This window comes from Vibrio gallicus (genome assembly GCF_024346875.1).
Lineage (GTDB): Bacteria > Pseudomonadota > Gammaproteobacteria > Enterobacterales > Vibrionaceae > Vibrio > Vibrio gallicus.
The window spans coordinates 748,244-804,885 of sequence record NZ_AP024872.1 but is presented as its reverse complement, the minus strand read 5'-3'; the positions used below and the strand labels follow the sequence as shown (position 1 = coordinate 804,885).

Here is a 56,642-nt window from a genome sequence, read left to right as displayed (position 1 = left end):
GCAACGATAAAGCCTTTTAAATATTTGTTCATAAAAAATCCAACTAGAGCGGCGTGAATGGGATGAGTTATAGGCATCCACGCGTAACGATTACCCGAGCGTAACTATAAGCATATCAACCTGTAGTGCATATGCTAAAAAGTGCACACTTAATTTCACAAATTGGTGGCTAAATGTATCCACTAATTTACTTCCAGTTGAGTTCCTACATTAGGGTATTAATCCACTATAAAGTGGCTCAAGGAAGATGAAAAAATTGTGAATATACAAAGCGTAGCTCTATTTTCCCGATTTTACTGATATTGATATGCAATATAGAACATCAAAGCGGTGCTACGTGGTATACGACAAGGCTTGTAATTTATTGCTCATTTAAATACCGGGTGGTACGATATTCCTGTAGAGAGCTACTGTCAATCAATAACGTACCGGGAGGTACGAATATGTCCGAGAGTGTAGAGAAAGTAGGTCGTGGTCGGCCTAAGTTACTGAACCGAGAATACGTTTTAGATGTGGTAATCCAAAATTATCGCCAAAAAGGTATCGAAGGTTTTTCTATTAATGAGTTGTGTAAAACGGCAAAAGTATCAAAACCGGCTTTATATCGTGAATTCGGAAACGAAGATGGGTTAATGAGTGAAGCATTGGTTGTCTATGAGCAGAGAGTTTTGGCTAAGATCTTTGGAATATCACAACGCGAGACCTCTTTTAGCCAAGAGCTGGATAACCTAGTGTTGGATGTCATCTCGCAAACCGATACCCAGCAGGACCCTAAAGGGTGTCTATTTTCCAATATGCTTGATTCTCGTCGAGTTTTGGGCGAGTTAACCCTAGCTCAAATCAATCGTACTCACCAAAACATAATATCGGCACTTGAAGCTTGGATAGTGAAATCTAAGGCGAATGGAGAGCTTACTACGGAGATGTCGTCGGCTTTCGTGGCAAAGTATATTCACACCCAAATACGTTATGCAAAATGTCAGCTTTTTCGAGGAGAAAGTAGCCAGCAAGTCACCGCGATTCTTAAGCTCGCGCTATCGGTATTTAAAGAATAAAAAAAGCGATTTCATTAATGAAATCGCTATTTTTAGGTTAAAGCAATCGGCTATTTTTGTTTATTGATATAGTCTTTGAAGCGCTGTTGGGTCTTAGGGTCTGCCTTGCTATACCAGAAATGAAGCATCTCTTCAGCGGTAGATGCATCGGCATTTTTTACCGCTGGTGCTGTGGTACTTGCTTGCTCAGGCGCGGCTAATACAACACCAGTACTTACTGCGGCAATGCCTTGGGTTGCGTTATACCGCACAGCCTCAGCTTCGAAATCTCGCCCAATCTGCATACCATGATGAACAAGGGTATCTTGAACAAAGTTGATGCTGGTTTTATTAGAGTCAATCAGCTTCCAATCTGGGCTTTTATCAAAGCGTTCAGCATCTTTTACGTTTCTATATTTCGGGAACTCAAATTGAAGCTCAGCATCTGTGGCGGTGAACTTAGAGATAACTACATTTGAGGTATATTGCTCGCGGTCTTTGCCATTTTTAAAGGTTGGGATATAGCGAAAGACGATCTGATTTTCACCATCGGGCAGGGTTACTTTTTTATCTGAAGAAAAGAAACCGCCTTCAATGTTTGGCTTTTCACCATTAACTAGCAGCAGGTCTACATGATCGGAAAAGTCTAATGTCACGTCTGCAAAGCTAGGTGCAGCTAAAGTTAGGGCTAGTCCGGTTAGCAAAACTTTTTTGTACATAATTTTCTCTACTCTTATGTTTTTATTTGTATCGTCGATAGTTCTTTAGCGAGCACTTTGAGTTCCGGTAGCATGCGGTGGATTAGCTCCAACTGTTGCAGGATCATCTGCGCGGAATACCCATCATCTTCTCGCCATTGCGATAGCCGTTGCCTGATTTGGTTCTCTTCAAACTCAGTTTCGGTATTGGTTTCATTGTGCAGTACTTGCTCAATAGCTTCGAGCTTAACATGAATCGACTGATATGCATCAATAACCAGTTTATGTGTTGTTATATCGTTCAATTTTGTGCGGTGTGCCCCGAGCGCAGAAATATAACTAAGTAGTGCATGATTGAGGGTTATGACGCGAAAACTAAGGTCACTAGAGCCTTGGTGTTTATCGGGTTCTGCTAGCATACTACTAACCGCAACACTGAGCTGAGCATCACTATTGTGTGCGGAGCGGCGCGCAATGCGATACGCCAGATCATCATTTTTACCGAGTCGGTACTGCACAATAATTTGACCTAAATATTCTTTATTGGCTTGGATTGCCTCGGCCATAAATTGTGGGATTTTCTTTGCCTGCCAGTCGGGAAGAATAAAATAAACCGCCGCCACAGCAAGGCAACTTCCCACTAGGGTGTCGAATAACCTTGGGAGTATTACCGCGTAGCCAATGCCAAGTTGGGAAAATAAAAATAGAACCAAAATGGTAATAAAAGTGGTGGCATAGGCGTAGTTTTGGATTCGAAATGCGAAAAACAGAACGCTACTCACCACAATGGCAAACAATTGTCCCTCCACTTCTGGGATCAAACCAAGCAATAGCACCCCGACAATCAGCCCCAAAAAGGTGCCACCGATTCGATGTAATAGCTTTTGCTTAGTAGCGCTAAAGTTGGGCTGACAGACAAAGAGGGTAGTTAATAGTATCCAGTATCCATGTTCAATATCGAATATATGAATAACCCCGTAGCCTGCAGTCAGAGCTACGGACATGCGCACAGCATGGCGAAACAGTTGCGATTTGACGCGTAGCGACGAATGAATGTTGTGCCACATCTGCTTGATGGTATGAGCTGAGCGATCGTCAAGATAACTCTCAGCAGGCATGGATTCGGGCTTGTCTATGTTGTTCAATAGTTTATCGACAGTACGTAGGTTATTGAATAGAAATAGCAGCTGATTTAACGACTCCTTCCACACTGGATTTTTCTGTTTTTGCAAGGCTTCAATGGACACATAAAGCTCATCTAGCGCGATGCTGGTATCAGGGTTTCTGCTATATTCCACCCCCAGTTGTAGCGCTTGACTGATACTACGGAATTCATTGGCATAATTTTGTAGTAGATACTTGAATCGGAATAATACATCTGAGCGCTCAAAGTGGTCGGAAAGCTCTTGGTAGCGATAGTGGCTTGAACTTAAGCGTTCGTGTATGTCTTGTACCACAAAATAGATGTGTAAATAGCGTCCATAAGTCCCCTCAAGGTGACCTCGATTGGAGCGTTTTAATAGGGTTTGACGGCACCGCTCCAATGCGGCAACGGTATTTGCGTTGAGTTTGGCCGCTTCAATTCTCAGTGGTTGTGGGTTGAGGCGTTGTACTGGGTGAAATAACTGACTCTTACTATCAATATAGATGGCTAAGGTAGCAAATGTGTCAGCAAGACTATTTTGCATCGCTTGCAATGGTACAAAGCTCTGCCATATGAGGGATAACAGGTAATACCATGCCGCACCAGTCAGTAGTAAGGCGGGTTGATACCAAATATTAGGGCTTAAGTCGGCACCCAACATGGTATAGATGGCTATCAGAAGTGAGCCAAACGCAATGCTCGCATATCTTGCTCCAATTGCGCCTAGCATGATAAAGCCAAATGTCGATACAAATAGCCCTAATGCAAACAGTATTGGATAAAGAAATAATATTTCTATTGAAAAGCTAGCCAATGCAAAACAGCCAAAGGTGAGCAGCAAGGCTTTTAGTCGGCCCCAAAAATTGTCATCCGTTTCGGCAAGTGCGGCGGCGATAACCCCTAATACCAGCGGGGTGATAACTGAATATTGACCGAAATACCAACAAGGCAGTACAACACCAAGCATAGTAATCAAAATTTGAGCACTATAATTTATGGTTTTATTGGTTCGATATTGGCGAAAATTTGCAGCTATGGACAATGGAAATATTACGGTTTATTAATCGGTTACGCACATTGTGGTGAACTTTTACACCTCTGTCGAGTGTAAGTGAATAAAAAATTCAATTATGGGTAATCGGAGCTAATCGTAGTAAACTGAGAACCTTATTGGGTAAACCTTCGGTTTACGAGATATTAATTTAAGGACGAGTTACTTCCTATGCAGTTGCAAGCTACAACCGCTGCCAAGTTTTTTCTTCAAAACGAATACTTCGACGCTCTATTAGAGCGTGATCAATTAACCTTATCTGCCCAAGAGAGCAAGACGCATATTCCGTTCTCGGAATGGACTGGTAAGGTATCTGTAAAGCGCGGGCTAATATGGGGTAGTGTTACCTTCTATGGCTATGAGCAGGATCAGATTGTATCAGCATGGCAAATCCAAGGTTTGCCGTGGAAGTCTGCGCGCTTATTTGCTCGTACAGCAGTCCAATATTATGAAAAATGGCATAGGTTACAGTGTCGTCAGCTCAATTTGTATATACCTAAGTGGCAGCAGAAGCTAGATCTACTGCGCCGCCAACCTTGTTATTTAGCCTATTCTGACCTATTGAGTTGGCAGCAGATGGTGCGTGCTGATCTAGAAGAAATGGAGATCTCAGAGGCTGACGCCAAGCAAAGAATGCCGGAAGCTATGGTTGATATTCAGCACTGGTTAGAAGATAACCCAAGCCTGCTTGAAGAGCGCAATGATATTTGGCTACAAAATGAGATGCAAAACTGGCAGGTGCTATTTGCACAGATAGAGAGCTCGCCATTAAATACGTCTCAGCAAAAAGCGGTACTGCTTAACAATGATCAGAACTTGGTACTAGCTGGCGCGGGTACCGGTAAAACCAGTGTGTTGATGGCTCGTGTAGCCTATTTATTGCAAAGTCACCAAGGACAAGCGGATGAAATGGCGCTGCTTGCGTTTGGTCGTGAAGCAGCGCAAGAGATCTCTGATCGTTTAACCAACAAAATAGGCATTACTGCGCAGAAGGTAAATGTGAGTACCTTCCACAAAATGGCGATGCAGATTATTACCGAGGTTGAAGGGCAAGCACCGACGATTAGCTCTCTGGCAACTGAACACAAGCAAAAACAGCAATGGTGCTCGGTATGGCTAAAAGAGCACTGGGTTAATGCAACCAACTTTAAGCGTTGGCAGAAGCATTTATCCATGTGGCCGATTGCTTACCTACATGGTGATGAAGAGCTGTTAAATCAGTCAGAAAACCCTAAGCTTCTGGCATGGTTGAATCATCAAATTGAGCAATTGATGGTGATGAATACGTCTAAGAAAGCCATTCAACAGCAGATGATAAATCACCCTGAATATTCTCGACTTAATAGTGAGCTACAACTGGCGTGGCCGTGCTACCTAGCGTGGAAGGAGTACCTGAAAGATCAGAACCAGTTGGATTTCCATCTGATGATTGAAAAAGCGACCCAGTATGTCGTTAAAAACAAATTTAAATCACGGTGGCGCTACTTGATGGTTGATGAGTATCAAGACATTTCTCCAGCAAGACTAACGCTCTTGGAAGCCTTGGTTAATCAATCAAGCGATAAAGGCAGGCGTTCACTGTTTGCCGTGGGTGATGATTGGCAGTCTATCTACCAGTTTGCAGGCTCAGATGTAAACTTGACCACTGAGTTTGGTAGTCGTTTCCCGTTTTCCACCACCCATGTGTTGGATACCACCTATCGTTTTAACTCTCAGATTGCCGATGTTGCCGGTGAGTTTATTACTCAGAATCCAGCGCAGTTAGCCAAAGAGCTACATGCGCAGCATGAGCAGAAACAAAAGGCGGTGACAGTTATTGCTCAAAGACGCTTAGAGAAGTGTTTGGCTAGGGTAAATAATTCAGCCAAGCCACTGAGTGTATTGGTCCTTGGGCGAACTCATAAGCAGCAGCCAGAGTTATTAGATGAGTGGCAAGAGCAATATAGCAATCTTCAATTTACCTTTATGACCTGCCACGCAAGTAAAGGTAAGGAAGCAGATGTAGTATTAATAGTTGGTGTAGATGAAAACCTATTTCCAATGAAAGAGCGCGCCCCTCACTTAGATGCGGCCTTGAAATCAAGCAATGAAGAGTTCCCGTTTGCAGAAGAGCGTCGACTTTTTTATGTGGCAATGACGCGCGCTAAACAAGAAGTGATCATTAGTTATGACCATCACCCATCAACATTTGCCACTGAATTGCTTGAGGGCGACTACGCCATCAAGAAAAAGTAACGCGTTAAAATTTAGCAGGTAAAGCGCGATACCTGTTTCTTGAAAAGCTATGCCTATATCATAATGTAAGTGGTATAGGCATAGCCTAATTCAGATACTCCCCACGTTATGCAACCCAACGCATGCGGTATGGTTCTTCCCCTAAACTGACTGATAAAATCCTCCGCTACGTGCTCTTTTTTTGTATGTAGATTATCTATAAAGCGAGGGTGACCAAGCGCAAACTTTGCCTATAGATGAGCCCTTTAATTTACAACAAGCTCACACTTTTTGTGGTTATGACTTTCCTTAGAATATTTTAATGATATTATATCTTCAGAATTTTGAAGATAAGAGTTGTCGTGGAATATATTAGTAAAGAAGGCTCCGCAATCATGAGTATTGCGCAATATCTACTTACAACGGTGGAAGGCGATCGCCTGAGGACTATCGATTCTTTGTCAGAAGAGTTGGCAGTTTCAGTTGGGTTCGTACAAAAAGCTCTAACCACGATAGAGCATAGAGGTGCGGTGACTTTATCTCGTCAAGGTCGAAACGGCACGTTCATTAGCCAGCTTGAGTACAATGAGTTAGTTAAATGTGCGGGTATAAATAACCTGGTATGCGCTATGCCGCTTCCCTATACCCGCCACTATGAAGGCTTAGCTAGCGCCTTAAAGACACAGTTTGGTCCACTTCCAATCTATTTTGCGCATATGAGAGGCGCAAGTGTGCGAGCTGAATGTTTGACCAACGGCACCTATGATTTAGCCATCATGTCTAAGTTAGCGGCAAAAGAGCTGGCCAAAGGCTTGGTGACAGCCCTTGAACTTGGTCCGGGTTCGTACTCACATGAGCATCGTTTGATCTATAGAGTCGGTGGGTTTAACGATATTAAATCTGTTGGTGTTGACCTTGATTCACCGGATCAAAAAATACTCACTGACCAATTTTTTAAGCACAAAAACGTCAACATTGTCGAGATCCATTACGGCGATAGTTTAACCCACTTAATGAATGGTGATATTGATGCAGTGGTATGGCTACCAGAAGCCATTGATATGGACAAGTATGGATTAGCCGAGTGTTCGCTTTCTGATTTACCTGCATGTCGAGATGCCTCTGAAGCGGTTATTTTAGTAAACGGGGATGCAGCCCATATTAAAACGTTATTGAGAAAGTTGCTAAATAGAACATCACTACTTAACCACCAATTGGCTGTAGTAAGGGGCGATGTGGTGCCCAGTTATTAGACTAGGCATCAAATATGTTTAACAGGATTTATTACCAATAAAGCTTAACCACAAAAGGTCATAGACCATATAACTAAAGTTAAGGTAGAGAGATGGAACAACGATTGGAAATACTGCTAACCGCAGGGGTCATTACCCAACGCGCCTACCAAGGTAGCCTTAAAGTGATAGCGATTATTGATGAGGCACTCAGTATTGCTAGGGATAATGAACAATATCAGATGGCAATCACTCACTTTGCGCGTGCAGCCGATAGGGTGTGGAGTGGGCAAGCGGTAGATGAGGGTTTAGACAAAGACATTATTGATGAAATCGTAGTGGATTATCAATACCCCCAAACCCTTGCTTTGCATCATAAGACTTTAGCTGGAATGGGGCTTATTGAAGTACCGCAGACCGAAGAAAGCTTCATGTTGGCAAATATATTCTCCTTGATTCAAGCCTCTGGAGAGGAGCACTACGCATGATAATTGACTCTACGGGTTATACCTATTGCCATGAGCACTTGCATATTGACTTATCACAACAAAAGAATGATATCGATTGCCGATTAGATCAATACGACTTGCTGTGTGAAGAGATGCGTGCGGTTCAAACGCATGGGGTACGTAATATCGTAGAGGTGACTAATTCTTTTATGGGGAGAAATCCTCAATTTATTGAAAGTTTAATCTCAGATACCGGGATCAACGTTTTAATGTCGACTGGGTTTTACATAGAAGGATTTTTTCCAAACCAGTTATATCAAATGAGCGCGCAACAGATAGCCAAGGTGATGATTGACGAGATTGAGCTGGGTATTGAAGGTTCCAGTTTAAAGGCCAGCCTAATTGGGGAAATAGGCAGTAGTGAAAACTTCTTTAGCCAAACAGAGCAACAGGTATTTGTTGCGGCGGCCATTGCCCATCTTGAAACGGGGCACCCAATTTCAACACACCAATCAATGAGCTCAATGGGTAAAGAGCAGTTACAGCTTTTGCAGTTACAAGGCGTAGATATGAGCAAGGTGACGGTGGGGCATTGTGACTTAAGAGACAATATAGATCATATCCTATGGATGCTTGACCAAGGCTGTTACGTGCAATTCGATACCGTTGGCAAAAACAGTTACTACCCAGATAGTAAGCGTGCACTCTCGCTCAAATATTTGTGCGATAGGGGATATGAAGACCAGATAATGCTGTCGATGGATGTGACGCGGCGCTCACATCTAAAAGCAAATGGTGGCTTAGGTTTTAGCTACCTAATTGAAGAGTTTGTACCTTTGCTTAAACAGCATGGGTTTCAGGTAGCTCATTTAGGTTTTGGTGTTGACCATAGTCAGCAAACACCTCAAATGTTGAGTGAAGTGGGTATATCGACGACCTTGATAGGTAAGGTTGCAGATATTGTACATAACGCTACTGGTAACAGCTTTGAAAAGCTGGTGGATACGCAAACTATCTTAGATATTAGCCTTGAACAGATCCAAAGTAATCAACACGGCTTTTTCTGTATCAACGTGCAAGAGACAGACATTTCTGGGCATCGCCAGGACCCCGAGTTGTATTGGGAGGTGCTAGAGTGTGCCGATAGTGGTATTGAGCGGATTATGGAGCGCATGAATCCACAAGATATTTTAGTGGTGACTGCGGATCATGGTAATGACCCTTTTATTGGACATGCGAATCACACTCGTGAAAAGGTACCACTATTAGTTCACTACTCACAAGCGAATGGCATTGACCTTGGTGAGCGAGGCACCTTGGCGGATATAGGTGCCACGGCATGTCATTTCTTTGATGCTCAAATGCCAAGATCCGGCACATCATTTTTGCCGCAGCTTTTAAGCCAGTAACACAACACAGAGGTAGAAAATCAGGCGTAGATCAGTTTGGTGCTAGCTTGTACAAATAGTAGTTAAATAGAGATTAGAAATGTATTTAGGGTTATTTATCTTGATACATTCTTTCAAAGTTTTTCGGGTTCCAACCTATCATTATTTGGTCACCAACCTTTAATACAGGCAGTGAACGAGCCCCAATAGCGTCCAGTTCTTTTCTTCCTCGCTGCATTTTGGCGTTGGTTAATCTGTATTTGTAACCTTTCGAGTCAAGGTAACGCTGGGCGTCTTTACAGTGTGGGCATTTGTCTTTGACGTATAGTACGAGTCTTTTCATCTTCTTTTCCTAAAAGTAGAGCCACACGGAGGTGGCTCTGTTTTTTCTCGATTATAACAGATAGGCAAATGATATAGAGGCTTAGATGCGCTCTTTTAGGTATGCCTCATAATCCGGAATTTCGATTTTTACTTCTTCATTAATCAATGACGAGTTGAACAGAAAGTTTGCTGTAGCACGGTTGGCCGCAACTGGGATGTTCCACACGCTGGCAATGCGCAGTAGTGCTTTTACGTCAGGGTCATGAGGTACGGCATTTAGAGGATCCCAAAAGAACACCAGTACATCGATTTTTCCTTCGGCAATAAGCGCACCAAGTTGTTGGTCTCCACCCATTGGACCACTAATCAAAGGTGATACATCAAGCCCGGTTTGTTTTTGAAGCAAGTGGCCGGTGGTTCCGGTAGCATAAAGTTTATGTTGCTGAAGGGTCTGTTTATTTTCGTTGGTCCATCGCACCAACTCGGTTTTGTAGTTGTCGTGAGCGACAAGTGCGATGTGTTTACTTTGTTTTAGGGTACGTGTTGTTTTGTCCATCGATAGGGTCCTTGATCACATGGATATTTAGTGTCGATATTACTATCAGTATTACTTAGATCAACAACCAATAATGCGACTTTAACAGAATAATTTCGCTAAAATACGGTTTATCACATTTTGCTATGTATTGTTGGGGGAGTGCGCGACGTAACGTCCATACGCGTATGTCAATTCTGCGACGGTTTTGGCGTTGAGCTTTTTCATTAAGCTGGCTCGGTGTACCTCAACGGTGCGCGTTGCAATGCAGAGTTCATCTGCAATTTTTAGATTGCGTTTGCCCTCAACAATGAGCTGCAGAATATCTCTTTCACGGGCTGTTAGGGTATCAAATATCGCTTTGATCATAAGGGCATCAAGGTTGTCTTGAGATACCCTAATACAATCATTGATTGCTTCAATTAGAGCGGCACCATTGACCGGTTTTTGGAAAAAATGTACGGCTCCCGCTTTTAGTGAATCAACCGCCATTGGCACATCACCGTGACCGGTTAGGAAGATCACTGCCAGTGGACTATTGGCCTGTTTGAGGACCTGGTGTACTTGTTGACCTCGTAATTTAGGCATTCGGCTATCGAGAATAACGCAGCCAGCCCTTTGGATATCAACTGAATCCAAAAACTGCTGCCCATCAGCGTAGCTCTTAACGTCAAAATCATGCCCTTCCAACATAAATAGCAGTGAATCACGAACCGATTCATCATCGTCTACAACATACACCGGGAGTGTCTGTGCGATGTTTAACATGTGATGTCCCTATTGAGTTTTTGTCAAAGTAGTATGTGGCAGAGAAATGAGGATTATACACCCGTGCGGCGGGTGGTTATTAATGCTCAATTCACCGTGATGGAATTCAATCACATCACGGCAGATGGCAAGACCCAGTCCCAGTCCATTTTTTTTGGTACTGACAAATGCTTGCACGGGATCTTTAAGGTCAGTACCGCACCCATTATCGAGCACATAGATTTGGACGCGGTCGTTCAAATAGTTGAGTTGGATTGAAATCAAAGCTTGGTATTCAGCGCTAGGCTGAACTTGGTATTCAAGGCAGCTGTCGATTGCATTATTAATAACGTTAACCAGCACTTGTTGTAGGCCTATAGGGTCGCCCACTAGCGGGGTATTGGTACCAGCTTGGCTGAAGGTCAGATTGACATTTGAGCGCTGTAAGCGGTAGTTCAATAACTCAATAGTCTCTTGAATTATGGCCGAAATATCGCAGTTTTCTTTCTCAACATCTCTATTTTTAATTAGGCGGCGCAAACGATTTATGATGCTGTCAGCCCGCTCGACCTGAGCTTGAATCTTTTCAAATACAGGTATGATTTCTGCAGTAGGTTTATTTTTAGTAAGCCTTATCAACCCGCCCTCACTGTAGTTTCGGATTGCGGCCAGTGGCTGGTTTATTTCGTGTGCTAGGCTACTTCCAAGTTCTTGAACCATAGTCATTCGTTGGGAGTGCTCTAACATTTCGCTCTTCTCTTTGAGGCGATTTGCGGTTTGTTCAAGGGCCGCCTTGCTTTTGCTAAATCGATATTCCAGATAGAAATGATAGATATTTAGTATCACGATAAATAGAAATATTGACCAAGCCCAGAGTTGATTCAAGGTTAACCAACGCAATGTTTCTTTCCATAGTGGTTCTTGTAAAGGGTGGATAGATAACCCTTGATAGAGCTTATCTACAGATAACTGACTGATGGGCGAGGTCCACCCCGACGCGCTGGCTGCAATCGCTGCTGGAGAATCAGGGGGCATCGCCAGCATTGCAGTTGAGATAGCTTTGGCGAGGCTTACCGAGCCTTTCTCTGTTTTTGCTAGCGACCAATTGGGATATAACTCTGTGGAGACTTGGCAGTGGAACAGCGCATTCGGTTTTTTATTGATAACCCTAAAATCATCAATATTAAGTAGGCCTTCTTTATGCATGTTTTCCAGTAAGCAGACCGGAACGACTGAGGCTTGAATTATACCGTCTCGTAGCTGGTACAAGCTGGTATCAACTGGAAAGCCTATAAATTGAACATCGCTAAAAAAGTAATCGAGATTGATGTGTTGTTGCAATAGCTGATACTTCAATGTCAGATAGCCACCAAACGCTTGCTCTGATACGGCGCCTATAGGTTTGCCTGCAATATCGGCAAGGGTTTTATAAGGGGAATTGGCTCTCACCACTAGCGCAGAACCGATACCGTAGTTGGTTTTATTAGGCAGACGAGTGGTCAATGTCGCTATCCATGACAACGCATATTGTCGTCCTAATCGGACTGCTTGCCCGGGGTTAGTTAACACAAAATCCATTGTTTTCTCTTTTACCGCTTTGGTCAATTGGTACTGATCCAACGGATGAAGAACAAAGTTAACCTCAGGTATCTTGTTATTTAAGTAGTCAACGGTAGGTTGCCAGCGGTGCTCTGCGTGCAGGTTGCCACGGATAGTGAGTACGCCAATATCAACATCGGGCTTGTCAGCCCTTGCTATAGAGCAAGCGAGTATGGTGGTGACTAAAAGAAAAGTCTTGATGCAAATATGAGTGAGTTTACTGTTCATTTAAGGGCTTCTTTGGCGCAAAACCTCTTGGCAAGAGCCTGAGGTCAGTATTGTTTCAGATCAATATTGCACTGAGTATGTGGAAAACCACTATATCTGATAGAGAGGGCAAATCCCATAATAATAACCTATTCCAATAATTGAAGTAGGTAAAGAATGGATACTACCAAACGGCGTTTCTTGAATGCGGTTGTGGCCGGAGCGGCTATTATTCCTGTCGCAGGAATGAGCACTGCAATGGCTAACCCGATTGTACGCAATAACAATCAACCCGATCGTAAAGGCCAAACGGGTAAGCGTTATGCGATGCTTATCGACCTACGTAAATGTATTGGGTGCCAAGCCTGCACTGTTGGATGCAGTATTGAAAACCAGACTCCTATCGGTCAATTCCGTACTACCGTCAAACAATATGAAGTGACTTTAGATGATGGCTCAACCCAACATCAAGAAGTTAAATCGTTTATGTTGCCGCGCTTATGTAATCATTGTGATAACCCGCCTTGTGTAAAAGTCTGTCCTGTACAAGCGACCTTTCAGCGTGATGATGGGATAGTGATGGTTGATAACAAGCGTTGTGTAGCGTGCGCCTATTGTGTGCAAGCGTGTCCGTATGATGCTCGCTTTATAAATGAAGAAACCCTTACCGCAGATAAATGCACGTTTTGCGCCCATAGATTAGAAGATGGTTTGCTTCCTGCTTGTGTCGAAACCTGTACTGGTGGGGCGCGCATTATTGGTGATATTAATGACCCTAATAGTCACATAAGTCAGCTGATGGCAGAGCATCAACACGATATCAAGGTGCTAAAGCCAGAGGCAAAAACTATCCCGCATGTATTTTATATTGGTATGGCTGAACGCTTTACCAGCCATATCGATGGGCAGGCGGCAATCTACGCTCCGCAAGGTGAGAAAGCATGAACATCACCGAAGTTCTAGTACCAGCACAGGCTATCGCTTGGCTGCCGTGGGCTGCTCAATATTTTCTTTATATTGGCTCAGCGTATGCCGCAGCTATCTTGTTTTTAATTGCGCTGTTGTTTAACAAGCATACCAGTCATCGATTGCGCGCAGCATTGGTGTTGACTATGGCCATCAGTGCGATTGTCGGCCCTCTAGCACTGACCGCTGACTTACATCAACCAGGCCGTGCTTGGCATTTCTATACCCATTTAACAACTTGGTCATGGATGTCCCTAGGATCACTATTTTTGCCATGTTTTTCGGCGCTTGCAGTGATTACAGCTTGGCTCTATCTACGCCATGATTTGATGCAATTCAAACAGCATAATAGTAAAGCACTAAGGTTGCTTTCTAGATTAACGTTTGGCCAATGGGCAACGACTCACACCCAACTTTTAACGGCTTCGATTTTTAGTTGTATTGCCGGGTTATCTATTGCCCTTTACACCGGTGCTGAGATTTCAGTGGTTGCGGCGCAGCCTTTGTGGCATCAGTTGGCTTCACCAATGTTGTGGTTTATTACTGCCTTTTTGGGCGCAATTGGGTTTACGTTAGTCATGTGGTTATTGATTCCTCGCTCACAACAGGAGAACACAATGACTATGACTGACGTGAGATTGCTAAAGCACACCTCGATATCTAGCGGTCTATTGGCGGGGGTATTGACCTTTATTTGGGCACTAAATAACGGGAATTTAGCGCTATTTGAAGACCCAACATGGCTTGGTTGGATCATCTTGTGGGGACTAACTCTGTTTAGTATGTCACTGGCATCAATCGCCTTATTGCGTGGAGAAATTACCAATAGCAAAGTGATATGTTTGGCGCTATTGGCACTGCTAGCTTGCTGGATTACGCGTTGGGTAACCTTAATCGAGGTGCAAACGATACCTAAGTATGATGTTGGGCCTTATCCATACAGCCTGTCTTTGGGTAGCAATGGACTACTGGGCATTATCGGCATGCTAGGCCTGTGGATAGCGCTTGCGATCGCGAGTACTGCGCTGGTTCAAACGGCTTCTTCTCACATTAAAATTAACCATAAATAGGACTTGGTCATGGATAATAAACGACGTCAGCTTTTGAAATCGGGTCTTGCTGTTGGAGGCGTTGGAGCTTTTGCGGTAGGTTATGCTAATACAGCCAAGCATATGGTTAAAGGTGTTACTGAAGGAACATCTGGAGAAAAGACCAAGCACATTCATCATGGTAATTCTCTAGAAACAGAATACAAAGTAAATAGTAATGGTAATTTGATACCAAATCCTAATCAGCGCGTAGCACCATCAATGTGTTTTGGCTGTTGGACTTTATGTGGTTTAAGGGTTCGCATTGACAACCGCAGTGATGAGATTCTGCGTATCAGTGGTAATCCATACCACCCTTTATCACATATTGAGCAGATCCCATTTGAGACCCCGGTTAAAGATGCCTACTTAGGACTGGCGGGTGAGTCAGGTCTTGAAGGGCGTTCAACGGCGTGTGCGCGTGGTAATGCGATGTTAGAGATAAGAAATAGCCCATATCGTATCACTCAGCCGTTAAAAAGAGCGGGTAAACGTGGAGAAGGAAAGTGGCAGCCAATTAGCTATGAACAACTATTAGAAGAAGTAGTTGAAGGTGGCGACCTATTTGGTGAAGGGCATGTTGAAGGGCTACGTGACATCAGAGATATTAACACGCCATTAGACCCGCAAAACCCAGAATTTGGCCCAAAATCAAACCAGTTATTGATGACCAACGCCGGTAGTGAAGGGCGAGATGACCTGTTTAAACGCTTTGCCTTTAATAGCTATGGTACGCGCAATTTTGGACACCATGGTTCTTATTGTGGCTATTCTTTCCGTGCTGGTAGCGGTGCATTTATGAATGATCTGAGCAAATTCGCTCACTTGAAGCCAGATCTGTCTAATACTGAGTACGCCATCTTTATTGGTATGTCACCAGCGCAAGCGGGTAATCCATTCAAGCGTCAGGCTCGCCAACTGGCTAAGGCCCGTACTGAGGGTGGATTAGAATATACGATAATCACACCTAGCTTGCCTGCTGGTTCTTCTAGCTTAGCTGCGGGCGATAACAATCACTGGTTACCAATTAAGCCTGGCAGTGATTCTGCGTTAGCACTGGCGATGATTCAGTGGATTATCCAATCGAAGCGGTATAATAAAACCTTCCTGGCTCAACCAGGTGTCAACGCGATGCAACAAGCAGGCACAGCGCATTGGTGTAATGCTACGCATCTTGTGATCAGCGACGAATCACATCCAAGAAATGGTAGCTTTTTAAGAGCGTCAGATATGGAAATGCCGTTTGTAGGACAGCCGCATACTGACTCTGACCCTTATGTGGTTGTAAATGCGAACACGGATGCATTTTCTCTGCATACTCAAAATGATGAAGCGCAGCTGTTTGTGGAGCGTTCAATTACGCTTGGTTCACAACAGGTTGTGGTTAAGAGTTCAATGCAGCGCCTAAAAGAAGAGGCGTTTCGGTTTGATTTAGATTTCTATAGCGCGCAATGCGATATCTCGGTTGAGAAAATTATTGAGCTTGCGACACGCTTTACAAGCCACGGCACTCGGGCGTCGATTGATACCCACGGTGGCACTATGCATACCAATGGTTTCTATACGACTTATGCAATCGTGATGCTTAATGCGATGATCGGTAATATAAATATGAAAGGTGGCGTGATGGCAAAGCCAGGTGGTTATCCAACATCTGGTGCTGGACCTCGTTACGATTTCACTAAATTCAAAGGTAAAGTTGCACCAAAAGGTGTGTTTTTATCTCGAAACAAATTCCCATATCAAAAATCAAGTGAATATAAGCGCCGTGTTGCCGCAGGTGAATCCCCATATCCGACTCGCGCACCTTGGTATCCTATATCTGCGCCTTTACTGACCGAGCACCTTTCTGCTGCAATTGATGGTTATCCGTATCGTGTTAAGGCATGGATTAATCATATGGCAAACCCAATGTATGGGGTTCCAGGACTTAAGGCATTGCTTGAAGATAAGTTAAAAGATCCTAAGCAGTTGGGTTTGATTGTATCTGTTGATGCCTTTATTAATGAAACCACAACCCTATCTGATTATATTGTTCCAGATACAGTGACCTATGAAAGTTGGGGCACCACGTCGCCATGGCATGATGTGCCGACTAAGACTATTACGGCGCGTTGGCCTATTGTTGAACCTAAAACGGCCAAAACTGCAGATGGCAGGTCGATCTGTTTAGAGAACTTCCTGATTGATGTGGCTAAGAAGATGGATCTTGGTGGCTTTGGTAAAGAGGCGATCCAAGACAGTAAAGGCCAATGGCATGACCTGAACAGTGCGGAAGACTTCTATCTTCGTTCTGCCGCAAATCTTGCGTTTGCTAAAGGCGGAGTACCGGATGTTAGCGCGGAGGATATTGCTTGGTCTGGTTTAGAGCGTCTACTACCAGCTATGAAGAAAGCATTGTCACCAGAAGAGCTATCACGAGTTGCGTTTGTGTTATCTAGAGGCGGTCGTTTTGAGAATGCGACACAAGCCTATAAAAAAGATCAGCTTAATCACAAATGGACTCGCCCAGTCGCTATCTGGAACGAGAAAATGGGTACGTCACGAAATACGATGACAGGTGAGCTATATAGTGGCTGTCCAACCTGGTATCCACAGCGCCTAGCGGATGGCACACCTTTAGAGGAGAAATTTGATTCCCAAAATTGGCCATTTAGTCTAACCAATTTCAAATCCAATATTCATAGTTCCATCTCAAATTTATCACCAAGAATGAACTCCATCAAAGGTGAGAATCCAGTATATATTCACCCGCAAGATGCGCAGGCTCAGGGAATCGAAACTGGGGATCGCTTTGTGGTTGAAACGCCAACCGCTAGCGTGACTGCTGTGGCAATGTTAGTCGATGGTATCAAAAGAGGTACCCTTGGATTTGAGCATGGTTTTGGACACACTGAGTTAGGCCAGCGTTCACACTGGATAGGTGATAAGCAACAGCCGATCAATATGCGAAGCATGGATGGTGTGAACATCAATGACGTTGGTTTGATAGACCCTACCCGTAAAGGAAAAGGCGTGGTATTAGATTGGGCTGTTGGTGGGGCAGTACGTCAATCTTTACCTGCGAGAATTCGTAAGGCATAAGTCGTTTCTTAATAAAAAGGCCACTTAGGGAGAAATTCTCCCTAAGTGGCCTTTTTATGATTACTTAGGTTTTCTATGTAGGAAGATTGTCGAGGACAGATATAATTTTTTGTAAATTGAATAACAATTTACGATCGTGCTTGTATGCACGTTCGATCTGAGGTGAGATTTTTAGTCAATAAATCAGAATGTCTGTAAGTGTTTGTTTTTGATGTGTTTTATTGGTTTAGATCAAGGGTGATCAACTTGCTAGAACGTCATTAATGAAAATCTAATTTGCATGATTAGTCATGAGCGCTTCACCAACCTAAGCGTATAATCAACCTGAGCGAAATTTTATCCGGTTGTTCTTTTTGAATGCATCACTTCATTAAATTACATGGATAACTTTGCTGTTTTCCCTAAGTTGACCTAAAAATTGTCATGATTCATAGAATTTGAAGTGGCTACTCGAATGTTGAGAAGTGTGATTGCACTAATAAAAGCACGCATCATATATGTAGCGACTATTCTATAAATATAGCGATTGGAACTGATGATAAAGCAACAAGTCATCAAAAGCGTTTCGGTTCGCTTGCTAGAGACAATGAAAATCTGATGGTTACAATCAGCAACGCTACTATTTCATATAAGATGTTTATCTAAGAGAGTTCAACAATGACCAAGCGAGAAGTATTGATAAAATCTGCGTTATCACGTGTACCGAAAGATGCTATTAATCAGTTTATCGCTCGTGGGACAACTCGCTTTCCTGTACTTATTTTAGCTGCAATCGTCGGTATTATTGCTGGGCTTGTTGGCACCTATTTTCAGGTTGCTGTTCATTTTGTTTCTGAGACTCGAACCGATTGGTTGAAGAGCGAATTAAGTAGCGCCTTGCCGTTATGGTTAGCGGCTATCCTTATCAGTGGCGGTCTTGCTTTTGTGGGTTACTTCTTAGTAAACAGATTTGCTAAAGAAGCTGCTGGCTCAGGTATTCCAGAAATTGAAGGTGCAATGGACAATATCCGTCCAGTGCGCTGGTGGCGCGTGATACCAGTGAAATTTATTGGCGGTATGGGTGCATTGGGCTCTGGTATGGTATTAGGCCGAGAAGGTCCAACTGTACAGATGGCCGGTGCCGTTGGTCGTATGGTTACTGACATTTTCAGAATTAAAGATGATGATACTCGTCATTCATTGTTGGCATCTGGCGCAGCCGGTGGTCTTGCGGCGGCATTTAATGCACCCCTTGCCGGTATCATGTTTGTGGTTGAAGAGATGCGCCCTCAGTTTCGTTATTCTTTGATCTCTATCCGCGCTGTTATTATCTCGGCTATTTTATCAAATATTGTATTTCGCTCTATTATGGGGCAAGAAGCGGTAATCACAATGCCGCAATACAGCACGCCTGAACTCAACTCTTTATGGTTGTTTTTATTGCTCGGTGGATTGTTCGGTTGTATCGGTGTTTGTTTCAATAGATTGATCACGTTTTCACAAGATAAGTTCGCAGCCCTGCATAAGAATGACCGCAAACGTTATCTTATTACCGGTTCGGTAATTGGTGGTACGTTTGGCTTGCTGTTGCTTTACCTCCCAGAATTAACGGGTGGTGGTATTGAGCTTATCCCAGAGATTACTAATGGTAGCTTTTCTATTTCAATGCTGGCTCTACTGTTTATTGGCCGAGTTATCACTACGCTTATCTGTTTTGGTTCCGGTGCGCCAGGCGGTATCTTTGCCCCGATGTTGGCGCTAGGCACCTTATTCGGATATAGCTTTGGTTTGATTATCCAAAGCTATTTCCCAATCCCAGGCTTAGAGCCGGGTATGTTCGCGATTGCTGGTATGGGGGCGCTGTTCGCAGCTACCGTTCGCGCACCGATAACGGGTATCCTGTTGGTTATAGAGATGACCAATAACTATTATTTGATATTGCCTTTGATTATTACTTGCCTAGGGGCTGTAATGGTAGCCCAAATGTTGGGTGGTCAACCAATCTATAGTCAACTGCTACATAGAACATTAAAAAATGCCAAGTTGCAGCAAAAAGACCTCCCAGGAAACAATTAGCTTCTCGAATAAGCTGGTGACTTTTGCTACATTTGCCACATCAAAGATAACAGGATTAACTAATGAATAAAGCTGTCGTGATTTTCAGCGGTGGTCAAGATTCGACTACATGCCTGGTTCAGGCCTTGCAACAGTACGATGAAGTACATGCGATTACTTATGATTATGGTCAGCGCCATCGCCAAGAGATTGAAGTTGCTAAGGCTGTTGCTAAAAAACTGGGTGTAAAAGCACATAAAGTGATGGATGTGACACTGCTAAATGAGTTGGCTGCCAGTTCACTAACTCGTGATGATATTGCGGTGTCCCATGAATTGCAGGATAACGGATTACCAAATTCTTTTGTTCCAGGGCGCAATATCTTGTTTCTTACTTTGGCCGGTATCTACGCATATCAAGTTGGGGCTAAGACCTTGATTACAGGCGTATGCGAAACAGACTTTTCTGGTTATCCCGATTGTCGTGATGAGTTTGTTAAGTCGATGAACTCGGCTTTAGCTCTGGGTATGGATTATCAATTAGAGATCAAAACGCCATTGATGTGGTTAAACAAGGCTGAAACGTGGGCAATGGCTGATCACTATGCGTCTCTTGAGCTAGTAAAAAATGAAAGTTTAACCTGTTATAACGGCATTGTTGGTGCGGGTTGCGGAGACTGCCCTGCATGTTTGCTTCGCGCCAATGGTCTCAAAGACTATCTAGATAATAAATCTAAGATAATGGACGATTACCTTAACAAAGCGTAAATACCGTCCATAATTAACTTGATATTGACGCCCTATATTTATTTATAGGGCGTTTATTGTTTCTGAACTAACATGCATTTTATTTATACGTAAACCAAAGTTCATTGCTTTCGCTACTTACCACTTTTTTATGATATTTAGTGAAATTAAGGCACATGAGTGATGGTATTCTAATTAATAGATTATATTAAACGGTATTATTACCATTATGTTAAAAGAACTCGTTCTATTTAAATATATTTATGAGGGTGACAGCTTTAGAGATTCAGCCCAAAAGGCAGGAACTTCTATTGCTACGCTCTCTAGAGCAATTACCGCCCTTGAAGAAGATTGTGGTAAAAAGCTATTCATTAAAGATGGTATAAAAAACACACCTACAACTGAAGGTCGCGCTCTATATTATAGTATTGTAGATAATCTATTTAATATTAACCATGAGTATGAGTTATTTAGGAAAAGCTCCCCTCAAGTTAAGTTATTGAAGCCAATTCAATTGCATAGTGATATATTTTTCAAATTATTACATGATGAAGAACTGCTTGGAGAAAACTTTTCTTTTAGAGAGGTGAACAACTACCCAGCAAGAGAGAAAGTCTATTCGGACTTGTTGATTGGAGAACTCGACCTATTTATTGATAAGGTACCAATAAAAGATAGACGCTATACCTGTCAGAAGTTATCTTCATTTGAGTTAGTGTTTGTTTATTCTAAAAAACACCATACATCTAACATTAATATTAGCGATGAAAGATTGGTCAAGCTAAAGTGGCTAGATGATTACAACGAAAAATTCGTAGCTAACCCCAAAAGTGGCGATTATCTTATTGATAGCGTGATTTCATTTTATGAAATTATTAGAAACTCTAAGTATGTAGGCATTGTGTCAAAAGAGCGTGCTGCAAGCCTAGATGAGAATGAATTTTACGTGTCAGATGTTATGGGTAGTGTCGATCTGTACTTGATTGTCGCCAATAGAAACCTAGTCAATAAGGATATCCTGCAATGGATTATCGAGAAAGTTAAATCCTCTGCTATAACACTAATCTAGTTTATCCAAAGAGAAGGCTATGATTGATAACATGCCAGTGGTTATTTTTCTGGTTGATACTGTTTAGTGCGAATTTGCTGGTCGATGGGGTGTCATACATCTTTTCGAGTACTAACTTAGCTAATTTCTTATTTTTTATATAATTGGTTAACTTTGTTAAGAGATGAATATAAAACTTGGAGTGTTTTTTATCCTGCTTGTGATTTACGCCCAGTGTTCCGGTATAAGGGCTATGAATATTAATGTTCGCTATTTTTCGCATGGTTGGTTGCTTACCAGCTAAAAATAAATAGACGCAGCTGGAGTTACAATAGGTTTCTACTAGTGTATGCCAGTGTTTTTTGTGGATAAAATCAGATATTTTTAACGCTTCTTCAAAATAACCACCATTAGATTGCAAAACAACAGTAGAGATATCGAGGTTAGTAGTAGATATATATTTTTTAAACTTATGATACTCATGGTTATTTATGTCACCATTAATAACTAGGGTATATCTATTGCTACCTTTCATCTTATAGGAATGATATTCAGCACTTAATGCATGATTTGAGATCAAGACTACGATTAGAATGAAGATTATTTTGTAAATCCTTGTACTCAAAAAATCTGTTGCTTTCATATTACCCGAACCTAAGAATCGGTTCGAAAAGTAATAAACTTCCATTTTAGTTTATCGAACCGTGAGTTGTAGGGTGTTAATAAAATGGATAACACACCTTACCGCGTACTCACTTTTATACTTACCTAATACCCAAAGATACATGAAACAAGCTGTTACACTCCTTTTGAGCGATCAATCGCACACTTTTAATCTTTATAATTTCGCGGTTTAGTGACGCGCTAACCTGCTCGAAGATAAGTGAAGGCATAAAAAAACACCCTTGGAATAGGGTGCTAGGATAGATGTATTAGTGATGGTTAAAGCGGTTAACGACTTGCCACAACGGATTGATTACCATTCAATGTTAGAGCCATCAAATACCTTGAAACTGCCTGATTGCTCTAGGGTTAAGCTCTGCGCTTGATGGATGATACCACTGACACTTTGTTGCGGGGTGAAGGTCGCATCTTCTCCACCCATATCTGTTTTTACCCAGCCCGGATGGACCGCAAGGGTTTTTATCCCGTACTGGCTCAGGTTGCGCGCTGCCGATACTAAGATCTGATTAAGCGCGGCTTTTGAGGTGCGATAGCTATACATATTGCCTGAGCCATTGTCACCAATGCTAGCAACGCGACTTGAGATACCCACGATAGTTTTGTGCTCGCTGCTGGCAACGTTGTTGTACAGCATTTGAATAAGCAGGGCAGGAGCAACAGTATTAATGTTTAGTACCTCTAACCAGTTCACTTGTGTCATATTTCCCAAAGTGGAACATTCCGTACCCAGCACACCAGCGTTAAGGACTAGATGGTCAATGGCTTGCCCTGTAAGTACGGCGCCTAATTGATTGATACTGGTCTCATCTGTTACATCAAGTTGCAGTATTTCAACGTTGCCATTTTGAGCAAGCTTGTTTAGGGAAGTCGCATTTTCAGGGTCTCGGCAAGCGGCTAATACGCGCCACCCCTTGCTAAGATATTGTTGAACAAACTCTAGCCCTAGACCACGATTAGCACCGGTAATAAGCGCGACAGACATGTATACCTCACATAAATTTGTGTATTTAATATTGAGACTGAGCTTATCTGATTGCTTGTAGATATAAAGAGATCACCTAAATAACTCCTTAGCATTCGATAATGTCGAATATTCTATTGTCAGCTACGTAGGAATAGCTGGGCAAAATGACGTAATTTGGCTGGAGTCAGTTGTGTTGCGGAACCACTTATTCCAGCAACTGCGGCTAATTTTCCATCAGCATACAAAGGGATAGCTAGGCAATTTAATCCCCGCTCTGCTCGCTCAAGATCGAGGGCGAAACCCTGTTGTTTGACGATTTTAAGTTCATTTTCTAGTGAATCAGGCATTTTATCTAAGCGGCGAAGGGTGCGCTTTAAATCGTCATTAAGGGCTAAGAAAACCTTACCTATGGCTGAGGTTGTGAGTCCTTCTCTGTTTCCACGAGGGCTATGGATAGTCAGCGGGTTGGATTGCTCGATAGCGTCGATATATAAGTATTCTTGAATACCACTTTGCACGGCTAAGTACGCGGTATTGTTACTTAATTGAGCCATTTTTTGGAGTAATGGATTGAATTGTTGACGGATCTTTTCATCTTTCTGCTCTAGCGGTTTAGATAGTTCACGAAATCTCAATCCTAGGCTGTATCCGTGCTGCTCTTTTGTGACGTAACCCAATGCATGTAAGGTCGCTAATAAACCATGCACTGTGGTTTTGTTTAATTCAACAGCACAACTAATACTGTGCAGTGATAGGGGCAGGTTACTGCGAGACAGTATTTCTAGTATTGTGGGTATCACCTTATGCCGACCAAGTATAAGGATAAACAAACAATGATTAATAAAGATGAATTAGCTAGCAAGCTTATTACAAAGGGTAGTGTTATCACTACTGAAGAGCTTCACTTTCTAGAAAGCGTAGGCATCAAACAAGTAGCATTAAGCGTATTTATTGGTAAAGATTACAATACAGTGAGGAGATTTTTAGATGAGTAGCCCCCACTCCTTTACAACTACAATGGGTACATTCAATTTCAGAGTTATACAACCTAGCAACTTTCACCCCTCTCATGACACTATCAGTATTAACGTAGCAAGCAATAACCCTAACTATGTAAGCGCTATGACGATAGAGCTACAGCGCCTAGCAGAGCAACGTTTAACCCCTTCTATGAGCGTTTACGATATATCTAACAACGTATTCCTTGATGTAGAGTTATTAGAGCCGTCACTATCTTACAAGCTATGGCAAGGGATGACGCTAGATTATGCAGAGACACAAATCCTGAAAGCTTGGAATGTTAGCCCTAGACAACGAGAAGCATTTACTAAGATGACTCTCAAGCAGGTAGAGAGATTTTTTCTATGAGATATAACCAAGATTTTAAGCCAGTACTAGCACGTAAACAACGCTGGCACGATTACAAGCTAGGTACAGATTACGATATGCTTTACGGTAAAGTGAACGGCTTCAATTACATGTATACCACTTACAACCTTACTGAGCTACCAACCTTACCAGAAGAGCTACAAATTATCATTGAAGCAAAGGTAGAAGATGGTAGCGCAGTATGGGAAAGAGATTTTAATATCAACTTCAACAACAATCGTACAGACGTATACGGCAACCCTTCACCTCTACCTCAAGACGCTGATATAGAAGCTAGTGCTAGACGGTATACATCTCTCTCAGCTAAAGAGAAGTTCTACAGAAAACACTATCAAGGTATCGAGCCTCAAGCCTAAAAGTACTCCGTGTGGCCGACTCGTTTACGTTTCGTACAACAAACTATTTCTAGTTGGTGATGGTTGTTTAAGGTTGACCTCCATAGATGAATATTCAATACTCCGTGATAGATAAGTCTATTTCGGAGTTTTTTATTATGAGTAATACCAAGGCAATAAGTTACATACGATTCTCTACAAAGCGTCAATCTATGGGTGATAGTGAGAGGCGACAAGATGCGCTAATACAAGAGGCTTGCACTAAACACGGTTGGGAAATAATCGACCACTATAACGACCTAGGGCAAAGTGCCTTTAAGGGTACACACCTTGACGGTGAGTTAGGTGAGTTGATATCTAATCTTAAGAAAAGCCATTATCCAGAAGGGACAGTACTAGTTATTGCTGAAACTGACCGATTAAGTCGGTTAGACCCTAGACAAGCTCGTAAGGTAATAGGAGAGATTTTAGAGCATGTAGACATTCACATAGTTAAGTTAAACGCTACATTCTCGAACAAAGGCGAGTACGATTTCGGTGCAGATATCCAACTGATGATTGCTCTTAAATTGAGTAATGATGAATCTAAGCAGAAGAGTGAGCGTATAACCTCCACTTTTAAGAAGAAGAAGCAGGCCATAGTTAACGGTGAAGAGATGATACAGAGCCGTTATTTACCTTGGTGGATTGATGTGCAAGGTGATAAATACGTACTTAACCGTTATGCAGATATAGCTAGACGTATTATTGCTTTACGTCTACAAGGTATGGGGCAAAACACCATCACTGACACCATACGAGAAGAATTCACAGAGACACCACCAAGTATTGCTACTTTTGATACTGCTAATGTTAGGATATTTTTTACTAACATTTCTATGTACGGCTCTTACAAGATGACAAGGCCGTTTACCCTTCAAGAGAAGGAAATAAGACAAGCCCAAGGTTTACCAGTAGGACACTACAGCAGGCCGTTTACTGAGGTTGAGAATTTCTTTCCACCTTTAACCGATAAAGACACTTTTGAGCTACTGCAAAAGATATCTAGTAAGCGAGTAATCAAAGGTGGACGTACTAAACAATTCAACAATCCTCTACGTGGATTAGCGATATGCTCTAACTGTGGAAAAGCTATCAGTGTTAAATCAGTGGCAGGTAAAGGGCATGTACGTGGACTTTGTACTGTACGAGTACTAGATAGTAACCGTTGCAGTGAGCCTACCTTCAGGATGTTTGAATTCACAGACGTGCTACTACGCTCAATAGCGCACGTTAAATTTAGCGATACGGGCATAGATGAAGATGATTTACAACAGCTTCACTTATTGAGGACATCCATTGAAGAAGAGATACAAAACAGCTTAGACGCTCTAGGAAAGCTACCAAGCAACCTACAAGGGCAGATGCTGAGTAATGTAGCAACTAAGCAGGAACAACTCGATAACGTGGTAGAGAGGCTTACAGCCCTTAATTATAAGGCAAAGCTAGCCAGTGATAACACTCTCACCAACCTTGAAGGAATGGCACTGAATACAGCCAAGGCAAGAGAGGACGTTAATAATAAATTACTGTCAGTACTTACCAAGGTTGTTATTAACTCTACAAAGCGCACCTACAGCATTTATTTCAAGAATGGCGAAGTGATAAGCAAGCTATCAATGGATGGTGGTTCAATGAGTGAGCTGTACGAAGAAGTTAACAGGGTGGATGAGCCTGTAATAGACGATTTCATAAATGATTAACCAATGCTGTCTAGCCTCCTTCATAGGGGGCTTTTTTATACCTACTACATAGTGTTATACGCTTCAGACATAACAGGTATAGATATGAGTCATTGGCACTGTTACAGGTTAATACGTACTATAGCTACATCGACAAACGATACAAACTTTATTAATAACACAGGAGAAAATAATTATGAATACTACACTGAACAAAAATGTAACCGACCTAGGCGAGATGAGCATTACTATTAAGACAGATTCACTTTCTGATTTACTATGGTACATCACAGAGACCGTTATATTTAAGACGGACACTAAGCTACACATTAATTCTTTATCTGTTTGCCATGAAGAAAATAAAGCTTATTTTGATTTAGGTTATTGCGATAATAGTGCCGTGTTTATCATTTCAGATTTCTACGAGCATACCATTAAGGATATGGTTAAAGAAGCTTACGAGCAACTTTCTTACTGAGCCTTTAGAGCTGGGTATCACATTAGTAGAATAAAGGATTAACCTTTCTGCATATCCTCACTTGATAGTGGGGTTTTTTTGTATGTGCTACCCCATTACATCCCTTGATGCAACACTTTTATCTTGACTTGTCTAAGTGATTCCTACATAATACCCAACACAAGCCAAGAGGCTAACCCAAAATTACGCACCGAGGAGGTGTACCAACAACAACAATGAGGAGATAATGAAATGCCTAAAGCCAAGCGACCAACCCGCCAAGATTACCTACTGACAGCAATCAAACAGTACAACAAAGTAACAAACAAAAGCGTTTACGCAATCACAGTCGATTACGATAAAGCTAGCAAGCACATTACCTTCACTATCAACGGTGAGATGGCTAGCATTGATTACCCAAGCAATAAAGAAGCATTCGACAATAGCCGTAAACGATGGAGAATTATTAAGGCACTGTTTACTGAGGTGTTCGGTAAAGCTGAAGAGCCAACGATTGAGCCAGAAGAAGAGCCAACGATTGAGCCAGAACCAGAGCCAACCTTCGAAGAATTGCTAGAGAAGCTGAAGAAATCCCAAGCTGAGACTCAGAAGAAGTTAAACGAAGAACGAGCTAGGCTTGATGAAGAAGCGAAAAAGTATACCACTAGTGAAATGTTCGACCGTTTTCAAAACTTAACCTTTAGATTTAATCGTAAAGAGAATACGAAAATTGAAGAGCCAGAAGAAGATTTATGTGAAGTACAGGAGGCTTTAAATTTCTTCTCAATCACAGAAGAAGAGGAGGCAACTATCACATGGAAAGAAGTATGCAAACGTAAGAAGAAGTTAGCTATAAAGTACCACCCTGATAAAAATAAAGGAGATGATATTTTAATGCTAAAAGTTAACACTTACTTTGATATCTTAGAGAAAGCTTTCACTGGCACTAAGAAAGAATATCTACCTGACTTAAAGAAACCTACTACTCTTCTAGAAGCTTTCCATCTATTTGGTATAACAAAAGAGGAAGCATTATCAGGGCAGATAACACTAAAAGCGTTTCAAAAGATATACAAAAGTTATGCGGTAAGATATCACCCTGATAAATTTAATGGTAACAACACTAATATGATAGCTATCAACACGGCTAGAGATTTAATTAATAAAAAGAGGAGGAAATAAAGCCTAGCACCTCTTCAGAGCGTCCCTGTGACGCTTACCGTCATAGCTTAACCCAATTGTACCCCTATCAGATTAAACACGTCTCACGTAGTGCTATAGCACTCTGTGGGCTTACTGTACCCATAATACACAGATGAGCTACTTTGTGATTGTTCTCTCTTATCAATGGGAGTCGATAACTACCCCTATTAGCTCTCACAGCCTACCTAGATTAAACGATAGCACTATTAGGCAAGGCAATGTACCAGTAAAGCGCAACAGCCCTCCTACAGCGTCACAGGTAGCTATCTATAGCTTTATCCCTAGAAGCTCTCACAGCCTACCTAGATTAAACGATAGCACCATTAGGTAGGGCAATGTACCGCTATACCCTGCAACAGCCCTCCTACAGCGTCTCAGGTAGCTATCTGTAGCTCTATCACAATACATTTACTTGGTATTGCTAGTGTGCTCATCTTGATATAAGATAATCGACCGCACAAACAGGGCTAACTTTGACCTAGCGGTCTACAGTGTAACCCTGTCACCTCAATTGTTATAAAATGTATACAAAATGTTACAAAGCCCCTTGATAACTCCTTGATATCTTTTTAGTTAACATACCTGTAACATTTACCTTTTTAGAAAACCTAAACAGCTTACTACACATACCAATAAAACATAAAACGATACAGCCAACCTACTATACCCACCTACAACCAACCCCCACAACCAACCTATGCAGTTACCCTACTTAGTTATCCACAGGCTAAGTCATTGATACAGCTACCTTTATAATTACTTATGTTCTTATCTACTTAGTTATCCCCATAGTTGTCTAAGTGATATCTGCATAGTAACCTTTACCCCTACTATAGTGGGCATACTCTAAGGGGTTATAACTACTACACCAACTACACAGACACTGTTACAGAAATGTTACATAGATTACTACATAGCCATATTAGGAGAGTTCTAAATAGGTATCTGTATTTCATTTTTATGTAGATTTAGATGTGGGGCTGTAGGGGAGTGTTTAGCACCTAGGCGTATACAGAGAAGTATACAAGTAAGAATCTATACAGTACTTACTTATACAGCCAGATATCTATACAGTATTTCTACACAGCTACACTACACAGCTACTACAACGGTTTAACTGTATAGCGGGAGGGGGTATACAAGGAGTATAGAGGGGGTTATTAGAGGTGTTAGGTGGTAAGTGGAGTATTAGGTAGGCTTACGGTATAGAAGGGCTTACAGAGGCTTCTATAGAGGAGGGTTAAAGATGTTGTATAGATTGTTATACAATGGGGCATACTCTTCTATAACTATAGGGGTGGGTATAGATAGATACTGTATAGATGGATAGATACTGTATAGATAGATAGAGTTATCTATAATGAATATGTTTATGTGGATTACCTTCTATTCACTTACTTGGTTATAGCTAGCTAGATAGATGACTAGTATAGCTGTAGAGGGATATCTATCTTTATAGTAGTGCTATAGAGCCTATACAGTTCTCACTATCTAGTGGGGCATAATACTTCTATCTCTATAGTCCCCTGTTACAGGTAGTCATTTAGTTGATATGGTTATGCTTCTCTCTTCTATGAGGTTATGCTTTATCATCTATGTAACAGCTACACAGTATACCTACCTAATGTACCTACCCCGTATAGATTCATAGATAAAGCTGTAACCCTAGTAGGGGGTAACCAGATGAGAATCATCCCCCCATACAGATAGAACTACATAGACAGCTATACAGTAGGTGAGGTAGTTAGATTCTCTTATGTGTTTGTGTGGGTACTGTATGGTTGTAGGTATCATGTAGCTACCTAGGTTAGCTGTATGGATATCGTTATAGGTTTACGAATGGAGAGAGGAGGGATAAACCAGAGACCGACATAGTTACTTTTCCTATAGCCTCTAGAGTGGGGTCGATAGCTCTTAGTATAACGTCTTTTTCAGTATCTGTCAAATTTATTTTCATTTATTTAATATTTAATTTTATTTCCCTTCTATTTCAATTACTTATAGCACTACTTTCTAGCTAAAAATAGCTTACTTTGTAGTTATTTCGTGTCGTTTGGGCTTGGTTCTTAGTGTAACTCCTTTGGTTATTGTAGTAATTATTTCTTTATTGTAGTAAAAAGTACAACAAAAAGCTTGACGTGGATGTTAGAAAAGTGTACAATAGTATACATGGTGATAACTCAAACTAACTTTAAGGATTACAAATCATGAGTACATTTCAATTCAATACTGCATTACTAACACACGAGCATTTAGACGGCTTAAGTTTTGCAACCAAGTTTCTATATCAATACCTAGCGTCTGAAGCTTCTAAAGAACAAGCTTTCCAGAATTTAAACGGCAACCTAGATAAGAGGATAGCTACCCCTGTTAGAGTCTCTCAGAGAGACATGGAGAAGCTTCTAGGCATTTCCCTTAAGACTATCAGCAATTCTATTAAAACGCTGGAGAAGCGCAATCTAGTTCGTCTAGAAGGTACAACAAAGAACCAACTCCTTTATGTTATGCCTTTAGTATCTAAAGTGAGAGAGTACAACGATAGTAACATTCTTGTAGCTGAGACCTCTTACGATTGGGAATAACCCTTTTTATTTAACTGTAGGTTGTCTAACAGATATCTACTTACCTAACTACTAACTATAGGAGAAGAATTTTTGAATATTTCAAATAGCCTTAAACGATACACAGCCACAAGCCCTACGGGTGAAGAGAAGAAAGGTTTATACCCGTTCGACTACATACGCAAACTAGATTTACCTCACCCTCTACAGGCGTTAAGAGAGTTCTTACGTAAAGATGAGCTGTCAGTGAATGGGCATTACATGCTTGCAGAAGACACACCTAAGCGAATGGGAGTTAAACCAAACAAAGACCTACTCATTACCTTAAACCTACAACCAGAAATCTAAACAGAAGGAGAAGAATTTGAACTACCAACAAAAACATAAACTAGGAGAGCTAACCTGTAAGCCAACAAAAGATATGATTGAAAAATACAAACCTTTAGTTAAGAAGCTTAAGGCTCAGAAGAAGAAAGATTACGCTACAGCTCAAAAGGCTTTAATAGGCTACAAACAATCTGATTACGCAATGTATTAGATGCTCAGTAATACCCCCTAAATTAGCCCCCTACAGCGTCACCCTTAGCAATCTATCAAGTTAACCCCTAAGACGGCTCACAGCACGGTTATAGAGCCTCCTATACCCCCTGAGGGGCGCACAATAGCCCCGAATATCATCATCAATAAGTGAAACGCTACATAACCCCTACAAACAGGAGATAATTAAATGAATTTACATACCCCTAAGCAACATCGAAAAGCAGTAACAAGTAGAGAGAAAATACAATCCATAAAATTTCAGAGACACTTTAAATTCGATAAACGTAAAAACTATACCTGCATTGTACCTGAATCTTATGCGTTCATGAGTAAGGTTAAGCTAGAGAAGATTGACACAGATACGGTAACAGTAGCAGGACGGGAAATCAGCAAAGAACAATTCATGAAGGACTTCACTTTCGTAAAGAATATCACTGAAAATACTAAGAAGACGCTACAAAAATACAGCAACAATTAAAATGTTGCATAAATGTTAAAGAAATGTAAAATAATTGTATTCAGGGCTTTACAAGTCCGTAACAGTATGGTACAATACTAATAGTGGGAGAAGAAAGTAAAAAAGCTTCTTTCACATACTACAGCGGTATTGCACCGCATCATTTATTAAAAATGGTAGTGGAAATTCCTTGGAAGGTACTTCTACAAATCTAGCTCAATATATATCTTTGATAGTACTTAATTTATAGAGATTATCTCATCCTAGTCTCTATCATTAAGCATTATTAGTCATAAGGCTTCAAAAATAAACGGAATAACTTACTTATCATATGTTATTTCAATATTACCCTGTTTATCTTATCGGTTTAGTAGTCTTTAAGTTTTAAGGGTAATACATTTAAGTTGAATATATACCACTCCAATGGTTAGCAATAAAAAAACTAGGTTAGTTACCTAACAACGCCAGTTATTAGTAAAAGGTTTTTTCATCTCCTTATTGTTCTTACTTTACTATTTTAGAAGCGTTACTTATTCCTTTATTTAAGTTGAAATAATACAAAGTTTATCTAGCAGATTTCTTACCTCTTCTGTTAACTAGATAAGCTTTTTCTTATTTCTACTACCAACCGAGAGGGTAACCCTATGGATTACGAAAATAAATTATTCAGCCCTGTGAAAGATAAATACAGCGGTTGGAAAGAGTCACTAAAGAATAACGAATACCTGACAGAATCAGATTTAGTGGAGTACGCTCAAATCTTAGAAGTTATGGCGGCTATTTGTATAGACCATTTTGAATATGAATCTGACCTAGAAGAGCGTGAACGCTTTATTAAGATGCTTAAGAATATGAAAAAGTATTCTAGAGAGCATACTCTGAATATCTTCACAGTATTAACGGCTCATTGTTATGACTGATTCGAATACCTCGACTGTATTATCTGTAAGGATGACTTCAGAAGAAAAGAAAGCATTTCAAGCTAAAGCTAAAAAGCTAGGCATAAGTACTAAAGAGCTTTTATTTCTAGGTGAATCATTTGAAGAGCCAGAAGAAGAGATAGAGCTTTCTACTGAATTAACTCTAGAAGAGAAAGTAAATAAAATAGTATTTGCTGATAAAGCTAACTTTTCAGGCTTCGTATACGTAAAGGTGATTCCATACTTTGATAATGGACACTGCATTAACTACTCATTTTTACCTGACAACTGGCTTAATACGCTCAGTGAGTTGGGATATCAACACAAGGAAAATCAATTATGAATCAATCTCTATTAAAAGCTGTTAAATCTGCAAAATCTCCAACTGTAAGCAAGCATGTGACGGTTGAACGTAGTGATTTAGAAAAGCTAGAAGCTGTCGCTAAAGCTGAAGGTGTAGCTCTACCACGTCTTCTAAGTGCTATCGTTAAACAAGCGGTGCAATAATATGGCTTACATTACAAACATTAATAAATCAGATGTAGGCTTATATCTGCAACCTAAGCAAAAGGTTGAAGGTGACAATTTAGCTCAGCTTTTAAAAGGTATTAACAATATCAAAGCTTCAAAGCTTTCTATCAAGGCTTCACAAGATTCTATTGAAAAATCTAAAGCTGAAATTAAAGATGGTGTTGCTGATTTCGAACAAATGCTTAGAGACATAAACGCGGTAAACGGTTATGAAGATATCGAGCTAGAAGAAGAGAAAAAAGCTACCACGCTGAAAGAGCGTATGCAGAAATCTAAAGCCTCTACAGAAGCTAGAAAAAAAGCTTTCCAAGAAAGATTAAAATAATTTATCCCCCTTCTAAATTGGTCATCTCTCTAGGGGGTGGCCTTTTTTTATTATCTGAAAAACAAAAATAGGAGACAAAAAAATGACTCATTACGATTTAACTACCCCGCTAAAAGAATTTAATATCCCTTATACAAAAGCAACTATTACACAATCCGAACGTGAAAATTTATTACGCTGGTATCAACTCTACAGGAGAACAAACAATTTCGCCCCTGTGAAGTTATTCTTAGAAAAGCTGGGTATCCAGTATAACACAGCCCCTGTGCATGTTGAGAGCCTTATTATGGGCGGTAGAGGCTTTACGAATGAAGATTAATTTACAGAGCTATGAAGCTCTAGCTCATTATACTGACTTAGATAAAAGACCAATAAGAATTAAGTCATACATCGAGACGATTATTATAGACGCATTGCTAAACAAGCCTACTAAGATTTTAGGTAAACAGGCTTCACCAAAAATTAACGGTAAATCTGAAGATATCATTCTCACCAATACAGTGATAAATATTATAAAGCAACGTATTAAAGACGAAGGATTATCGCTTACTGTGAATGACGCGGTTGATAAGTTACTACACAATGCAGTGTCGCACCAATATAGCGATAAGTATTTAAAGAAAATGCTAGGAATGGCACACAAATACCAACAAGTACTAGATGGTAATAAATGATGAACCAGAAGCAGAAGCTAGAAAATAAATTACAAGAATTAGAAAACGCTATCAGTGACGCTTTAACAATGAAGCGTTTATCTGAAGCATTCGTATTAATGAATCTACGAAATGACGTAGAAGAAGAATTACAAGGATTATAAGAATATGATTAACGAAGTATTAGCAAAACAAAAAACAGAAGAAATTACAGCTCTATTAAAAGCTAACCATGAAACCACAAAGCAATTCTTAGAGATTATGGCTACCCCTAAAGACGCTTTCCTATTTGGATTGTTTACAGAATTGGTTATTGAATTACCAGAAGGCCACCAAGAAGTATTACTAGAGCGTTTCTGCCAGATGCTTATTCAACCAGAAAGCTTAGACGAAGAGCTAGCACTCTGTGCTCAAAAGTTTTGGATAGTATTAGAGAAGTTATTCGAGCACGACACAATCACATGCTTACTTATGCAAGGTACTTTTCAGAAGTGCTACCAAGAACGTTTTATATCTAAGCCAGAATACAGATTTCTATAAGGGGTAAGTTATGAGTACAGATAATTACATTCAAAATGGTGTAACCATAGGAATTGGCATAGACGCTGATTCGTGGAATAAATTTGTAAATAAGGATGTGCCGAGAGACGCTGATAAAGTTGAACGTCACGTAAAAGGTATGGAGAAAGGTGTAAACAGCTCTTTCTCTAACATGGCAAAGAGTGCTCTAAAAGTAAGTATAGCCTTAACTGCTATCGCTCAGACAGCGAGTACTGTCTTCAATGAAGGCAACAACTATTTAGCCATGCAGAAATCTATGGCGATGGTGTCAGATTCCACAGCACAACTAAATTCGAGGTTGGCATTTACCCGTGACCTAGCAAACCAAACAGGGGCTAACCTTGCCTCGCTTGGTAAAGACTACGCTAACTTTGTAGCCTCTAACCCTGATGCAGGCGGTATGAGTGAAGAGCAAATGCAAATGGGCTATGGCGCTGTCGTAAGACGCTCTTCTGCTATGGGCGCGACCCAAGACGATATTAAAGGGGTAACCCGTGCCATTACACAGATGTTATCGAAAGGCAAAATCTCAGCAGAAGAATTACGTGGTCAGTTAGGCGAAAGAATGTCAGGCGCAACCAAGCTCTTTGCAGAGGGGTTGGGAGTTACAACACAACAGCTTAACACTATGTTAGAGAAAGGTGAGCTAATTTCTGCTAGTGCCTTACCTAAATTCTTTGAACGAGTTGCTAAAGCTAACGGCAATATGTCAGACGCTTTTGATAATAGTCGAGTATCTCTAGGCAAGCTAAAGAATACAATCACTGAAGAAAGCGGCCAATTTATGGGCGCAGGTGGCGATGAAATGTTTCAGGGCTTCATTGAAGGAACTAACAAGCTCATCGCTAGTGTTGGAGGTTTAGCTCAACAGTTAGCCCCCGTTTTCAACACTATAGGCCGCATTTTCTATGCTGTAGTAACCACCATGAGCGACGGTATCACAGAGATAACTTTGAAGATAATCGAGTTCAAGGCTTTGCTTATGGGTTGGGGCTTTTTTGACGGTGACGGAGTAAAAGATTTCAATGAGCAATTATCGATTACTGAGAAGATTTTCGGGGTAATCCTTGGGCATTTAACAGCAATGAAAGTGCTATCTACAGTAAAAGCTCTTCGTGAGATGCTAGGAGTAGGTAAAGGTGGCAAGCCTTCTTCAGGTGGTAAGACTCCTACCAAGGGAGTGGGAAAAGCTATAAGTAAAGGTACGGTAAAGCTAGGTGTCAGAGCGTTGCCTGTATTGGGTGGATTGCTGACAGCAATTGATTTAATCAGTGAGTTACCTGAGCGGGAACATACGAAACTGCATCAAACTAACCCTTCTGCAAACAATAGCATATTCCAACCCGCACCATTTGCCGCAAAAGATTCAGGCAGATACAACATTGATTTCAACCCTACGCTTATAATACACGAAAATGGTTTTACAGAATTAGACGAGGAATAAACATTATGAATGATAACCTTGGCAAGATGCTAGCTCAAAAGCTAGTTACAACGTTGCTATACGACAAGATGAATTTGTCAGATAAGAATCCATACCTAGTAATTAAATCTGTCGGTAAGTACGGCAACAAGCCTCAGAAGCAAGACAGTAAGCAAACCGATGAAGAGCTAGTAAATGGTCATCTCGCATGGGTAGATAATTACTTTGAAATTGAAGAAGAGGTACTCAAAAACCTAGTAGAAACACGTGTAGAATTTGATACCGTTACAGGCTACCAAGTACAATACTCAGGCTCTTTAACTGAGCATAGAATGTTTAATGGTGACACTGTCGCTGATGGTTTCAAAAAGAGTAACGTTGAATACCAACTCACCGCTAAAGTGTCAAATACGGCTAGAATGAGTACTCATAACGTGAGTGTCACGGCTGACCTCCTAAAAGAGGCTTGGAATATGGGATTACCTGTATACCTGCATTTACCAGACATTTCAGCGGTAAGCGGTCAAGCTAGCGCGAGTACCTATACTCCAAATGAGAACGGTTATATTTATGGAATTATCACTAATCTGAGCTTTGACCGAAATACCGATATTCAAGACGGCCTTAACATAACTATGAGTATTGTCACCCCTACTTTTTCACAATCATTAGAGGCTTCAAGCTATGAAAATCATTCTAGTGAAGTAGAAGACATAGCAAGTGACAAAGAAAGTGGTTCAGCAAGAATTGAAGGCACTAGCTTATGTAGCCAATGGGTAAGAGAATCATTTAATTTGTTTAGTAAAGATAACTATAAAGATGGTGATTTGAGAAGCCCTGAACAAGTAGAAGATACTCTAAAATCTATGAAAGGTAATGGCGCTAGTGACTGTGACATAGATGGGTTAATGGCTATCTATCGAGATGAGCATAGCAAATTCACCCAAGGCTTGAAGTAATAATTTAAAGGTTGTCTAAAGGTGACTCCTCCAATTGCGAATGTGCGCTCAATAGATTGGATTCTCTTCGGTGCATTGGACAATCTATTACCTATATCCGTATTTTGACAGTGAATACTATGTTGTAGCAAAGCTTATATCAGTGCCTTACAACAATCCAATATATGGTGAAACGCTTTAGATAATACGCCGGGTTATTATTCTGCATTTAATTTTAAACTTAGTGATAAATACTGCAATTATGCGGTTTTTTATGCATAAAGGTTCATCGTAAAGGGGTAAATAATATCAAATCACTTGAATTTGATGACTATAACTATTAATTTAGCCCGCATATTAAATGGATATACGAGTGAATCATGACTACAGAAAGCAATAAAGGCCAACCTTGGACTCAACCTATGCCTCAACAGCAGTTTGAATTTATGTCAAAGGTTGTAGCTGCACCATCGCCAATTGGCTTTGAAGCCGCTATGAGCTACGGTGTGATAAAGCCTGAGGTTGAATCTTTTATGCCACAAGATTGGGCTATTCATCAATTTAAAGGCACTGCGAGTATCGTATTTGATTCTCATCCAGGACGTGACGATCTAACTAGCGTTATGATCGTAGGTCACGCGGATAAAATTCGCATGCAAGTACGTAAAATTGATAACGATGGTAAGGTTTGGATCAACACTGACTCTTTCCTACCTACAACGCTTATCGGCCATGAAGTGCAGGTTTTCTGCCAAGACCCTGAAAATAAAGGCGCGTACAAATCAATTAAAGGCGGTACCGTAGAGGCTCTTGGTGCAATTCACTTCTCTACCCCAGGTCAGCGTTCAGGTGAGCAAGGCATTAAGCCAACTTCTATCTACCTTGAACTGCAGATGCATGGCGAAGACCGTAAGGCACAAGTAGAAGCACTTGGTCTACGTGTAGGCGACCCTATCTTGCTTGATCGCCCAATCAAACGTGGTGTGGCAGCTGACACCTTCTATGGTGCATATCTTGATAACGGCTTAGGTTGTTTCTCTGCGGTTGAAATTGCACGTACTCTGGCGAAAGAAGGCTTAGATAATGTACGTGTTCTTTATACTATCGCAACGCATGAAGAGATTGGTCGTTTTGGCTCAACTCAAGTTGTGGGTGAGCTTAAGCCTGATGTACTGATTGCAACGGATGTGAATCATGATTATGAAGCGGCTCCAGGTATTGGTGCACGTAACATGAACCCTCTTGCAATGGGCGCAGGCTTTACTATTGGCCGTGGTTCAGTTGCATCTGAGTATCTTGTACAAACATTAGAAAATGTATGTCGCGAAAAAGATATCCCTTATCAATTAGACTTCTCTGGTCGTGATATGGGTACCGATGGTATGGCAGGTGCTCTTGCAGCTGTAGATTGCGCGGCAATTACGATTGGTTATCCTATCCGTAATATGCACACTTCTTCTGAGTCTGCTCATACGGGTGACCTATTAGCCTCGATTGAAGCGATCACTGCGTTACTTCGTCATTTCAACACTATGAATGACGGAACAGGCATCTGTCGTGATGACCTGAAAAATAGCCACATCCGCTTAGACAACCTATAATTATTTAGGTTTATGCTATCTAGGGTGCTCAGTGAGCACCCTTTTTTTTGTCCGCTAGATATTTTTGACGGCATGGGGACAAAGAAAAAGCGCATCAATTTACTGACGCGCCTTTAAGAAGAGAGTAGTTGGTTAAAGGTCATGTTCTTGAAAGCGTCCTTCTATTGCGTATGGGTCGTCTTCAAATACGTGATTTGCCTTTCCTCTTAGGGTTTCGAGCTGCTGCTCGAGTTGGTTCATGCACTCAAAGTCTCCTTCCGAGCAGGCGATATAGATTTGCTGCTCCAGATCTTCAATTTTATCTCGTACGGTTATCATAACGGATTTCCTCCTCCACTCGATTTATCTTAGTTTACGAGTGGTTTCGGTAATGGGTTCAACTTATCAAAACTATTCCATATTGACCATCAGTCCGACTCCATGGACAACCGCCTAGGTTTTTGTCTAGGCTTAATTGAATTATAGATGATTGCCGATAAGGTAAAGATATGATGGCTATTTGTTAGGGGTATAACGGGCTAAGTTTTTGACTTAGTTAATAAAGAAATTTGTCTAAATATGCCAAATTTGGGTTAAAAAAGGAGCTGGAATGGATAAAATGGAGGTACTGGGCATTGACCATATAGTGCTGCGGACCAGTAATCTTGAGGCGATGTTGCTGTTTTATGCGGGGATATTAAGCTGTAAGCTTGAAAGGGAACTTCCACAACAAGGCTTAACCCAACTTAGAGCAGGCAATGCGCTTATTGACTTGGTAGTAGTTGATAGCCCCTTGGGTATGATGGGGGGTAAACCGCCACAGCAAAATGGGCGCAATCTAGACCATTTTTGTTTGCAAATAAACGCCTGTGAGCCGCAAGCATTGATTTTATTCTTACAAGAACGTGGGGTTGAAGTGTTGCCGGATGCAATTCGCTATGGTGCTTCGGGTTTTAGCTGGTCAATATACGTTCACGATCCTGAAAACAACGTGCTGGAGTTGAAACCAAGGCACTAGTCATATCTATTTACATAAAACTATCCTAACTTGCGCTTAGCCTACCGCAACTTCACTCATTGCTGACAATCACCTTGCCTAGAATCGCGACACTCTTTGGTTGTGATTTTCTATTAATTTAAAGAGTTTTCCTATGGAGTTTACTGAGAAAGATCGTGGCGCTTTATACAATACTTGGATGTCTCAAAAGGCGAAAATGAGACTTACACAGATGGAAGTTGCTCGCAAGCTGGGTGTTAGTCAAGCTGAATTCGGTGAGCTTCTTCGTGGTAAAGCAACCCTCACATATCCTTTTGTTACCCGCTTTTGTGAGATGTTGAAGATTGACCCAGCCTATGTACTGCCTGCTTTTCGTTCGAATGTAGTGATTGAAAATAGTCGCGTGACCCTGTGCTCTCGAATGACGGTCGATGGTGATATTCGCAACGTCTATGTAGAAGGTAATCAGGTAATAGTGGAATACGAACACCGCATTAATTAGGCCGTTGTAAGTTGGCTTTAAACGAGTTTTTGGGTACAGTCGCGTTAACATAAACGCAATCGTGTACCCAATATGAATCTAATCAACAAATTAAAGCAAGAATGGTTTTTGGTCGGTATGGTCGCGGCGATGGCCTTGGCGATAGTGACTCCCGATTGGGGGAAATCAGAAGGAATACTGCACTTAGACACGATTACTGTGTTTGGTATTGCGCTGGTGTTCTTTTTACATGGCCTTGGTTTATCACCAAAAGCGATTGTTGAGGGGGTGTCCAACTGGAAGTTGCACCTGTTTGTGCAATGCGCCACCTTTGTGGTTTATCCCATGTTGTGGGTTATATTCGGACATGGCTTTTTAAGCTTTATGCCGGCAGCTCTCGCATTTGGATTTTGCTATCTTTTCGTGCTGCCTAGTACTATCTCATCTTCTGTTGCAATGACCGCTATCGGTAAGGGAAACCTACCCGGCGCGATATTTAATGCTTCATTGTCAAGTATCATTGGCGTTGTTATTACCCCCTTACTGGTTCAGTTTTTTATGGGAATGGAGGGGGCAGAGCTAAACCTTGTTGAATCCGTACTTTCTATTGCCAAGATGTTGTTACTACCAATGGTTTTAGGTCAGTTAATGCGACCGTTATTGTTTGAGTGGGCACAGCGCCATAAGGCTGTGGTAGGTAAGCTCGATAAGTATGTGATCTTGCTGATTGTTTATAGCGCTTTTTGTGACTCCATTGAACATGGGATCTGGCGCGATTTTTCTACGTCGTTGCTGATTACTTCAACTCTAATCTGCTTCATTGTATTACTCGTTATGGTGCATGGCATTCAGTGGGGTGCGCGTCGGGTTGGGTTTAATCACCAAGATGAGGTGGCGGCGGTTTTTTGTGGCACTAAGAAAACCTTAGCCGCAGGTATTCCCATGGCCAAGGTTATCTTTGATCACAACCCAAATCTGGGCATGATTTTGCTGCCGATTATGCTCTACCATCCGATACAGATCTTTTACTGTGCCGTTTTGGCAAATCGCTACGCTAAGGTCGAGTTACCGTCTGCAACAAGCCCTAATCATTAGGCCGCTGATAAAACTACTGGTCGCTGTGATTGAGGGTGGGGCAGTACCTGTGTTTTCCACTGGTATACTTGCTCAAGAATCTCAGGGGTAAGCACCTCCCATGGGGTACCATCAGCGGCGATATTGCCCTTATTTAATACCACGATGCGGTCTGCATATTGCGCGGCAAGGTTTAAGTCGTGTAATACCGCGACTACGCATGCTCCAGATTCCGCTTGTGCTTTAGCTAATTGAATGGTGTTGTGCTGGTGACTTAGGTCTAGTGCAGAGGTCGGTTCGTCCAAAAACAGTATCTTGCTGTGTTCAATGGCACTGAGCTGAGTGAGTACCCGAGCAAAGTGCACGCGCTGCTTCTCACCGCCTGATAGTGTAGGGTAGAGCCGCTGTGCAAGGTGAGAGATCCCTGTTTGGCACATCTTGTCTTTGGCCACGCGGGTGATCTCTTTTTGGCCACCATTTAAGGTGAGACCACCCAATTCGACCACCTCTTGCGCGGTAAAATTAAAGGTGAGCGAGCTAGATTGAGGCAACACACCAAATTGCCTTGCGAGCAGCTTTTTATCCCATTCTTGGCTTGGTTTGCCGAATAAATAGTGTTGCCCTTCGTAGGGTATCTCATTACTAAGGGTCTTAAGCAACGTGCTTTTCCCGGTTCCGTTGGGACCGAGTAATACCGTAAACTCCCCGGAGTTAAATTGGATATTGACCTTATCTAGGATAACTTTAGAGCCAATCTTAACCGAGATATCAGTGCATCGAACAAGTGGTGCATTCATTAGATTCGCCCCTTTTGAGAAATGAGTAGCCATAAGAAGAAAGGTGCGCCCAATACTGCGGTAATAATGCCGACGGGTATCTCTAATGGTGCTACCAGAACGCGCGACAACATATCTGAGACAAGTAGCAATAGCGCACCTAATACCGTTGCGAGCGGGATCAACACCTTGTGATTTGGACCGGCTATCATTCTCCCTAAGTGGGGCACGATAAGCCCGATAAAGCCAATCATACCGGCAAGAGATACGGTGACCCCTACACCAGCTGCGGTAAGAAGGATCAGGCGACGTTTAAGTCTTTGCACATTAATTCCAAGGTGGCTGGCTTCGGCTTCTCCCAATAACAGTGCGTTGAGGTTTGCCGCATCGCGATAAAAAAGCACACCCAGAATAGCTAATACGATAGAACCAAATAACACACTGGAAAAATTAGCCCCAGCCAAAGAGCCCATGGTCCAGAGCGAGAGGTCGCGCAGTGCTTGATCGTCGGCGTAGTAATTGAGTAGTCCCAACATTGCGCCCGATAAGGCCCCAATGGCGACCCCAGCCAACAGCATCATGGTCACTGAAGTCCCAGATGGTGAGGTGCCGAGTTGATAGACAAGCAAGGTGGTAATCGCGCCGCCAAGAAATGAGAACATAGGCACAGTGCCGAACATCAGCAGTTGTGGGTAGCTCTGCGCCAGGGAGCCAAATACCACAATAGCAAGCGCTGCGCCAAGGGCGGCGCCAGCAGAAACGCCTATAATCCCAGGGTCAGCCAATGGGTTGCGGAATAAGCCTTGCATCACGGTACCGCATATTGCCAATATGCCGCCAATCGCGATGGCGAGTAGGGTTCTTGGCAAACGAACCTGCTGCACTATCATATTGATATGAGCGGGCAGTTCCGAATTATTCACCCATGGCATGAGCGCACTAAGGCTTTGCTTAAAGCTGATATCCATAGGGCCAACGCTGATGGATAGAATACTCGCCATATAAACAATAGCTAACGATCCTGCCATTAAAACTGGGGTTGGCAGTTTGAGTGAAGCGGCAAAATTCATGGTTAGTTACGCTCAAATTGTTGATGAAGGGATTCACTGAGCTCAATACTTTCAATCCCAAAGCCGCCGATTATGGCGCTACTTGGGATCGGGATAATTCGCGCTTGTGTTGCCGCAGGGGTTGCAGCAAGCAATGGAAACTTGTTGATTATACCTTGCGCTCCCCCGAGTTCATCCCATGCGCGTTGGCTCACTAATAGGTAATCGGGCTGGATACCCACGATAGCTTCTAGTGACATAGACTTATAAGAGCTAAACTCTTTGTTGGCGGGGTTTTGCCCGCCTGCAAGACGTATAATTTTGTCAATCGTAGTTTGGGAGCCGGCAATGGTCGCGGGGCGTCCTTCGCTCAACATAGCAAACATTGCTTTAGGCTGCGCGTCTAAACTCTGATGCTCAAGGGTCTCTATCTTGGCATGCAAATCGTGTTTAAGCTGGGTTGCCTTGTTTTGGGTATGGGTGATCTGAGCAATAGTATCAATTCGAGCGATAAGATCTTGCTCGCTATCACCTGACGGTACCGTGATGACTTTAATGCCTGCTGACTTTAATAGCTCAAGAGTTGAATCAGGCCCCATTTCATGTGACCCAATCAAATGAGTCGGGTTTTGCGCCATAAGTCCTTCAGCAGACAGTTGGCGATGATAACCCACTTGAGGGAGCGTGTGTTGAGGGTCAAAATTGCGGCTGGTCACATCGATGGCAACCAATTGCTCTTTGGCATCTAAGGCATACATAAGCTCGGTAATGCTCGAACCGACACTAATGATTCGGTTTTCAGCATTTGCATTGCAAGCTACGGCAGTGATTAGGAGTAACAGCAGTCGTTTCATTATTTTTTCTCTTCCATAACGATATTGGTTGCGGAGATATTGTGGTTTTGAAGCCATGCCAGAACCTTTAGCATGGACTCAACATCGGCAGATTTATCTGGGGATATGATTAGGTTGCGCTTAGGCTGAGAGTGAACCTGAAGGTTAAGAGCCTGAGTGAAGGTTTCCCAATCTTGGTACGGTTTACCATCAATAGCCCATTTGGGCTCGCTAGCAAGTATGTTTACGGTGATGGCAGACTTGTCCTGTGAGCTCAACACCTGACTATCGTCAGTTTGAGGGATCGTCACATCCATGGTCTTGATGCTGATATTGGCTGTAAGTAGCAAAAACACCATCACAATAAAGATAATATCCAGTAGCGGTGTTAGATCCGGCTTGAACTCTTCATCAAACAGTGTTGATTGGGACTTGATCATGCTGGGACCTCGTCACAAGACTTGGCGTTTTCAGGGCACTCAATAGAGATCCCTTCTATATGTAGGTTGCTGTGATTAAGGGTATATTCGATTTTTGCCAGCGTTTTTTCTACCCACATACCCAGCAGTTGCGCACCAGTAATGGCTGGCAATGCAATGATTAATCCGGCGGCAGTGGTCGACATTGCCAGCCCAAGTCCATCGGCAAGTACAGCGGGTGTAATGGAACCTGAGGTCAATGCCAACCCTTTGAACATATCAATCAGCCCCAATACGGTGCCTAGCAGCCCAATCAACGGACTGATAACACCAATGATTGATAGAATTCGAATCCCCGATTTGTATTGTTGACGCTTTTTAAACAGCCAGATACTGACCGCTTCTTCGCGCAGAGCTTTATTGAAGCTTCTATGTCCTAATAACATCCGCATGGCTTGAAAAATTAGCGCTTTTCCTTGTAGGTCATTCTCTATAAAACGCTCAACCTGTGACGAACATGAGAAATTGATGTGATGAACCTTAGATAGGATTTGAGTTGTGTAGGTACGGCCATTTATCAGCATGTACACGGTGCGCTCGATAATAAGCATCAAGGTCAATGCCGACATTAGAGTTAATGGAATAGTCATCATTCCTAATTGGCTATAGAGTACGGTTAGGGTTTGCATAGTTTACTCATTACTTAAGTTTGAAATTAATTGGGACTTGCACTCGATAAGCAATATGCTGTCCATCTTCACTGCGGCGTTGGAATTGCCACTGGGCGATCGCCTTTAGTGCCGCCTTGTCTAATATTTTGTGTCCCGAGGATTGAACAATTTGTTGTTTAGTCTGCTTGCCCAACGGGTTGATCCAAACCTCTACTAGGGTTTTGCCATGCCACCCCTTTTTTTGCGCCAGCCTCGGATACCCAACCGGAGTAGGCTTTGCTGAAAAGCTCGGTTTTTTCACCAATTTCGGCAGGCTCGTACTTGCCGTATTAGTTATGGGCTCTGTTTTTGGTGCCAGTGTTTTCTCTGGGCTTGGCTTTTCAATCTTCGGTTTTGGTGTGGCTACTTTTTTAGGCTTAACTGGCTCAGCTTTATTTACAGGTGGCGGTTTTGCTGCCTTTACTGGTTTCGGTTTCGGTTTCGGTTTCGGTTTCGGTTTCGGTTTCGGGGCATGCTCAATCTTTTTAGCTGGTGCGATTTTTTTCTCAACGGGCGTTTTGGCCTCAATTTCAGGCTCTGCTGATTGTACTGCAGAGATAAATTGCATGCTCATTGCTTGACCTGACGTATCGCTCGCCATCTTAATTTCTGGTGCCGGTTTAGAATATGCCAGTGCAACTATATGAATTAAAAGTGAAATTCCGCCTGCGACTAAATATCTGTAGTGCTTCACTAGTGACCCACATGTTTAGAAAATATAAAGAATAATCCGCATTATCCATCCAATCGAAATGAAATCAATTCTCATTATCGTTTTTATTTAGATCTGGGATCTCGTTCACAATGCGCTATAAATGAGATTCATTCGCATTAAAATATGAGTAACAATGTAATCAATTCGCAACATCAATAGATTTTGAAGTCGTTATTATGAACCTTGAATTGAACAATACTGATATCACAGGAAAGCATACTCCTGACCCTTTACGCTTCGCTTTTGACAAGAAAAAGGGCCCCCATGCTGGTGGTATGTCTAAGCCAGTATCTGCCGCAGAAGCTCAATTGAAACTGCAACAAGCTTTGGCAAATGGTGGGGAGAAGGGAGCTCGGTGCCTCTATATTCACATCCCCTTTTGTCGAGTGCGCTGCACCTATTGCAACTTTTTTCAGTACGCATCAAGCCAGAAGCTCATTGACCAATATTTCGAGGCATTAAAGCAAGAATTACGTTGGAAGGCGGAAATGACATGGACTCAGGCATTTCCATTTCAAGCTGTTTATATCGGCGGCGGAACACCTACCGATCTCAGTGCGGCTCAAATTAAAGAACTTGGCCAGCTAATCCGACGACATTTCCCGTTAACGCCAGATTGCGAAATCACTCTAGAAGGGCGTATTAATCGTTTTGATGACCAGAAATTTGAGTCTGCTCTAGAAGGCGGTATCAATCGCTTTTCATTTGGAGTACAGAGCTTTGATAGTAAGGTGCGTCGCAGTGCCAAGCGTTTGAATGATGGTGATGAAGTCCTGTCGCGATTACAGCATTTTGTAAGCTACGACAGTGCTCCTATCGTTATTGACCTTTTGTACGGACTGCCATATCAGACCCTTGATATTTGGCAGAAAGACTTAGCACTCTACTTAGAAAGCGGAGCACATGGTGTTGACCTCTATCAGTTAATAGAGATGCAAAACCTGCCTATGGGACGATTGGTCGAGCAGGGCAAGCTACCACAGCCTGCAAATACACAAACTAAAGCCAGCATGTATCAGATGGGTGTTGAGTTTATGGCTAAGCATCATCAGCGCCGTCTTAGTGTGAACCATTGGAGTTGTGATAACCGTGAGCGCTCAATTTATAACAGCTTGGCGAAGACTTCAGCTCAGGTAATGCCATTGGGCGCGGGTGCTGGGGGCAATATTAACGGTGTTAGCTCTATGCAGTACCGTGATATGGACCAATATATAGAAGCGGTGAATAGTAAACAATTTGCTGCGGGAATGGCGTTTATTAGCGCTGAGAACGCAGGTCTGACTAATACCATTAAGGCCGCTTTTGACCGTGGCGTATTGAGTGACCGAGTATTACCTAACGGACTATTTAATGCGCTAATGCCTCTATTTGAAATATGGCAACGTCATGGTTTAGTTGACGTTAATCATGGCTATCTTTCTTTGACCCTCGCGGGACAATTCTGGTCAGTGACACTGGCGCAAAATCTTATTCAAGTTATCTCTAACAACCCAAATACAATCATTAAAGCTGCGTAATCTTAAGGACAAACATGTACACATCTCAAACCAAACAACAGGTACTAGAAGCTGTCGCAACCATGATGGAAAAAGACGACTCTGCACCGATATCGCAAATGGCGATAGAGTCAAACCTTACAGAAGGTGAGATAACCTTCGTCCTGCCTTCCACTATGGTAACAGCGATTGCGGGTGAGCAGGCACAAGCCATTCTAGAAGACCTGCCACAATGGGGTAAAGTCACCACTATCGTCAACTCATTTGGTTCAATCTTTGAATACAAAGCGCCTTTTCCAAAGGGTAAGGTTGCACACGGCTATTACAATTTGATGGGGCGGGAGGGTGAGTTACATGGTCACCTTAAGTTAGATCTGATCAAGCATATTGCAATAGTGTCTAAGCCTTTTCATAAAATGGAAAGCCACTATATTGGCTTTTATGATGAATCTGGAGAGTGTGTTTTTAAGGTATATCTAGGCCGCGATAAGAAGCGTCAACTGTTCCCGGAACAATTAGACAAACTCAGTAAATTAAAAATGGAATTTGCATAATGAACACTCAAAATAGGGATAGCCAAGACCGCACACAGATAAAGCAGCAGCGCCTTCAAGGGCGTTTAGGCCCTGAGGTTCAAGAATTTCGGGATGCGTGCCAAAGCCTTCAATTGGCCACAATTACTCAAGATGGACTACCACACGTTAGTTACACCCCTTTTGCTTTTGATAAGGCAGGTTACTACATCTTGGTCAGTGATTTGGCGGTGCATGGTCAAAACCTAAAACAGAATAAGAATGTGTCGATAATGATGGTTCAAGACGAGTCTCAGGCGAAGAGTATCCATGCTCGTAAGCGTTTGACCTTCGATACCACGGCTGAGCATATCGACAAACAATCTGAGTTGGGTAAAGCGGGCGTTGAAGCGCTATTTGAACGCTTTGGTGATATGGCTCATAACCTTGCACAGCTAGGGGATTTCCATCTCTATAAGCTTACCCCAAGCAATGGACGTTACGTGAAGGGATTTGGTAAAGCGTTTAACGTTTCAGGAAATGACCTAGTTGATTTCCTACACCTAGATGAAGGTCATGTTAACCAAGAGAAACAGCGTATCTCAGAACTAAGCGCCGAGTAAAAAATTCTCAACCTCGTTTTATCGAGGACCATAAATATAAAAATAGAGTCATGCTGACGGGCATTATCTGGCCGGTAGGCAGGGTTTTTACAACCTTTAAAAACAAATTTTAGGTCAAATCATGTATAACAAAACAGCCCTAGCACTTGCTATTGGTACAATATGCGCATCCACAGCGGTATTTGCCGAACAAACCTATACCTTTGATGAAGTAGTGGTTTCTGCTACTCGCACGCAACAAAACAAGAGCGATGTTTCCTCGTCGGTTGAAACGGTAAATCGTGACGACCTCGACGCGCAAATGAACAGCAGCCTAAAAGATACCTTAAACTACACTCCAGGTGTTCAAGTTCAAGGCAGTGGTCGCTTTGGTGTCTCTGGATTTAATATCCGTGGTATGGAAGATAGCCGAGTTAAGGTTATGGTGGATGGGGTTCAGCAGCCTGTACCGTACAACCCTGGCGCAACCCAGCAACGTAAGTATTCAAATACCATTGAAACGGATACCTTGGCAGGTATTGAGGTAAACAAAGGTGCATCTTCTAGCTTGTATGGCTCGGATGCGTTGGGTGGTGTGGTATTAATGCGCACCAAGAATCCTGAAGATGTATTAATTACTGATGGTGATGAGCACCGTTTTGGGATTAAATCAGCGTATTCTTCAGTGAATAGTGAGTTTAAAAATACCGCGACTTGGGCGATGCGTAGTGGTAAATGGGAAACCATTACCATGTTTACTTACGCTGACGGAGAAGAGTACCAAACTCATGGCGATGGTGCCGATATTCTAGGACCAGACCGCGGTGCGGCTGATCCTGCTGACACTAAGCTCTACAATGGTTTAGCTAAGGTGTTTTATCAGGCCAACGACAATCATCGCGTCGGTGTGACCTTTGAATACTTTGATTATCAATATGATTCTTTCTTAGCCTCAGAAGAGGGCTATGAGATCATGCCAGGCTTTGCCTATACAGATTCGTCTATTGAGGACCATAACAAGCGTATGCGGGTTGGGTTTGAGCATGAATGGGCGATGAATAGCCTAATGGCAGATAATTTTGCGTGGAAGGTCTCTTACCAGACAACCGAAAGCGAGTCGAATAACTACGACACCACCAACTGGTTCCCTATCTATACAGACCGCAAGCGTAATCGCCAACGAATTGCTCAAGACGACTCATATCAATTGGATATGCAGTTTACTAAGTTATTAATGGCTGAAAATCACTATCATGAGCTTACCTATGGTGCGAGCTATTTGTACAACGATTTCGCGCTTGAAAACACCGATCACTTTATTCAAAGTGGCACAGGTGCGCCACCAAGTTCGGCGCCCGGCAGTACTGGATTGCCCAACGCCAAGGTACAGCAATGGGGTGTGTTTGCCCAAGACCAAGTATTCTTAATGGATGAGAAACTGATACTTTCAGCTGGTATTCGTTATGACTCTTTCTCAACCGATCCTGAAACTACCGATGGCTATGATGTTAAACATGAGAGCAACGACAACGATGCCTTTACTGGTCGTATTGGCGCGGTTTACCACGTCGCAGATTGGTTTAGTCCATACGCTCAAATCAGCCAAGGCTTTAAGGCTCCAACGGTATATGACTTGTATTATGTCTACGATACTGGCGCCATCTTCTATGGCAACCCAGATCTAGACGCAGAAAAGAGCCTATCATATGAGGTCGGTTTCCGTGGTAAGGGAAGCATCTATCAGTATGAAGTAAGTACTTTCTACAATGAGTATGACGACTTTATCACCAGTCAAGTGGTTGGTCAGTCAGGTCAGCAAGATGTGATCACTATGGTTAACATCGATGAGGCTAAGATCTACGGGGCTGAGGCATCAGGCACTGTATTAGGCCCAATGGGTACTTACACTAAACTGAGCATCGCGTATGCCTATGGCGAGGATGTAAAAACAGGACGTGAACTGGACTCTGTAGCACCTCTTTCTGGAGTAATTGGGCTAGGTTATGACAACCAAGATCAAACCCTAGGTGCGCTGGTGAACTACACTATGGTAGCAAGCAAAGACAAGTGGACCGAAGTAGACAACATTGATGCACCATCGTATAGCCTGCTTGATATTACTGCTTATTACCGCCCAGTACAGGATCTGACTCTGCGTGCGGGTCTGTTCAACGCACTAGATGAGAAATACTGGTTGTTTGAAGACCTAAGTGGTAAGGACGATAGAACTGATTTTGATACGCAAGCGGGTCGTAACTGGGGAGTAAGTGCGGAATACTTCTTCTAAAATAACGACTAAGGTCTGTTGGCCTTATTAAGCTTCATTTTAGGGTCAGAGTCGCAAATATTGCCTCTGACCCTTTCGATTTTTTCATATACGCTAGCAAGAAACGAAAGGAATGTGCGTGCCTATCAATACCACCCCTAACCAGATGCCACGACTCAATAAGCAGTGGTTGTATCAACAAGCCATGCGTCATAAAAAAAAGCTGCTTATAGCAAATGTGGTGGCTTTCTTTGCGACCCTCATCAGTGTGCCAATTCCATTATTGTTGCCTTTAATGGTAGACGAGGTGTTACTCGATAAGCCCGCTGGTGGCATTGATATGTTGCATCGCTTATTGCCAAGCTCTTTGCACACTCCTACTGCATATATTGTGACTGTACTGATTGCCATTATCTTGATGCGTATTGGTAGCCAGGCATTAAACATTGTTCAAACGCGCCAGTTTACCCTGATATCGAAACAGCTTACCTGTTATCTACGGCAATGGATTTTGGACAAACTCGGCCGAGTCTCGATGCAGCAATATGAAGAGAAAGGCAGTGGCGGGCTCACCTCACATTTGGTGACTGATATAGAAACCATAGATAAGTTCATTGGCACTACCCTTAGCCGTTTTGTGATAAGTATCCTAAGCGTTATTGGTATTGGGGCTATTTTATTATGGTTAAATTGGCAACTGGGTTTATTTATTATCTTGATGAATCCGGTTGTAATTTTTCTTTCAAGAGCCCTTGGGCGTAGGGTTAAAGACCTCAAGAAAAAAGAGAACCACTCTTTTGAGCGTTTTCAGCAGCGCCTTGTTGAGACCCTTGATGGTATTTATCAATTACGCGCAGCTAATCGTGAACACGATTATTTAGACCGCTTAAAGGGAGATGCCGAAGCGATTCGTAGGGATGCAGACAAGTATGCATGGCAATCAGATGCGGCTAACCGCTTGTCATTTTTGATGTTCTTAATTGGATTTGAGATCTTTAGAGCGGCAGCAATGCTAATGGTGCTGTTTAGTGATTTGTCTATCGGTCAGATCTTTGCCGTGTTTGGTTACTTATGGTTTATGTTATCACCAGTTCAAGAGCTATTGAGTATTCAATACTCATGGTACAGCGCATCGGCGGCAATGAAACGCCTAAATGGGATCTTGGATATGCCAGAAGAGCATCGCCCTGTTGCAAGTGTACACCCGTTTGAGAAAGGTGAACCGATAGAGGTTGAGTTTGAAAACGTCAGTTTCTCTTACGATGCGGATCGCACGGTATTGAATGATTTATCCCTTAAGATCCCCAAGGGGAAACGTGTTGCCTTGGTTGGCGCATCCGGTGGTGGTAAATCGACGTTAATCCAGCTGTTGCTTGGTATCTATCAAAAAGACAGCGGGAATATCTTAGTTAACGGGCATAGTATTGAATCGGTGAGTTATGAGGCATTACGCAAGAAGCTCGCGGTCGTTTTGCAACAGCCTATGATTTTCAATGATACCCTGCGTCAAAACCTAACCTTAGGTCAAGACTATCCTGAAGAGATACTATGGCATGCGTTGGAGGTTGCTCAACTGGGTGATCTGCGCCATACCTTAAACCAAGGTCTTGAATCGCATATCGGGAGGCAAGGAGTTCGGTTATCAGGGGGGCAAAGGCAACGTCTGGCTATTGCGCGTATGGTATTAGCTGACCCAGAATTAGTGATTCTGGATGAAGCGACATCGGCTCTTGATACCGCTACTGAAGCAAAATTGCATCTAGCTCTAAATCGATTTTTGAAAAATAGAACTACCTTAATCGTGGCGCATCGCTTGTCGGCAGTGAAGCAAGCTGACCTCATCTATGTATTAGAAGATGGCAAGGTTATTCAATCAGGAACTCACCTTGACTTGATTGCAATCGATGGCTTGTATCAAACGCTCTATGGCAGCTTACAGGCTGGCTAAATGTGTAAACAGCCTCCTGTTTGGAGGCTGTTTACTTTATTACTAACTTAGCGCGCCGCTGGTAAGTCTCTTAAAACAGTGGTCACATAATCCTCTATTCGCTGTTTCTGGCCACTTTTGCCTGATGCCGCTCCACTTTGAGCGAGAGCCTTCCATTTTGGGGTCAGCATAGGGTAATCAAACAAAGCGATAAATAGGGTGCCTTTCTCGTCACTTCCCTTAAAGTCTTGTGCTGGAATACCAGTGCTCAGCTGAGTCTTAGCAAAGAGCTCATCATCTGAAAGCTGTGATTCAATAGCGAGCCCATAACCCACAATAAATTGCGGGGTATTAGCAATGTCCACTCGAATATAGCCTTTATCAGCAAGTGTTTTCTCAATGGCGTGGTTAAATACCTTTCTAAGTTCATCTTGGTTCATATCTTTGTTGATATAGGTTTTACCTGAATCTGGATGCCACGCGTAGGTTTTTGCATGGGTCGGAATAAACTGAAAATCACCACTTATAACCACACCGATAGAAAAATTATTTTCATGTTCAGGCGTGCTCGTGACACAGGCGGTCAGCGTTAAGGTTGCGATCAGTGTTGAAATCCACTTCATATAGGTCTCTAGTGTTGTTAATTAAATGTTTCATTGGTTAGAATAGTCGAGAGCGTTTGAAAAAGTCTAGTTAAAACCGACACATACCGCTCATTTGTCTAGCAAGGAGTGCTAATGTCATCAAAATACCTAACTTGCCTTAGTGTGAGTACCTGTCTTCTATTGAGCCCGATCAGTGTTGCGGTCGAGCCACTGTTTGCCACCCCTGCTGATGCACAACCCACATGGCTAGATAATGCCTTTGATTTTGTGGGAGCAGATGGCGGGTTTGATCCCAGCAAAGGGGTCGATATGAGCTACATTCCCTCGGTATTTTATAACCCTGAGCAGGAGTTTGGAGGTGGCGCTCTGATTATCGGCTTGTATAAGACCGATTCAGCGCAAGGCATGGAGCAGCCTTCGTCATTTGTAATAAATTCTTATATCTCGACCAACTTATCTATTGGGGTCACGTTCGATAACACCACTTTTTTGAATAATGGTGACAACCGCTTTGAACTTGAGTCGGAGGTTCATGATGAACCTGTGGTTTATTATGGTCGAGGTTATCAATCGGCAAGTAATCGTGACAATAAGGTTCTTTATACCGAGACCTTGATTGAAGCGACCCCACGCTGGTATCAGCGTATTGCAGACGCCTGGTTTGTGGGGGTCGGAGGGAATGTCACGTTTGTTGATACGCGAAACCCAGAGATTGGTGATGAAGTCATAAATGGTAATCCAATCCTTTTTGCTGACCTTGAATCAAATACCTCATTTGGTGCGTTTATTAGTGCTCGCTACGACAGCCGTGACTATGTTGAAAATACCCAACAAGGCACCTTGTTACAAGTTGATGTGGGGGCGCATTACAGCACCTTAGATTCGGCATCGTTTGGTCAATATGAGATTGAGGCAGCGCATTTCATTGACTTAGAGCCGTTTCCTGGAGTGCTGGCTATGCAAGGACAAGCAAACCTCACCTCCGGAGATGTACCATGGAATCGTCTACCCGATCTTGGCGGCGCATACGCTATGCGTGGTTATATTTTAGGGCGTTACCGAGATGAGCAGATGGCAATGATGCAAGCTGAATATCGTTTACCAATATACCGTCGCTGGGGGAGTGTATTTTGGGTTGGAGTAGGCTCGATTGGTGAGCAGTTACATCAGCTTAATGATGATGTAATGAGCACCTATGGAGCGGGGCTTAGGTATCGACTTAAGGGACGAATTAATCTACGAGCCGATCTGGGCGTAGGTGAAGATGAAACCCTATTTTATTTTAATGTAAACGAAGTTTTTTAGTTTTTGGCTTGTGCAAATTCGCAATGAGGAATAAAAAAGCGCACCGATAGAGTGCGCTTTTGGCTTTGTTTAGTACATCAAATTGGTAAAATTAAAAGAAGAAATGACCTAAACTGTGCATAGAAGCTATTAACGCAGGGACTGCGACAAGAAGTAATTTAACCGCAATAACAATGCCAATTAGAGGCAAAATGCCTTTTTTGGTAGAACGGTTGATCTCTTCTGCATGTTGGCTATATATCATGGTAGCACCTCATGAGTGATTGAATATGGGTTAACTTTACGCCTTTATTAGTATAAATCATCGCCGTAGGGCTAAAAGTTTGAGCTGTGTTTATTGGGGGTTGATAATCTATGATACCGCCCACAGTTTGTACGAAATTTAAACTTTGGTACATTATAATACAGGTTGCATAGCTTGGTTACATTTAATCGCTTTCTTCACCCAAGATTAGATGCCTTAGGATAAGTTTAGACTGAAAATGTAATGTTATAGAATAAAAAAGGTTCATCGCGGATTAGTGGGAACTGAAAACAAAAACGGTAGTTAGTGGTAAGGTTACATCGCCAAACACAACCTTTCACAAACTACCGTTTTCATGCCGAATAATACTTTCCTATCGTCGTTCTGGGAAGGCTTTCAGATCGTAAAGTCTTATAAAACTGATTCATTAATCTCTATCACCTTAATTCCTGATACCCCTGCATACTGTTCTTGTGGTCAAGTTTCTGACTCTATTCATGACACTCAGTGGCGAACGCTTAAGGATGCGATGATGCTAGGCACACCCGTCGAATTACTCGTTCAAACTCGGCGCATCAGGTGTTCAAATTGTGGTATCAAGACTGAGTCTATTTCTTGGGTTAAGCCATATTCTCGCCTTACCAATCGGCTGATTGATTACATTGAGAATCTATTACCATTGCTACCCATCAAACACATTTCAGAGCTTACTGGGGTGCACTGGCACACCATCAAAGAAATAGATAAGCAACGTCTGAAGCGTGTCGTACCTGAGGTTCCTTGGGGTTGTTTGCGTCAACTGGTCATGGATGAGTTTGCCATATTCAAGGGGCATCGTTACGCCACTGTTATCGCCGATGCACAAACGCATCAAGTACTTTGGATTGGTCTAGGTAGAAGTCGTAAAGATATACGTCCGTTCTTTGAAATGCTTGGAGAGCATGCTCAAAATATCGAAGTTGTGGCAATGGATATGAACACCGCTTTTGACCTAGAGGTTCAAGCTCATTGTCCAAAGGCTTGTATTGTCTATGACCTTTTTCATGTCGTCGCTAAGTTTGGTCGAGAAGTTATGGATAGAGTTCGAGTAGATCAAGCCAACCAACTTAAAGATGACAAAAGTGCACGGCGTTGGGTCAAGCGCTCACGTTGGGTATTACTGAAAAATAGAGAGAACTTAAATACTAAGCAACAAAGTTACCTGGATGAAATACTTGCGGTTAACCGTGACTTAATGGTGACCCATTTACTTGGTGCTCAGCTCAAGGAGCTCTGGTACTGCGACTCGGAAAAACAAGCCAAAGACCTTTGGGAAATATGGTGGCAGCAAGTCCATGAAAGCGGAGTAAAACCGCTCATAAACTTCGCTAAAAAGCTGAAACCGTACCTTCATGGGATAGTGTCTTCAGCTTTGTATCATTTAAATACATGCACCTTGGAAGGGATTAATAACAAGATCAAGCTAATCAAAAGAATGGGCTATGGGTACCGAGATACGGATTACTTCTTTATGAAGATAAAAGCGGCCTTCCCCGGAAAGCCGCGATGAACCATAAAAAAGGCTCAATACGCAGGTGCGTATTGAGCCTTTTATGATCTGATGCTTCGCGTTAGCTAGGTTCTTTATCTGAGGTGATAGACAGAAGCCAAACACAAATAACCGCAACCGCTGCAAATCCAGTGAGTATAATGAAAGGCATCGCGCTATAGCCTAGTATATGCCAAATTATGTATTCTAATCGACTCATAACTTTTCCTTACCAACCTTTTACGCCATGCATATCAGGTAATTTATGTGCGA

At 42.2% G+C, this 56,642-nt stretch carries 63 protein-coding genes (2 of these 63 running past the window's edge); 42 read left to right on the top strand and 21 right to left on the bottom strand.

Translation table 11 applies throughout. The features are described from left to right. Window positions 1-32, bottom strand: the beginning of a protein-coding gene (locus OCU28_RS15355) for an HlyD family secretion protein (RefSeq protein ID WP_261817761.1). The gene continues 964 nt to the left of window position 1, outside the view; the window shows 32 of its 996 coding nt (coding positions 1-32); the start codon lies at window positions 30-32; the stop codon falls past the left edge of the window. A 411-nt stretch (window positions 33-443) separates the two neighbouring features. On the opposite strand from OCU28_RS15355, the gene OCU28_RS15350 reads away from it, so the two are divergent. Then, window positions 444-1,055, top strand: coding sequence for a TetR/AcrR family transcriptional regulator (locus tag OCU28_RS15350; RefSeq protein WP_261817760.1), 612 nt, complete (start codon window positions 444-446; stop codon window positions 1,053-1,055). A 50-nt stretch (window positions 1,056-1,105) separates the two neighbouring features. Here the strand turns inward: OCU28_RS15350 and OCU28_RS15345 are convergent, their stop codons facing one another. Both OCU28_RS15345 and yccS read right to left on the bottom strand, forming a co-directional pair. Then, window positions 1,106-1,753, bottom strand: coding sequence for a DUF2057 family protein (locus tag OCU28_RS15345; protein ID WP_261817759.1), 648 nt, complete (start codon window positions 1,751-1,753; stop codon window positions 1,106-1,108). A 14-nt stretch (window positions 1,754-1,767) separates the two neighbouring features. Continuing rightward, on the bottom strand, window positions 1,768-3,918 hold the full coding sequence (yccS, locus tag OCU28_RS15340; protein ID WP_261817758.1) for a YccS family putative transporter: 2,151 nt from the start codon (window positions 3,916-3,918) through the stop codon (window positions 1,768-1,770). Between the two features lie 180 nt (window positions 3,919-4,098). Between yccS and helD the strand changes: the two genes are divergently transcribed. The 4 genes from helD to OCU28_RS15320 all read left to right on the top strand — a co-directional run bounded on the left by helD (window position 4,099) and on the right by OCU28_RS15320 (window position 9,231). Next, window positions 4,099-6,162, top strand: coding sequence for a DNA helicase IV (helD, locus tag OCU28_RS15335; protein WP_261817757.1), 2,064 nt, complete (start codon window positions 4,099-4,101; stop codon window positions 6,160-6,162). 341 nt (window positions 6,163-6,503) lie between these two features. After that, entirely contained in the window at window positions 6,504-7,394 is an 891-nt protein-coding gene (gene yhfZ, locus OCU28_RS15330; RefSeq protein WP_315972402.1) for a GntR family transcriptional regulator YhfZ, read from the top strand. Between the two features lie 92 nt (window positions 7,395-7,486). Next, window positions 7,487-7,861: a hypothetical protein gene (locus tag OCU28_RS15325; RefSeq protein ID WP_261817756.1), complete on the top strand. Its 375-nt coding sequence runs from the start codon at window positions 7,487-7,489 to the stop codon at window positions 7,859-7,861. Continuing rightward, a complete protein-coding gene (locus tag OCU28_RS15320) occupies window positions 7,858-9,231 on the top strand; it encodes a phosphopentomutase (protein WP_261817755.1) in 1,374 nt (457 codons plus the stop codon). The genes OCU28_RS15325 and OCU28_RS15320 overlap by 4 nt, the downstream gene beginning before the upstream one ends. A gap of 91 nt (window positions 9,232-9,322) precedes the next feature. Here OCU28_RS15320 and OCU28_RS15315 read toward each other — a convergent pair whose 3' ends face one another. The 4 genes from OCU28_RS15315 to OCU28_RS15300 form a co-directional block, all read right to left on the bottom strand. Then, the gene (locus OCU28_RS15315; protein ID WP_261817754.1) at window positions 9,323-9,553 is read right to left on the bottom strand and encodes a glutaredoxin family protein; all 231 of its coding nucleotides are present in this window, start codon (window positions 9,551-9,553) and stop codon (window positions 9,323-9,325) included. Between the two features lie 81 nt (window positions 9,554-9,634). After that, complete coding sequence (locus OCU28_RS15310; RefSeq protein ID WP_261817753.1) at window positions 9,635-10,090, bottom strand: methylglyoxal synthase; 456 nt, start codon at window positions 10,088-10,090, stop codon at window positions 9,635-9,637. A 123-nt stretch (window positions 10,091-10,213) separates the two neighbouring features. After that, window positions 10,214-10,837: a response regulator transcription factor gene (locus OCU28_RS15305; RefSeq protein ID WP_261817752.1), complete on the bottom strand. Its 624-nt coding sequence runs from the start codon at window positions 10,835-10,837 to the stop codon at window positions 10,214-10,216. 9 nt (window positions 10,838-10,846) lie between these two features. After that, window positions 10,847-12,643, bottom strand: a complete 1,797-nt coding sequence (locus tag OCU28_RS15300) for a sensor histidine kinase (RefSeq protein ID WP_261817751.1) — start codon at window positions 12,641-12,643, stop codon at window positions 10,847-10,849. A gap of 156 nt (window positions 12,644-12,799) precedes the next feature. Between OCU28_RS15300 and dsrO the strand changes: the two genes are divergently transcribed. The 6 genes from dsrO (at window position 12,800) to OCU28_RS15270 (ending at window position 21,609) form a co-directional block, all read left to right on the top strand. Next, on the top strand, window positions 12,800-13,567 hold the full coding sequence (gene dsrO, locus OCU28_RS15295) for a sulfate reduction electron transfer complex DsrMKJOP subunit DsrO (RefSeq protein WP_261817750.1): 768 nt from the start codon (window positions 12,800-12,802) through the stop codon (window positions 13,565-13,567). Beyond that, entirely contained in the window at window positions 13,564-14,658 is a 1,095-nt protein-coding gene (gene nrfD / locus OCU28_RS15290) for an NrfD/PsrC family molybdoenzyme membrane anchor subunit (RefSeq protein ID WP_261817749.1), read from the top strand. The genes dsrO and nrfD overlap by 4 nt, the downstream gene beginning before the upstream one ends. Window positions 14,659-14,667: 9 nt before the next feature. Beyond that, window positions 14,668-17,760, top strand: coding sequence for a tetrathionate reductase subunit A (locus OCU28_RS15285; protein WP_261817748.1), 3,093 nt, complete (start codon window positions 14,668-14,670; stop codon window positions 17,758-17,760). Window positions 17,761-18,417: 657 nt separating this feature from the next. Further along, complete coding sequence (clcA, locus tag OCU28_RS15280; protein WP_261817747.1) at window positions 18,418-19,815, top strand: H(+)/Cl(-) exchange transporter ClcA; 1,398 nt, start codon at window positions 18,418-18,420, stop codon at window positions 19,813-19,815. Window positions 19,816-19,877: 62 nt separating this feature from the next. Then, entirely contained in the window at window positions 19,878-20,561 is a 684-nt protein-coding gene (gene queC / locus OCU28_RS15275; RefSeq protein ID WP_261817746.1) for a 7-cyano-7-deazaguanine synthase QueC, read from the top strand. 208 nt (window positions 20,562-20,769) lie between these two features. Beyond that, window positions 20,770-21,609, top strand: coding sequence for a LysR family transcriptional regulator (locus tag OCU28_RS15270; protein ID WP_261817745.1), 840 nt, complete (start codon window positions 20,770-20,772; stop codon window positions 21,607-21,609). Window position 21,610: 1 nt separating this feature from the next. Here the strand turns inward: OCU28_RS15270 and OCU28_RS15265 are convergent, their stop codons facing one another. From OCU28_RS15265 to OCU28_RS15255, 3 genes are all read right to left on the bottom strand, one after another. Further along, window positions 21,611-22,231: a hypothetical protein gene (locus OCU28_RS15265; RefSeq protein ID WP_261817744.1), complete on the bottom strand. Its 621-nt coding sequence runs from the start codon at window positions 22,229-22,231 to the stop codon at window positions 21,611-21,613. A 333-nt stretch (window positions 22,232-22,564) separates the two neighbouring features. Then, complete coding sequence (locus tag OCU28_RS15260; RefSeq protein ID WP_261817743.1) at window positions 22,565-23,254, bottom strand: SDR family oxidoreductase; 690 nt, start codon at window positions 23,252-23,254, stop codon at window positions 22,565-22,567. Between the two features lie 119 nt (window positions 23,255-23,373). Further along, a complete protein-coding gene (locus OCU28_RS15255; RefSeq protein WP_261817742.1) occupies window positions 23,374-24,036 on the bottom strand; it encodes an IclR family transcriptional regulator in 663 nt (220 codons plus the stop codon). Window positions 24,037-24,069: 33 nt separating this feature from the next. Here OCU28_RS15255 and OCU28_RS15250 point away from each other — a divergent pair, with 33 nt between their 5' ends. The 21 genes from OCU28_RS15250 (at window position 24,070) to OCU28_RS15150 (ending at window position 38,851) form a co-directional block, all read left to right on the top strand. Further along, window positions 24,070-24,231, top strand: coding sequence for a hypothetical protein (locus OCU28_RS15250; protein ID WP_261817741.1), 162 nt, complete (start codon window positions 24,070-24,072; stop codon window positions 24,229-24,231). A gap of 127 nt (window positions 24,232-24,358) precedes the next feature. After that, window positions 24,359-24,604 (top strand): hypothetical protein, encoded by a 246-nt coding sequence (locus OCU28_RS15245; RefSeq protein WP_261817740.1) that lies wholly within the window; start codon window positions 24,359-24,361, stop codon window positions 24,602-24,604. Beyond that, window positions 24,601-24,981, top strand: a complete 381-nt coding sequence (locus OCU28_RS15240; protein ID WP_261817739.1) for a hypothetical protein — start codon at window positions 24,601-24,603, stop codon at window positions 24,979-24,981. The genes OCU28_RS15245 and OCU28_RS15240 overlap by 4 nt, the downstream gene beginning before the upstream one ends. Before the next feature lie 137 nt (window positions 24,982-25,118). Beyond that, the gene (locus OCU28_RS15235) at window positions 25,119-26,702 is read left to right on the top strand and encodes a recombinase family protein (RefSeq protein WP_261817738.1); all 1,584 of its coding nucleotides are present in this window, start codon (window positions 25,119-25,121) and stop codon (window positions 26,700-26,702) included. Window positions 26,703-26,877: 175 nt separating this feature from the next. Beyond that, window positions 26,878-27,159 (top strand): hypothetical protein, encoded by a 282-nt coding sequence (locus OCU28_RS15230; protein WP_261817737.1) that lies wholly within the window; start codon window positions 26,878-26,880, stop codon window positions 27,157-27,159. A gap of 231 nt (window positions 27,160-27,390) precedes the next feature. Next, the gene (locus OCU28_RS15225) at window positions 27,391-28,320 is read left to right on the top strand and encodes a hypothetical protein (RefSeq protein WP_261817736.1); all 930 of its coding nucleotides are present in this window, start codon (window positions 27,391-27,393) and stop codon (window positions 28,318-28,320) included. Window positions 28,321-30,548: 2,228 nt separating this feature from the next. Then, a complete protein-coding gene (locus OCU28_RS15220; RefSeq protein WP_261817735.1) occupies window positions 30,549-30,923 on the top strand; it encodes a helix-turn-helix domain-containing protein in 375 nt (124 codons plus the stop codon). Window positions 30,924-30,995: 72 nt separating this feature from the next. Next, window positions 30,996-31,250: a hypothetical protein gene (locus OCU28_RS15215; RefSeq protein ID WP_261817734.1), complete on the top strand. Its 255-nt coding sequence runs from the start codon at window positions 30,996-30,998 to the stop codon at window positions 31,248-31,250. A gap of 16 nt (window positions 31,251-31,266) precedes the next feature. Further along, window positions 31,267-31,440, top strand: a complete 174-nt coding sequence (locus OCU28_RS15210; RefSeq protein ID WP_261817733.1) for a hypothetical protein — start codon at window positions 31,267-31,269, stop codon at window positions 31,438-31,440. 189 nt (window positions 31,441-31,629) lie between these two features. Next, window positions 31,630-31,920, top strand: a complete 291-nt coding sequence (locus OCU28_RS15205) for a hypothetical protein (RefSeq protein ID WP_261817732.1) — start codon at window positions 31,630-31,632, stop codon at window positions 31,918-31,920. 623 nt (window positions 31,921-32,543) lie between these two features. Then, window positions 32,544-32,819 (top strand): hypothetical protein, encoded by a 276-nt coding sequence (locus OCU28_RS15200; RefSeq protein ID WP_261817731.1) that lies wholly within the window; start codon window positions 32,544-32,546, stop codon window positions 32,817-32,819. Next, the gene (locus tag OCU28_RS15195; protein ID WP_261817730.1) at window positions 32,812-33,162 is read left to right on the top strand and encodes a hypothetical protein; all 351 of its coding nucleotides are present in this window, start codon (window positions 32,812-32,814) and stop codon (window positions 33,160-33,162) included. Before OCU28_RS15200 ends, OCU28_RS15195 begins: the two co-directional genes overlap by 8 nt. Continuing rightward, window positions 33,159-33,326: a hypothetical protein gene (locus tag OCU28_RS15190; protein ID WP_261817729.1), complete on the top strand. Its 168-nt coding sequence runs from the start codon at window positions 33,159-33,161 to the stop codon at window positions 33,324-33,326. Before OCU28_RS15195 ends, OCU28_RS15190 begins: the two co-directional genes overlap by 4 nt. Window position 33,327: 1 nt before the next feature. Further along, window positions 33,328-33,675, top strand: coding sequence for a hypothetical protein (locus tag OCU28_RS15185; protein ID WP_261817728.1), 348 nt, complete (start codon window positions 33,328-33,330; stop codon window positions 33,673-33,675). A gap of 82 nt (window positions 33,676-33,757) precedes the next feature. Continuing rightward, on the top strand, window positions 33,758-33,994 hold the full coding sequence (locus OCU28_RS15180) for a hypothetical protein (protein ID WP_261817727.1): 237 nt from the start codon (window positions 33,758-33,760) through the stop codon (window positions 33,992-33,994). Beyond that, window positions 33,984-34,349 carry a hypothetical protein gene (locus tag OCU28_RS15175; RefSeq protein WP_261817726.1) on the top strand — a complete coding sequence of 122 codons (366 nt, stop codon included), beginning with the start codon at window positions 33,984-33,986 and terminating at the stop codon, window positions 34,347-34,349. Before OCU28_RS15180 ends, OCU28_RS15175 begins: the two co-directional genes overlap by 11 nt. Beyond that, window positions 34,346-34,492, top strand: a complete 147-nt coding sequence (locus OCU28_RS15170) for a hypothetical protein (protein ID WP_261817725.1) — start codon at window positions 34,346-34,348, stop codon at window positions 34,490-34,492. The genes OCU28_RS15175 and OCU28_RS15170 overlap by 4 nt, the downstream gene beginning before the upstream one ends. Before the next feature lie 4 nt (window positions 34,493-34,496). Continuing rightward, entirely contained in the window at window positions 34,497-34,868 is a 372-nt protein-coding gene (locus OCU28_RS15165; protein ID WP_261817724.1) for a hypothetical protein, read from the top strand. A gap of 10 nt (window positions 34,869-34,878) precedes the next feature. After that, on the top strand, window positions 34,879-36,333 hold the full coding sequence (locus OCU28_RS15160; protein WP_261817723.1) for a tape measure protein: 1,455 nt from the start codon (window positions 34,879-34,881) through the stop codon (window positions 36,331-36,333). 5 nt (window positions 36,334-36,338) lie between these two features. Then, the gene (locus OCU28_RS15155; RefSeq protein ID WP_261817722.1) at window positions 36,339-37,271 is read left to right on the top strand and encodes a phage baseplate protein; all 933 of its coding nucleotides are present in this window, start codon (window positions 36,339-36,341) and stop codon (window positions 37,269-37,271) included. Window positions 37,272-37,630: 359 nt separating this feature from the next. Further along, window positions 37,631-38,851 carry a M20/M25/M40 family metallo-hydrolase gene (locus OCU28_RS15150; RefSeq protein ID WP_261817721.1) on the top strand — a complete coding sequence of 407 codons (1,221 nt, stop codon included), beginning with the start codon at window positions 37,631-37,633 and terminating at the stop codon, window positions 38,849-38,851. Window positions 38,852-38,983: 132 nt separating this feature from the next. Here OCU28_RS15150 and OCU28_RS15145 read toward each other — a convergent pair whose 3' ends face one another. Beyond that, on the bottom strand, window positions 38,984-39,166 hold the full coding sequence (locus OCU28_RS15145; protein ID WP_261818287.1) for a hypothetical protein: 183 nt from the start codon (window positions 39,164-39,166) through the stop codon (window positions 38,984-38,986). Between the two features lie 274 nt (window positions 39,167-39,440). Between OCU28_RS15145 and OCU28_RS15140 the strand changes: the two genes are divergently transcribed. The 3 genes from OCU28_RS15140 to OCU28_RS15130 all read left to right on the top strand — a co-directional run bounded on the left by OCU28_RS15140 (window position 39,441) and on the right by OCU28_RS15130 (window position 41,403). Further along, window positions 39,441-39,848 carry a VOC family protein gene (locus OCU28_RS15140; protein WP_261817720.1) on the top strand — a complete coding sequence of 136 codons (408 nt, stop codon included), beginning with the start codon at window positions 39,441-39,443 and terminating at the stop codon, window positions 39,846-39,848. 133 nt (window positions 39,849-39,981) lie between these two features. Further along, window positions 39,982-40,329, top strand: coding sequence for a helix-turn-helix domain-containing protein (locus tag OCU28_RS15135; protein ID WP_261817719.1), 348 nt, complete (start codon window positions 39,982-39,984; stop codon window positions 40,327-40,329). 72 nt (window positions 40,330-40,401) lie between these two features. Next, window positions 40,402-41,403 (top strand): bile acid:sodium symporter family protein, encoded by a 1,002-nt coding sequence (locus OCU28_RS15130; RefSeq protein ID WP_261817718.1) that lies wholly within the window; start codon window positions 40,402-40,404, stop codon window positions 41,401-41,403. Here the strand turns inward: OCU28_RS15130 and OCU28_RS15125 are convergent. Genes OCU28_RS15125 through OCU28_RS15100 form a run of 6 tightly spaced genes read right to left on the bottom strand, consistent with a single transcriptional unit; the run spans window position 41,400 to window position 45,863 of the window. Continuing rightward, window positions 41,400-42,179, bottom strand: a complete 780-nt coding sequence (locus tag OCU28_RS15125) for a heme ABC transporter ATP-binding protein (protein WP_261817717.1) — start codon at window positions 42,177-42,179, stop codon at window positions 41,400-41,402. The two genes, OCU28_RS15130 and OCU28_RS15125, sit on opposite strands and share 4 nt — an antisense overlap. After that, window positions 42,179-43,228: a FecCD family ABC transporter permease gene (locus OCU28_RS15120; RefSeq protein ID WP_390623821.1), complete on the bottom strand. Its 1,050-nt coding sequence runs from the start codon at window positions 43,226-43,228 to the stop codon at window positions 42,179-42,181. Before OCU28_RS15120 ends, OCU28_RS15125 begins: the two co-directional genes overlap by 1 nt. 2 nt (window positions 43,229-43,230) lie before the next feature. After that, on the bottom strand, window positions 43,231-44,061 hold the full coding sequence (locus OCU28_RS15115; protein ID WP_261817716.1) for a heme/hemin ABC transporter substrate-binding protein: 831 nt from the start codon (window positions 44,059-44,061) through the stop codon (window positions 43,231-43,233). Further along, window positions 44,061-44,480, bottom strand: a complete 420-nt coding sequence (locus OCU28_RS15110; RefSeq protein WP_261817715.1) for an ExbD/TolR family protein — start codon at window positions 44,478-44,480, stop codon at window positions 44,061-44,063. The genes OCU28_RS15115 and OCU28_RS15110 overlap by 1 nt, the downstream gene beginning before the upstream one ends. Beyond that, a complete protein-coding gene (locus OCU28_RS15105) occupies window positions 44,477-45,148 on the bottom strand; it encodes a MotA/TolQ/ExbB proton channel family protein (protein ID WP_261817714.1) in 672 nt (223 codons plus the stop codon). Before OCU28_RS15105 ends, OCU28_RS15110 begins: the two co-directional genes overlap by 4 nt. A gap of 10 nt (window positions 45,149-45,158) precedes the next feature. Further along, the gene (locus OCU28_RS15100; RefSeq protein WP_261817713.1) at window positions 45,159-45,863 is read right to left on the bottom strand and encodes an energy transducer TonB; all 705 of its coding nucleotides are present in this window, start codon (window positions 45,861-45,863) and stop codon (window positions 45,159-45,161) included. Window positions 45,864-46,060: 197 nt separating this feature from the next. Between OCU28_RS15100 and hutW the strand changes: the two genes are divergently transcribed. From hutW to OCU28_RS15075, 5 genes are all read left to right on the top strand, one after another. Further along, complete coding sequence (gene hutW, locus OCU28_RS15095) at window positions 46,061-47,401, top strand: heme anaerobic degradation radical SAM methyltransferase ChuW/HutW (RefSeq protein ID WP_261817712.1); 1,341 nt, start codon at window positions 46,061-46,063, stop codon at window positions 47,399-47,401. A gap of 14 nt (window positions 47,402-47,415) precedes the next feature. Beyond that, the gene (gene hutX, locus OCU28_RS15090) at window positions 47,416-47,934 is read left to right on the top strand and encodes a heme utilization cystosolic carrier protein HutX (protein WP_261817711.1); all 519 of its coding nucleotides are present in this window, start codon (window positions 47,416-47,418) and stop codon (window positions 47,932-47,934) included. Next, entirely contained in the window at window positions 47,934-48,515 is a 582-nt protein-coding gene (gene hutZ / locus OCU28_RS15085; protein ID WP_261817710.1) for a heme utilization protein HutZ, read from the top strand. Before hutX ends, hutZ begins: the two co-directional genes overlap by 1 nt. A gap of 121 nt (window positions 48,516-48,636) precedes the next feature. Further along, the gene (locus tag OCU28_RS15080) at window positions 48,637-50,781 is read left to right on the top strand and encodes a TonB-dependent hemoglobin/transferrin/lactoferrin family receptor (RefSeq protein ID WP_261817709.1); all 2,145 of its coding nucleotides are present in this window, start codon (window positions 48,637-48,639) and stop codon (window positions 50,779-50,781) included. A gap of 145 nt (window positions 50,782-50,926) precedes the next feature. Then, entirely contained in the window at window positions 50,927-52,708 is a 1,782-nt protein-coding gene (locus OCU28_RS15075; protein WP_261818285.1) for an ABC transporter ATP-binding protein, read from the top strand. Window positions 52,709-52,755: 47 nt separating this feature from the next. On the opposite strand, the gene OCU28_RS15070 is transcribed toward OCU28_RS15075, so the two are convergent. Next, window positions 52,756-53,310 carry a DUF4136 domain-containing protein gene (locus OCU28_RS15070; RefSeq protein ID WP_261817708.1) on the bottom strand — a complete coding sequence of 185 codons (555 nt, stop codon included), beginning with the start codon at window positions 53,308-53,310 and terminating at the stop codon, window positions 52,756-52,758. 114 nt (window positions 53,311-53,424) lie between these two features. On the opposite strand from OCU28_RS15070, the gene OCU28_RS15065 reads away from it, so the two are divergent. Then, window positions 53,425-54,597, top strand: coding sequence for a BamA/TamA family outer membrane protein (locus tag OCU28_RS15065; protein ID WP_261817707.1), 1,173 nt, complete (start codon window positions 53,425-53,427; stop codon window positions 54,595-54,597). A gap of 91 nt (window positions 54,598-54,688) precedes the next feature. Here OCU28_RS15065 and OCU28_RS15060 read toward each other — a convergent pair whose 3' ends face one another. Beyond that, a complete protein-coding gene (locus tag OCU28_RS15060) occupies window positions 54,689-54,841 on the bottom strand; it encodes a hypothetical protein (RefSeq protein ID WP_261817706.1) in 153 nt (50 codons plus the stop codon). 355 nt (window positions 54,842-55,196) lie between these two features. Here OCU28_RS15060 and OCU28_RS15055 point away from each other — a divergent pair, with 355 nt between their 5' ends. Next, on the top strand, window positions 55,197-56,390 hold the full coding sequence (locus tag OCU28_RS15055) for an ISL3 family transposase (RefSeq protein WP_261816841.1): 1,194 nt from the start codon (window positions 55,197-55,199) through the stop codon (window positions 56,388-56,390). Window positions 56,391-56,451: 61 nt separating this feature from the next. Here the strand turns inward: OCU28_RS15055 and OCU28_RS15050 are convergent, their stop codons facing one another. Further along, complete coding sequence (locus tag OCU28_RS15050) at window positions 56,452-56,589, bottom strand: TIGR02808 family protein (protein ID WP_261817705.1); 138 nt, start codon at window positions 56,587-56,589, stop codon at window positions 56,452-56,454. A gap of 9 nt (window positions 56,590-56,598) precedes the next feature. Continuing rightward, window positions 56,599-56,642, bottom strand: the end of a protein-coding gene (locus tag OCU28_RS15045; RefSeq protein ID WP_261817704.1) for a NapC/NirT family cytochrome c. It continues 529 nt past the right edge of the window; only the last 44 of its 573 coding nucleotides appear in the window; the start codon falls outside the window, past its right edge; it ends in the stop codon at window positions 56,599-56,601.

Bases quoted from the DNA above. Each gene is read 5' to 3' on its own strand.
- OCU28_RS15155 (WP_261817722.1), top strand. From the start codon at position 36,339: ATGAATGATAACCTTGGCAAGATGCTAGCTCAAAAGCTAGTTACAACG.
- OCU28_RS15200 (WP_261817731.1), top strand. From the start codon at position 32,544: ATGGATTACGAAAATAAATTATTCAGCCCTGTGAAAGATAAATACAGC.
- OCU28_RS15140 (WP_261817720.1), top strand. From the start codon at position 39,441: ATGGATAAAATGGAGGTACTGGGCATTGACCATATAGTGCTGCGGACC.
- OCU28_RS15130 (WP_261817718.1), top strand. From the start codon at position 40,402: ATGAATCTAATCAACAAATTAAAGCAAGAATGGTTTTTGGTCGGTATG.
- clcA (WP_261817747.1), top strand. From the start codon at position 18,418: ATGACCAAGCGAGAAGTATTGATAAAATCTGCGTTATCACGTGTACCG.
- OCU28_RS15170 (WP_261817725.1), top strand. From the start codon at position 34,346: ATGATGAACCAGAAGCAGAAGCTAGAAAATAAATTACAAGAATTAGAA.
- OCU28_RS15220 (WP_261817735.1), top strand. From the start codon at position 30,549: ATGAGTACATTTCAATTCAATACTGCATTACTAACACACGAGCATTTA.
- OCU28_RS15265 (WP_261817744.1), bottom strand. From the start codon at position 22,231: ATGAAAGCAACAGATTTTTTGAGTACAAGGATTTACAAAATAATCTTC.
- OCU28_RS15075 (WP_261818285.1), top strand. From the start codon at position 50,927: ATGCCACGACTCAATAAGCAGTGGTTGTATCAACAAGCCATGCGTCAT.
- OCU28_RS15065 (WP_261817707.1), top strand. From the start codon at position 53,425: ATGTCATCAAAATACCTAACTTGCCTTAGTGTGAGTACCTGTCTTCTA.
- OCU28_RS15050 (WP_261817705.1), bottom strand. From the start codon at position 56,589: ATGAGTCGATTAGAATACATAATTTGGCATATACTAGGCTATAGCGCG.
- OCU28_RS15110 (WP_261817715.1), bottom strand. From the start codon at position 44,480: ATGATCAAGTCCCAATCAACACTGTTTGATGAAGAGTTCAAGCCGGAT.
- OCU28_RS15305 (WP_261817752.1), bottom strand. From the start codon at position 10,837: ATGTTAAACATCGCACAGACACTCCCGGTGTATGTTGTAGACGATGAT.
- dsrO (WP_261817750.1), top strand. From the start codon at position 12,800: ATGGATACTACCAAACGGCGTTTCTTGAATGCGGTTGTGGCCGGAGCG.
- OCU28_RS15190 (WP_261817729.1), top strand. From the start codon at position 33,159: ATGAATCAATCTCTATTAAAAGCTGTTAAATCTGCAAAATCTCCAACT.
- OCU28_RS15175 (WP_261817726.1), top strand. From the start codon at position 33,984: ATGAAGATTAATTTACAGAGCTATGAAGCTCTAGCTCATTATACTGAC.
- OCU28_RS15300 (WP_261817751.1), bottom strand. From the start codon at position 12,643: ATGAACAGTAAACTCACTCATATTTGCATCAAGACTTTTCTTTTAGTC.
- OCU28_RS15345 (WP_261817759.1), bottom strand. From the start codon at position 1,753: ATGTACAAAAAAGTTTTGCTAACCGGACTAGCCCTAACTTTAGCTGCA.
- OCU28_RS15165 (WP_261817724.1), top strand. From the start codon at position 34,497: ATGATTAACGAAGTATTAGCAAAACAAAAAACAGAAGAAATTACAGCT.
- OCU28_RS15260 (WP_261817743.1), bottom strand. From the start codon at position 23,254: ATGTCTGTCGCGCTTATTACCGGTGCTAATCGTGGTCTAGGGCTAGAG.
- OCU28_RS15115 (WP_261817716.1), bottom strand. From the start codon at position 44,061: ATGAAACGACTGCTGTTACTCCTAATCACTGCCGTAGCTTGCAATGCA.
- OCU28_RS15320 (WP_261817755.1), top strand. From the start codon at position 7,858: ATGATAATTGACTCTACGGGTTATACCTATTGCCATGAGCACTTGCAT.
- OCU28_RS15060 (WP_261817706.1), bottom strand. From the start codon at position 54,841: ATGATATATAGCCAACATGCAGAAGAGATCAACCGTTCTACCAAAAAA.
- queC (WP_261817746.1), top strand. From the start codon at position 19,878: ATGAATAAAGCTGTCGTGATTTTCAGCGGTGGTCAAGATTCGACTACA.
- OCU28_RS15185 (WP_261817728.1), top strand. From the start codon at position 33,328: ATGGCTTACATTACAAACATTAATAAATCAGATGTAGGCTTATATCTG.
- OCU28_RS15230 (WP_261817737.1), top strand. From the start codon at position 26,878: ATGAATACTACACTGAACAAAAATGTAACCGACCTAGGCGAGATGAGC.
- OCU28_RS15310 (WP_261817753.1), bottom strand. From the start codon at position 10,090: ATGGACAAAACAACACGTACCCTAAAACAAAGTAAACACATCGCACTT.
- hutX (WP_261817711.1), top strand. From the start codon at position 47,416: ATGTACACATCTCAAACCAAACAACAGGTACTAGAAGCTGTCGCAACC.
- OCU28_RS15285 (WP_261817748.1), top strand. From the start codon at position 14,668: ATGGATAATAAACGACGTCAGCTTTTGAAATCGGGTCTTGCTGTTGGA.
- OCU28_RS15205 (WP_261817732.1), top strand. From the start codon at position 31,630: ATGAATTTACATACCCCTAAGCAACATCGAAAAGCAGTAACAAGTAGA.
- OCU28_RS15315 (WP_261817754.1), bottom strand. From the start codon at position 9,553: ATGAAAAGACTCGTACTATACGTCAAAGACAAATGCCCACACTGTAAA.
- OCU28_RS15150 (WP_261817721.1), top strand. From the start codon at position 37,631: ATGACTACAGAAAGCAATAAAGGCCAACCTTGGACTCAACCTATGCCT.
- OCU28_RS15120 (WP_390623821.1), bottom strand. From the start codon at position 43,228: ATGAATTTTGCCGCTTCACTCAAACTGCCAACCCCAGTTTTAATGGCA.
- OCU28_RS15225 (WP_261817736.1), top strand. From the start codon at position 27,391: ATGCCTAAAGCCAAGCGACCAACCCGCCAAGATTACCTACTGACAGCA.
- OCU28_RS15135 (WP_261817719.1), top strand. From the start codon at position 39,982: ATGGAGTTTACTGAGAAAGATCGTGGCGCTTTATACAATACTTGGATG.
- OCU28_RS15325 (WP_261817756.1), top strand. From the start codon at position 7,487: ATGGAACAACGATTGGAAATACTGCTAACCGCAGGGGTCATTACCCAA.
- nrfD (WP_261817749.1), top strand. From the start codon at position 13,564: ATGAACATCACCGAAGTTCTAGTACCAGCACAGGCTATCGCTTGGCTG.
- OCU28_RS15125 (WP_261817717.1), bottom strand. From the start codon at position 42,179: ATGAATGCACCACTTGTTCGATGCACTGATATCTCGGTTAAGATTGGC.
- OCU28_RS15160 (WP_261817723.1), top strand. From the start codon at position 34,879: ATGAGTACAGATAATTACATTCAAAATGGTGTAACCATAGGAATTGGC.
- helD (WP_261817757.1), top strand. From the start codon at position 4,099: ATGCAGTTGCAAGCTACAACCGCTGCCAAGTTTTTTCTTCAAAACGAA.
- OCU28_RS15070 (WP_261817708.1), bottom strand. From the start codon at position 53,310: ATGAAGTGGATTTCAACACTGATCGCAACCTTAACGCTGACCGCCTGT.
- hutZ (WP_261817710.1), top strand. From the start codon at position 47,934: ATGAACACTCAAAATAGGGATAGCCAAGACCGCACACAGATAAAGCAG.
- hutW (WP_261817712.1), top strand. From the start codon at position 46,061: ATGAACCTTGAATTGAACAATACTGATATCACAGGAAAGCATACTCCT.
- OCU28_RS15270 (WP_261817745.1), top strand. From the start codon at position 20,770: ATGTTAAAAGAACTCGTTCTATTTAAATATATTTATGAGGGTGACAGC.
- OCU28_RS15195 (WP_261817730.1), top strand. From the start codon at position 32,812: ATGACTGATTCGAATACCTCGACTGTATTATCTGTAAGGATGACTTCA.
- OCU28_RS15350 (WP_261817760.1), top strand. From the start codon at position 444: ATGTCCGAGAGTGTAGAGAAAGTAGGTCGTGGTCGGCCTAAGTTACTG.
- OCU28_RS15080 (WP_261817709.1), top strand. From the start codon at position 48,637: ATGTATAACAAAACAGCCCTAGCACTTGCTATTGGTACAATATGCGCA.
- OCU28_RS15245 (WP_261817740.1), top strand. From the start codon at position 24,359: ATGACGATAGAGCTACAGCGCCTAGCAGAGCAACGTTTAACCCCTTCT.
- OCU28_RS15250 (WP_261817741.1), top strand. From the start codon at position 24,070: ATGATTAATAAAGATGAATTAGCTAGCAAGCTTATTACAAAGGGTAGT.
- OCU28_RS15180 (WP_261817727.1), top strand. From the start codon at position 33,758: ATGACTCATTACGATTTAACTACCCCGCTAAAAGAATTTAATATCCCT.
- OCU28_RS15105 (WP_261817714.1), bottom strand. From the start codon at position 45,148: ATGCAAACCCTAACCGTACTCTATAGCCAATTAGGAATGATGACTATT.
- OCU28_RS15055 (WP_261816841.1), top strand. From the start codon at position 55,197: ATGCCGAATAATACTTTCCTATCGTCGTTCTGGGAAGGCTTTCAGATC.
- OCU28_RS15235 (WP_261817738.1), top strand. From the start codon at position 25,119: ATGAGTAATACCAAGGCAATAAGTTACATACGATTCTCTACAAAGCGT.
- OCU28_RS15240 (WP_261817739.1), top strand. From the start codon at position 24,601: ATGAGATATAACCAAGATTTTAAGCCAGTACTAGCACGTAAACAACGC.